The following is a 57,671-nucleotide window of genomic DNA, read 5'->3' as shown; positions in this document are numbered from 1 at the left end:
ACTCTTTATGTGATATTTGCAATGATGTGAGGCAGATCATTGAAAAATCTATCTCTGACAGATGTGTTGTTATTATCAATGTGTATTGTGTGTATAACAATGATGCTAAGTTTGAAAACTGTCGCAATAATCTAGCTAAAAAACGCTTATACATAATATTGTACTTTATGGGGACACACTATAGAGCGTATAAAATGTAGTTACCGGAGCAGATATAGCCGATGAAAGATGTGTGGTGTTGTCTATTTGTCTTTGTAAGGGACTAAATCGTTATCTATCTAGGTCAATATGCCTTCGTTTTCTTTTTGTTTTTCAGTTCCAAATATTTTACGAATATTCTCTTGTTATGTTCACTGTAATTCTTAAAGTTTAGCTCGTCCTCTAACTTCACTTTCAGCTCTCCGTTTTTCAGCTTCAGCTTCCCATTTTCATATTCGGCTTTTCGTTTAGCTTCCTCTTCAGCTTTTTCTGACGTTCTATGGCAAGTTCATGATCAGCTACTCGTACGTTTTCACAATTTTTTTTAGTTTAATGACTATAGAGTGGTTGGGTATAATCTTTGTGTCGTTTTCTAAATTCTTTCGCTTCACATTCTTCTTTTCCTTGTTGGGTTATTGCCGAGGCTTTCATTTGTAGAACTCGTATTCGTGAATCTGTAGGGCTGCGTAGAGTGTTTGAATGGGCTGAATTTGATCAGTATCTTTAGGACTTTTAAGTTGATCAATAAGCTGTTTTATGGTTTTTTTGTTTTTCACGCGCTTTTTCGTAAATAGCTTGTTCTATGTTGTGTTTTGGCTTTTTGTTCATCAAAAATATCAACTGCGGCTTTTGATTTTGCGTTTTTTAATGGCTCTTTAGTATAAGAATTTTTCTTTCCTCTTTTCAGTATTTTTGCTGCTGCTGATACCTGTCAATTTTTGAAAGTGACTAAAATTAGAGCGATGGAGGCCATGACTCTTTTGCTTTTTGAATGTTCTTTGAAGAGCTGCGGATGTTTTATTTAAGAAACCATGTCGTTTTTTTATTTCATCAAGTGGATTTTTAAAATGTGCAAGCTGTTGTTTTTCTTGTTTAATCTGTTCTATATTTTGGCAAAATGAGTTGGAAAAAAATAGAAGAATTATTGCAAATACGCTCGTGTGAAATTCAAAGGAAAATGCAATGATTGTTGTTGAGAAACATTTCTTTTGTCTAAAGGTATTTTTTATAAAAAATACCTGGTAGTGAGAGGAGTGTGGGTTTTCAATATCAAAATATCCTCCCCTTTCCCCAATTAAAATGACAATCGGGGGCGTATAGAGTAAAAGTGTAAGCTTTTCCAGTATTAATTCTTTATTTTTAGTCTATATACACAATGAAGTTTTGGGAAGGCTGGGAAATTGGGGGAAGTTTTGGATTGAATATTTGAGTTGTTATCTTATTGTCCCGTGAATATCCTCATTTTAGGTGTGGTATCAGGCATCTTTTTGATGCGTTAAGTGTTTGTGTGGGGAGCACATTCGTTGTAGGGCTTGTTTGTTGCCTTTAGAAATGTTTTCCTTTGAGGGGTGGTGATGTGAATCGCATGCGTTGATAGGTTTCCGATAGACAAAAGCTGGATTATAGACTGGCTGGATGGCTGGAAAACTTATCCTTTTGGGAGAGGGCGTAAAGTTAGGAGAAAGACGTAAAGTTTATATTTTGTAAACCATAAAAATGCCCGCTTTGAATCGGGCATTAAAAGGGAAGGTTATTGATTGCGTTATTAATGTTTACGGATTAGCAAGAAGCTTACTAAAACAATTCCTGCTGCTAATGCGAGGGTTTTTTTAGGATTTTCTTTCGCTTTTTTCTTTAATTCTGTAGCATGTTCGTTGAGGTGATAAAGTGCGTGACGGCCTTTTTGTTTCCATGTGTTAAACAGCTCAGAAATGTTTTCAAAGCTATCATTTTGAAAACTCCAATGATTTACGGGGACCAGCTCTCTTTTTAATTGTGCTATACGTTTTTTAATTTTAGCATTTTTTCTATGGGGTGAAAATAGACACATTTATTGACTCCTTCATGTGTTAAATTGTTGCGTGACAGTTGGAATTGTGTTTGGGGTTTTGCTATAACGGCTTGAAAATTGAAAAGTTGCATTGATAATGCCGCGCGTGGGTGAGATGAAAATTAAGAGTTTGAGTTTAATGAGGCATTTTTTAATGTGTCCGAGTTCTTTTCATGATGGTTTTTGTTAAGGATGTAAGGTAAAAATTTTTACAAGATGGTGTAAGATTCATCATAAAGATGGTGGGCGATGTCTTCATTTTTTTGTTTGTTTAAAGTGTTGGGATATCTTTTGGCACTTGAAATAGTTTATAAGGAGTTTTTATCTACATATTCTCTTGTGGCTGTAGGGAGTGGTATTGATTGATTCAATTAAGAAGATTTAAAATGAGGAAATCTTACGATATTTGGGTTTAGCATTCAAATTTGTAAAAAATAGATTATTATAAATCAATATGTTGGATTAATTTGGCGATGTCTTTCATGCATTTTAAAAATGGCGCTTTGATGGGTGTTATCTGTTGTGTTGTAAAACACTGTTTTGTGATGACGTTGATGTAAGGTATCGGCATGCAACTTAAAAATACAGTATTGTCTCTGTTTGGTTTCAGTTTCTTTTTGAATCAACCAAGTGTAGAAGTATAAACTTGAACAGAAGTAGTAGAACTTATCCGGTGCGTCTATAGAATGAATCCACCTATGAGTTGAATTGCATCAGTGTTAGTAGGTAGAACCTTTTGAGAGCAATCTGTTAAGATTGGTGGGCGGTGTAATTTTCGTCCTTTGAAGCGCGGAGGAAGTCAATGTAAGTAATGATTGATAGCGCAGGTTTTAAAAATTTGAGGACTTGATGAATACGACCTATTTTTTATCTAAACCACTTGAGCGTCGTCGATCTGTTGGTGTTGCTGTTGGTGATGTGATCATTGGGGGGCAGAGCCCGATAGTTGTACAGTCAATGACCAATACAGATACCGCTGATGTTGATGCAACTGTTGCTCAAGTGGCTGCTCTTTGGCAAGCTGGTTCACAATTGGTTCGAATTACTGTTGATCGCGATGAAGCGGCGGCTGCTGTACCAAAAATACGGGAGCGATTGGAGAGGTTAGGATTTTTTGTACCATTGGTTGGGGATTTTCATTATATTGGTCATAAGCTTTTATCTGAGCATCCTGCGTGTGCTGAGGCGCTTGCAAAATATCGCATCAATCCTGGAAATGTTGGTTTTGGCGCAAAAAAAGATCGTCAATTTGCAGAAATTATTGAGATTGCTTGTCGGTATCATAAACCTATTCGCATTGGCGTGAATTGGGGCTCTCTTGATAATGCATTGTTAACACGGCTTATGGATGAAAATGCACAGCAAGAAAATCCTTTATCGGTTGCTGAAGTGATGCGGGAAACTGTTGTGCAGTCGGCTTTGCAATCGGCTCTTTGCGCTGAAGAGATGGGGTTGGGACGTGATAAAATTATTCTTTCTGCTAAAGTGAGTGACGTCCAAGATCTTATTGCTGTTTATACCACCTTAGCGGCGCGTTGTGATTATGCTCTTCATTTGGGATTAACGGAAGCTGGGATGGGAACAAAGGGCGTTGTTGCTTCTTCGGTGGCTTTGGGCATTTTATTACAGCAAGGGATTGGCGATACGATACGAATTTCCTTAACGCCAAAACCTGGTGGTGATCGGACACGAGAAGTAAAGGTGGGGCAAGAACTTTTGCAAGTGATGGGGTTTCGGCAATTTTTGCCTGTTGTTGCGGCTTGTCCTGGTTGTGGGCGCACAACCTCAACGGTCTTTCAACAATTGGCGCAAAAAATTGAAGCAGATTTATACAAAAATATGCCTATTTGGCGTGAAAAATACCCTGGCGTTGAAAGCTTGAAGGTTGCTGTGATGGGATGTATCGTCAATGGACCGGGGGAGTCAAAGCATGCGGATATTGGAATCTCTTTGCCTGGAGTGGGGGAAAGTCCTGCGGCACCTGTTTTCATTGAGGGACAAAAGGTAAAAACTTTGCGGGGTGATCACATTGCTGAAGAATTTGAAGCACTTTTGAGTGATTATATTCATACACGCTTTGGGCAAGGTTGAGGTAAAAATCGCATAAGGCTGAAGTAAAAATGGTGTGTCGTTTTTTAAAACAAGCTGTCTTCAATGTGAAGAGGGTGCTGTTGTATGCTGCTTTAGCTATGGTCAATACTGTTGTTGGTTGCTTATTATTTTAGGTAAAACCAGATGATATACCTGTTTTAGAATCAGAAGCTTATGAAGGATATTAATGAGTTTAAGTGTGTTAAGACTATTAAACAAAACGATATGAATACTTTAATAGATCCGTAAATGTTGTTGCTGGTTTTTTGGCTGCTCTTGAGACAGTAAAATATTTAACGGATTCTTCAAATATCAAATTATAGAAAGAACATTGTTTATTGATTTTTCAGGCATTTTCCCAGCATTTTTTGGGGTATCAAATTGATAGGATTGGAAATCCTTATAGCGATTATAGTCCTATTTGTCGTAAAATGTAAGCTTTTATATTGATATAAAATGATGTATACGGGTGCCTTTTTGGGCGTTATTGGGGGAATGCATGACAAGTATATTAGCGTTTGGCTTTTTATTTAATGGTATAAGGATTTTAACTGGCGCCTTTATTGTCTTTTATATGCTTGAAAAAGGCTTAACGCTTATTGATATAGGTGTCATTAAGTCGTTTCAGGCTTTTATTATGATGGTTACCGATATTCCTCTGGGATATTTTGCTGATCGAAAAAGTTATAAAATATCGATCGTTTTGGCAGCTGCTTTTGCTGCTACATGGCTCTTTCTCATGGGATTTTCTACAAGCTTTTATGGTTTTCTTTTGGCAGAAACTTTTAATGCCTTATCGCTAACATTAATTGCTGGGGCTTATAATGCTTTACTTGTTCAATATGCAAAAGCAAAAGTGACATCCACTAAAAAAGTGCTTGGTTCCAGCTCTCAATATAATTACATCGGCATGTTTATATTCAGTTTAATCGGGGCATATTTTGCTGATTATTCTAGCCAATATATATGGTATATCGCGGCGTTTTTAATGTTGATGACAACACTATTTGGTTTGTTTTTTCTTGATGACTTGAAGGGGGAGAAAAAACCAAATAAAGCGAATTCTCTCATTTGTGAAGCTAAGGAGATGTTATCTATTTTTATTAAAGTTCCTTATATCTCTTTATGCTTTTATTTTTCATTGATTTTTTTCAATATATTCTCGCAATATTGGCAGTGGATATTTAAAGATCATAATATTAATGTCACTTATTTTGATCTTGGTGTGACATTTTCATTGATATTGTTTTCTCAGCTCTTGGCTAGTTTTCTCTTTACAAAACTAAGTGAAAGAATGAACTTTATTTTACTGTTGTTTCTTTCGGCTTCACTGATTTTTACCATTGCTTTCTTTGAACCAAGAAAAGAAATTGCTGTCATTTTAGTCTGTATGATTTTTTATCTCATTAAGTATACATATCTTTGTGTAGAAGTTGTTTTGCATGATAGTATTAGTGATCATTTCAGGGCTACATATGAATCTTTCTTGTCAACCGTTGGGAGATTTAGCTTATTGGTATTTTTTTACATGAGTGCGTATATGGTCAATATATTTGGCTTTTTCTCACTCGTTTATATTTTTGCTATTTATTTATTGATTTACTTGTTGGCGGTATTTTTTTTAGAAGGAACTCTCAAAAAAGTTCAGTGAAAATATTAACTTATTACGATACGTGTTTTATAGGGTTTCATAGTGGGGCAAGGCTTTTATTTATTAAGGCACATCGTTGTTTTTGCATGTTGAATGAGAAAGCTGAATAGTGTCAGTTACTCTTATTTAAAATCTATGTATGTTGAAGCAATCAAAGTCATCCGCTTGTCCTTATAAGTAGGCGTGGCATAATAATCGTTAAAAAGGAAATAAAAATGCTGCTCATGAATATTGCGCCAAGAGTTGCTGATAAGATTGGACGCTGATAAAGAAAATGATTGTGCTGAATTATATGCTTATTAAGGAATGGTGATGGAGCAGTTTTCCCCATTTTCATTGGTTCCTTGCTGGTAACACTTTATCTCATTAGAGCTAATTTAAACAGTTGGACAATTTATAGCCTGTCCTCATAAGAATTCCCTTATGATCGATTTTGATATTTTGATGATCTATTTTATTGTTAGTATATTTAGCGGATTTTACCATTGCCTCCTTTAAAATATCAATCATCTTGTTGAGATATTTTCTTACATCTTTCATTCTCATTATAGCTCATTTTTTAGTATTTTCTCTTTGATTGTGGCGTTAGCTCTGTATTTTCTGATGTTAGAAAATACTCTTAATCTAGATAGTAAACTTATCTATGGAAACTTTGAATGACAGCCCCCTCTTTGAGAGGGAATAAAATCAAGTACAGAAATATTGTTGAGTACAATTTGCTATAAATAAGCCACAAGAAACCAGCACATATTGATATATTTGATAGGAATCTGTTAGGCTGTACAAATTGTAGTTATTAAAAGATAAAGCGGTGAAATCGTTATCCATAACGCATATTGTAACATTTATAACTCTTTTTTTTTGTATCCGTGTTGTTGGGATGTACGCGCGTAGATAGTCTAGAGCAGTACAATAACCTTTACGAAGAATATATAAGTGAAAAATACGAGGTTTTTGAACATTTTCAAAAGCAGGAACAAGCAAGAAATTTCGTCTATAGCCGTGGCTATCAGAATATAGCGCCCAAATTTGATATTATATGGCATCGTCACATACTGATTGTTTTATGTGGACGTTTTGTTAATTTATTGCGCGGTGATTATAATGAGGAGATGTCATGGGCAATGCTACCCAATGTCATAAGCAGTTTGCGTAATGACTATAATTGGAGAGAAAGCGATTTTATCTGGGCTTATAATATGTCTATGAATTCTACCGACCCCATGATTGATTATGCGAAAAAATTTCTTAATTCTTCAAGTGGAAATGGTATTAGCCCAACAATACAAATTATTGACCTTGTGTCTAGTATGAGAGCTGGTCATGATGACAATACTAAACAAATAGCGCGTTTTTGCATAGAGCTAAACACGATATATGACATGATGAAACCAAGAAGAATTTACAAATGACATTTAATGGGTAATGGGTAAAATTCTCTCGAAGGATATTAAATGGCTATAATACTCTTGATAATCGCGGCATTTTCTTGGCCATGTTGCATGTTTTTTTATTATGGCTTCAAAAGGTGGACATATTTTCCAGCTTTTACAACAGGTATAGGCTCACTTACAATGATGCTCTTCATTTTAATAAGAAAATTTCACTTGAAGGAGGAAATTTGCACTTGGATTGAAAAAACTACTTATCACAAATTAGATTGCGCTATTATATATAATAATAAGGATTTTCTTTATCTTTCTGTTGCAATGATCATTCTCTGTTTAATCTTATCAATTCTCTTTTTATGCGATGAATTGAATAAACGAGATAAAGAGTGTGACGAATTAAAGTTGTACAGTGATCATGATTATTATTCAATTGAAGTTATTACACACTTTTGTAAATAAAAATGTTTCTGCTTTTGAAGGAGCATGCCGACACAATCATCACTTTGCTAGCTCCCAATGTTGCGACAGCCCTTGGTTTTTAAGACGGTTCATAAGAGGCATTTTTTAGTCTTTTCTTTGATGTTTTGCCCCACACGGCTTTTCCCGCTTGTGACGTGCAAGCAAGTGATTTTGATTGATTTAACATACACAGATTTGAAATGAGAGAATCTTATGATATTCAGGGTTCTTATTCAAGTTGAACAACCACGAATTATCATTATAAATCAATGTGTTATATCTTTCTTGCTAAGAAAAGAGAGATCGGTAATAATACTGCTTTGGTTTTTCGTTCTATTGAAATTAGTGGTTTTATTTATCCTGTTATGCCGTAACATACTGTCATTTGAGGGGTTGTGAAGGTATCCTGTTTGATACATTAAGTATTTTAAGAAGTGCATGGTGAATATTCTTAAGTCTTGTTTATTGCGTCTTTAGTTTAAGTGAATCGCATGCGTAGAAAGCGAGAGAAACCTACTCGGTAGGAAACTAGACTGTTTACAGAGCAGATTAGGTTAAAAGACTTTGTTCTTTGAGGGTGGCATAAAAATCAAAATAGCCATTATGTTCATTTTTTTCTGATATTTTAAATACGAGCTTCAAAAAAATGATGCTTAAACTAAACAACGAGCACTTTTGTAAAAGTGTTTTTAGAGAGCAAGCAATACACGAGTGAATTTACAGAATATAACCATATTTGATCTTCTACAACAAGATAGCGTGGAAAGGCATAAAAATTACGATTCTCTACTGAGGGCATTTACTTAGAGCATTGTACTTCTTTTATTGTTTTTTACGGGTTTATAAAATGCCTTGTTTTATACTTATTCTGTTTATTTTTTGCCTTATCGTTAGAAGATTAAAGACATAAAGGAGAAAACGAGTTTTCCTCTTTCGGTCGTTTTTTATTTGGCTTTAAAGCATCTACGGTAATATCTTTTAAAGCATAGTGATTGCGCATTGTTTCACATTTTCTTTCATTCTTTAATGGAAGGCATTTTTCATGCAAAATAGGATACCCAGAATGCATTTGTGTTATAAATTCACGCGGCTTGTTTTAATGAAATTCTTCTTAAGATTTGTCGCACCCATTTCATGATAAGGACTATAATGGAGATTAATGGTAACGTTTCTTTGAAAAGTCTATTATGCATTCAATAAATATGATGGTGTACACTATGTACAATATGGCGGATGAAGTTTAATTTTGGCGTATTGCACTAAAGTGTGCTGCTTGTTGGAGGGGGAGTGCTTTAGCGCCAAAAGGATGTAAGAATGCTTCTGCTTTACTGATGAGTGTATCTCGCTTTTTTTGGGTTTCTTTAATGCCGTAAAGATGAACAAAAGTGGCTTTTTGTGCCGTTTCATCTTTCCCAGCCGTTTTTCCTAGGGTTTGCGTGTTGGCGGTGACATCAAGAAGGTCATCGGTTAATTGAAAGGCTAAACCAAGATAGGTACCAAAATCAGTAAGCTTTTCAGTTAATTCTTTAGATGCATTGCCAATGATGGCACCTGCTTGGCAAGCAAAGCTTATCAGGGCTGCTGTTTTCATGTGTTGTAGAGTGATAATGTCAGTACTTTCTTGCGGTCTTTTTTCAGCTTCAAGGTCCAGCATTTGTCCACCTAACATACCGCCAAGCCCTGCCGATTGTGCAAGAGACGTGATCAGCTTGATTCTAATATCTGTAGATAAAATACTAGCTTTATGAGCAATAATTTCAAAGGCAAATGTTAAGAGGGCATTGCCTGCTAGAATTGCTGTTGCTTCATCAAATGCTACATGGACAGTGGGTTTTCCACGCCGGAGTATATCGTTATCCATAGCGGGAAGATCATCATGAATGAGCGAATAACAATGGATACATTCTAAGGCACATGCAACATCAAGAGAATGTTCTACAGGGACATCAAAAAGTGCAGCACTTTGAATTACAAGAAAAGGACGCAAGCGTTTTCCACCGTTCAGCACACCATAACGCATGGCTTTGATTAAGTTTTTAGGGCGTGAAATTTCACCATTTTGGATTTGATCACTTAACAGGGTATCAAGCCGCTTTTCAACGGTGTCTCTATGTTTTGCAAGAAGGGTGGTAAATTCGTGCATTCTTGCTTCCTTTGTTTTTACAAAAATGAAATTATGAAGTTTAAAGAGAAAGGTTGTCGCTTTTTCTTGTTTTCATAAATTGGCGTCGTTTTTTATTAAAAATCAACTTCTCTTTTTATCCGTATCTCTACTGTATGCGCAAATCCCTTTTTAAACCAAATAAAAATTGAATGAAGGTCTTATAAAAAAGCTTTCATTGGTGTATAAAATTCTCAAATTTTGCAGTGTTTTTGATATTCCTTTGATTATTGTGACACCATTTTTGATAACAAGAAGGTCATTTTTAGTAAGAGGAGGATCATTTTGACATTGCCTCTTCTTTTTTATCAGTGTATAATATCTTAAAATTTTATGGTGTTTTTAAATGAAGCATTGTCATTTTTGACATTGCTTTTTCTGTTTTAATGGATTTGGAGTGTCTTTTTATGGCTGTACCTAAACGAAAAACCTCTCCAGCGAAGAGGGGCATGCGCCGTTCGGCTGATGCTCTGAAGGCGCCGACTTATATCGAAGATAAAAATTCTGGTGAATTACGTCGTCCTCATCACATTGATTTGAAAACGGGAATGTATCGTGGGCGTTCCGTTTTAGTGGTTAAAGACTGAGCGTTTTCTTTCTTTTCCAGTGGTGAACTTCTTTTATTTCATCGATCAATGCACGCTTGGGGCGTGCATTTTCGCTTTAAGATGAATGTTGAGGTTCCCTTGTATCGTCTTCTATCGATGTGGAACAGGGGATGTATCGTGGACGTTCTGTTTTAGTGGTTAAAACTTTAGCGTTTTCTTTCTTTTCCAGTGGTGAACTTCTTTTATTTCATCGATCAATGCACGCTTGGGGCGTGCATTTTCGCTTTAAGATGAATGTTGAGGTTCTCTTGCATCGTCTGCTATCGATGTGGAACAGGGAATGTATCGTGGACGTTCTGTTTTAGAGGTTAAAACTTTAGCGTTTTCTTTCTTTTCCAGTGGTAAGTTTCTCTTGATTCATTAGTGAATGCATTGGGTAAGATGCGTTTTTCGCTTTTTCTTGGGAACATATGTGGGATAAAGTTTTGCCGTAGAGAAATGATTCTATTGTGGGAGATGATTTTCTTGTTTTCTTGAGAGGCTATAAAGGGCTACTTGTATCAGTGTCTTTTATGATGACTTCGTTAAGAGCTTGGGTATTGATATAAGTTAGCTCAGTAATAGAATCATTTTGTATCGCACTTAATCTTTATTGATTATAGAGAGAATCCTATTAGACCGTAAAATATCATCGTTTAAGGCAGTTGATCTATGTAAGGCTTTAAGCATATCGGTGTTTTTTATGAGAATATTTAAGGCAATGGTTGTCTATAGGCTTATATTGTGACATGTGATTCTCCTTAAAAAATAGAGATCGACATCACATTGATTTATAAAGATCATTTGTTGTTTTGCGCCTTGAATGGAAGGTCTATCGTAGGATTTTCTCATTTCAAATTTCTCTCATGTTGAATCAATGACAATCACTTGCTTTTCGGTCACAAGTGGGGATGGTATGTGAGTAAAAACTCTATAAAAAAGGAAAAAATGTCTATAATGAATACTTTCAAATGTAAGAATTGTTGTAACATTGGGATTAAGTGTATGCTGATGCCAGCGTGCTTTCTTATGAGCAGAAAAGAGACAACCGTTACAAGACAGAAGGTGTACACATTCAATGATCTTTAGTGCTTTTGATTGATAAAGGTACATGAGACTTTTCTATGAATATCACGCTGTCTTTTCATATTTTTGAACTAAGAATTGTCCATATATTTTTCTTATTTTTGTGAATATAAGGGATTTGTTGCGAACAGCTTGTAAAAATAAGTAAACTTAAAACCAAATGTGTTGTGTATGGGGATGAGCAAAGTATTTTATCAAAGCCGGTACGACTCTCCAGTTCATAGCTGGTTTATGAGTGATTTTATGGTGGTGCTTACCTAAGTTTATGATTTTTTTTGTTATCTGTTCATTACTAGACAACACATTGATTTATATATATAATTCACTGTTTTCATATTGAATTAGAACCCCGAATAACGTAAGATTCACTCATTTCAAATCTCTCTATCTAGAATCAATCAAAACCACTCGTTTGCACGTCACAAGCGGGATGAGTGTGTGGATAAAATTTGTATAAGAAAGGACTCTTATGAATTGTCTTAAGAGCCAAGGGCTGTAGCACAACACCCACGAGCTGACAAATATAACGATGGTGCCGGCTTGCTTCTTCACAAACGTAAGAGATGGGGGTGGTCAATGGATTTACCGTTATACCTTTCCGGGGGCTGCGAAATGGGCTTGGGTGCCTTGAGAGATGTTTCTTTAAAACAAGCCCGTAATTGGCAACTGGGTGGCGGGCTGTTTTACGTGAGGGGCGTGATCCCATTAAAGAACGTGAGAAACAAAAGCGTGAGGCAATGCGCAATCTCCATTATTTAAAAAATATTGCTTTAGATGCTTTTGAAAGCCGTAAAGCTGAATTAAAAAATGATGGTGAGGCGTGTGATTGGTTTTTACACTTACGCCTCCATATTCTCCCTAAATTAGGCTGTCTGCCCGTTTCAGAGATTACGCAAACTGAGATACGCAATACGCTTTCTCCCATTTGGCATGCAAAAGCTGGAACAGCTCAGACAGCACTGAAGCGTCTTAATCTTTGTCTTAAACATACGGTTGCCTTGGGTTTTGATGTTGATTTACAAGCAACGATAAAAGCATGCGCGCTCTTAAGGAAGCAACGTCATAAAACGTAAAATAGACCAGCTATGGATTGGAGAGATGTGCCGGTTTTTTATCAGTTACTCTGTAAAACACAAAACATAACACAACTGGCTTTGCGTTTGCTTATCCTGACAGGCGTTCATACTAATCCTTTGCGTCATATTCGTGAAGATCAGATTGAAGATGATATCTGGACAATTCCTGCTGAGAATATCCAATCTTTAGCGGTTTGTTTGAAACAGAGATTGAGACTTTTAAGAGTTCTATGAATCATTCTAGATTTTATGTGTCCGATTGGAGTAAGAATATTGCGTATATCTCGTAATCTCTGAAATGAGAATATAACCTCATTTGGGAAAAATATAAAATTGAAAGGGCAATGCTAACGTTCATTTTTATTGTTATTTTTTAAGTGAGCTTTACTGCTTTCAAAAGTATTTGGAATGCTTTTTACAGAATGGAGATGATGGTTTTAGTTCATGTTTTTTTTATCGCGTTCTTTAATGGGGGAATGCTTCTCATGCAAAATAGAGCGCCCACGACAAAATATGCTTATGTTGTACCGTCACGCGTTTTTTAAAAGGAATATTTTTCAATATTTGTGGCATCCATTTTATGACGGCGTTTTTGAATGTTATAATGGTTTTGTAGAAGGGTAAATGGTAAAGTCTCGGTGTAGTGTATAAACGGCACTATGATCTTTACGCTTCATGAAAAAGCAAGCCTGCTGCCTTACACATTTTGCCAGATTCCAATGTTGGTATATCCTTTGGTGCTTGAGACAGTGTCTTGCTCTTTTTGTACAGTTTTTACCCACAGATCAGCCTCGCTTATGATTGACAAGCAAGTGATTTGATTAATTCAACATGAGAGCAATTTGAAATGAGTAATCTTACCATATTCAAGATTCTAATTTAATATGAATAATGCTAGATTATGATGATTAATCAGTTTGTTATCTATGAAGAAAGAAAATAAGGAGGAATTTGTCGAAAAGTTAGATTGTTTATAGATTGGCGCTGGTTAAGAAACTTTGTCCTTAAGGGCAGAGAGGATGTTAAAAAATAAAACCAGCTTTTCGCTGGTTTTATCGAAATATCATCATTATGATGAGAGAGTGTATTATGCAGCGTAGACAGCTTTACTGTTTTCATCTGTTTCTTCTCTCTCAGTTTTAAACTCGCGTTCCGGCTTGTTGGAGAGATGCATCTCTATGAGATTGATAGCTTCTGTTTCAGAAAGACTATTAATAACCGCAATTTCGCGGGCCATTCTTTCAAGAGCAGCTGTATAAAGTTGGCGCTCAGAGTAAGATTGTTCAGGTTGTAGATTAGAGCGGAAAAGATCACGGACCACTTCGGCGATACAAATAAGATCTCCTGAGTTGATTTTGGCATCATATTCTTGTGCACGACGTGACCACATGGTCCGTTTAACGCGTGCTTTTCCACGTAAAACTTTTAAGGCACGTTCGACAGAGTCACTAGCAGATAATTTACGCATTCCAACGGAAAGGGCTTTTGCAATGGGGACTTTGACATCCATCTTATCTTTCGCGAAATGAATGACAAAAAGTTTCAATTTATGTCCTGCAACTTCTTGATCTTCAATCGCTATAATTTGTCCTACTCCATGTGTAGGGTAGACGATATATTCAGAGGTTGCAAATTCTTTGGTCTTGGAAGACGTTCCATGTTGGGATGCCATATTTTAGTTTACTCCCTTATGATCAACAAATGTATCGGAAAACAGGTTATAAACCTGAGGGTTGAGTTTTCTTTAACCAAGTATATTGTACCAATTAAGTGAGCATAAAAGCCGAGTACTTTTAAATCCAAAAAAAATACATTGCTTTACTGTAAAAAGCAAAGAAAAATACTTAGAAAGATGATCATGTTAAAATAACACTAACATCAAACTTTAAAAGAATCAATCATTTCGCTTAAGGATTTTTTTATTTTTACAAGAGAAGTCTTTCAGTCGTTGAAGGAGGAGGGTGTACACTGTATCATTACTCTTCGCCACTTCCTGGATTTTCTGAAAAATACTTTTCTAATTTATTTGGAACGCCATCCATTTCTTTTGCTTGAGAAAGGGGATCTTTTCGGGTGGTTAGATTAGGCCATTTGTTTGCATAATGAAGATTAAGTTCTAACCACTTTTCTAATCCTGGTTCTGTATCAGGTAAAATCGCTTCTGCTGGGCATTCTGGCACACAAACACCACAATCGATGCATTCATCGGGGTGAATAACAAGCATATTTTCCCCTTCATAAAAACAATCAACAGGGCAGACTTCAACGCAATCCGTATATTTGCAGTGAATGCAGTTGTCGGTTACTACGTGGGTCAAGATCAAACTCCATTTGTTACTTTAATTCTCTTTAGAGGAAAGTGGGTGCGTGTTTTTATGATTGGTGAGTTGATCGCGTAGTACAGCTAGTTTCGCAAAAGGTGAATCAGGATTAAGGCGCTTTTCTTTGTGAAAAGGCTTATGATTTGCATGTTTTCCTTGGGATTTGTGGAACTTATGAGAGCGTTTTGCTTGTGATAGTGCTTCTTGAGGGGAATTTTCATTTGTGTGTTCCGCTTTTTTTACAGCGTTCTTCGATTTATTTTGCCACTTATTTCCTAATTTATCATGTTTTTTTTGTGCGTGGTGGTGAAATTGATGCTTATAATGCCATAATAAAATAACTTTACCTTCTTCTGTAGAGCGAGGGGATTTGGCAAAATTCCCAACAGGTTCAGCTGCTGGTAAGCGATTGGTTTTATGGAGATGTTTTTCAATACCAGAGGATAAAGTGTTTGGGTATGAGGTATTTTTTTCTTCTCGTGTTGTTTTTAAATCGCTTATTGTTTGCCATTGACTTCCAACGCATTCTGCTGCAGGAACATCTTGTATTGTCCTATTGACAGGGGAAGAGGCTTGGTGTGCAAAGAGATTTTGTTCAAAAACAGTATTGCTTATGCTGTACGATTGATAACCAAGTCCTTTGAGGATTTCTTCCATATCATTTCCATTGGCCCCAAGAATGGACATCATGGCTGGTGTAACAAAAAAACTTTTGCCATCATAGGCTCCATCGGGTCTGGGATCACTTCCTTGTTTCCAATGAAGTGCGGGGCGGATGAGATTGGCAAGACGTTCTAAAATATCAATCCGTACAGCACGTTGTCCTAAGATTCGGTAGCCGGCTAATTGATAAAATTGGCGGTTATAGGTAGGGTCAACAATCAAAGAGGTTCGACCAGCAGATAATGCTGAAAAAATTTCACCCAAACCAGTTTGATCTTGTCCCGCATTTTGAAGATTCCACAGGAGAGTAATGGCTTGAACCGGAGCAGGTTTAAGCATTCCGGCAACATAGATGTGAAAAGCGCCAAAACGCACGCCTAGACGCCGAAGCACGGCACGTGATTCTTGCGCAAGTTTTTTGACAATGTCTAAAACTTCGCGGCGTGGTAAAATCCCTAAAGAGTTAAAAAGTTGTAAAGCAAGACTGTTTGTTGAATCCGTTAAATTATCAGCATTGCGCAAATCAAACAGGGGTTTTAAAGTCGTTTCAAAATGAAAGGTGACAAAGCGTTCTAATCGCTTCACAACGTTATTGCGGGATTCTCCCGTGAGTTGTTCATCTGCTAAAACAATCAGTTTTGGTTTGAAAAAATCTTCTGTTGCTACAAGTTGTCCTACGGGTTGACCAATCCAGCGCACAATTCCATCAGAACTGAGGGTAAAATCTCCATTTGCACAAGCACAAAAACGTGTCGCGCGTTTGGAAAAAGCAAGAATCAAATTCTCATTCTCTGTTGAAATTTGCTTATCAGCTATTTGATCGGTACTGTTTTTGTTGGCATAAAAACGAAAACCTTCAAATTTACCCCTTCCGTGTTTTTCAATGAGAATATCATCTTGAAGAATCTCATTCTGTTGAACAATCTTGCTATCCATGATCATTTTCTTTCTCAGTGTGACACTGGTCAAAAGCTTTTTGCGACAATTTCATAATGGTGCTCTTTCTTTAACACGTTTGTTGCGTTTGCTTCAATCACTCTTGTCATTTTTTGCTGTTTCTTTGCGCCTTTAAAACTTGAATGATTCTTTTTTTATTCAGTTTTCATTCAGTTTAGATGCTTTATATTTGCAAATTACACTTATTAGTTGTATTGTAAAGCTGAAAGCATGAATAAATTCTTCAATTTAAAAGGAAACGGAATTGGTTATCAAAAAACAGCATTTGTTTTGCGTGATCACTTTATTTTTTTTGCTGTTTTGTCATGAAAAGTGGAGAGAAAGTTTTTTCAAATATTTCATAGGCTAAAAGGCATGTTGTAAAGGCATTTTGCAGGTGAAATTGTGTCTTATGACAAGAAGTTTTACCATGACAGTAAAAAAAACAATTGCGATTATAAAATTACACGTTAAAGTAGTAGGTACAGAAGTTAACAACTTTTGCGTTCTTTTTAAGCAAAGAACAATGATGTCGTTGCCAAATCAATTTTGATAATTTTAATCGCAAGGGGTTATTATGGGTAATCTTTCAAATGCTGTTTATAAAAGCAGCAAAAATTATAGCGATGCAGACAAAAGCTTAGGACGTAATATGATGCGTTCTGCTATGCAAGCACCTTATCTTGAACGACAAAAAGAGCATGATTTGGCTCTGCGGTGGAAAGACAAACGTGATGATGATGCCATGCATCAAATTGCAGCGGCTCATATGCGTTTAGTGATTGCTATTGCTAATCGCTTTAAACGTTTCAAAATGCCATTGGGAGATTTGGTCCAAGAAGGGTATGTGGGACTATTGGAAGCAGCTGCACGTTTTGAACCTGATCGGGAAGTGCGTTTTTCAACGTATGCAACGTGGTGGATACGCGCTTCTATTCAAGATTATATTTTGCGAAATTGGTCAATCGTTCGAGGGGGAACGAGTTCTTCGCAAAAAGCACTTTTCTTTAATCTTCGGCGTTTGCGTGCAAAACTGATACAAGATGATAGTGCTTTGTCAAAACAGGATATTTTTCGCACAATCGCTGAAAAGCTTGGCGTTTCCGTGCGCGATGTTGAAACGATGGATTTTCGTTTTTCCAGTTCTGATAATTCCTTGAGTGTTTCTGTTTCTGAGAATAGTGATAATCCCATTGCTAAGATGGATGTTTTGGTGGATGATAGTCCTCTTCCTGATGCTTTAATTGAGCAAGTCATTGATGGTCAACGGCGTACACAGTGGCTTTACGATGCGTTGCAAATTCTCAACGAACGGGAGTTGGAAATTATTCGCTTTCGTCGCTTAAATGAAGAGGGGGCGACTCTCGAAGTTTTGGGTGAAAAGTTAGGAATCTCGAAAGAGCGCGTGCGTCAAATTGAAGCTAGGGCTTTGCAAAAATTGCGTTCTGCTCTCCTTACGGTTCATTCAGAAGACGCTTACGATATATAAGCAGTGAAATGCTTTGGGGGGGAGGAGGAAAGAGAATATATTAAGTGGGGGCATATGAGAATATGATGAAGTCAGTTTTAGGGGGTGTTCATATTTGTTTAGGAATATGCCTCCTTGGGGGCGCTACTGATAAACAGAGGAAGACAGGGGGCAGAGTTAGTTGGAGAAAATATGTATCACACGGAGGCCTATAGAGGCATGATGAAATTGGATTTTAAAGTGTTCCTCCTTATTTTCGAATATGCTTTAAGGGGGAGGGCGTGATACAGATAGAAAAGAATTAAAACTGTAGCAGATGAGAAAAAGGGCTTATTCTGTAATAATTTTCACTTTGGTACCTGCGGGTAAAGTTTGCGTTGGTGAGAGGGCGTTGAGGATGCGAAAGAGTTTTTCTTTATATGGTGTGTATTGCATTTTATCTGCAAGATTTGCAACGGTTTCTCCTTGTTTAACACAAACAACACGGATTTTTAAGGGCTGCAATTTTTTTAACTGTGAAGATGAAAGAGAATGAAAGCTTTGTAGCGTTTTTTTGGCAACCTCTGCAAAATTTCGAGAATTATGTGGAGCGGCCGTCAAAAAACGAAAGATGTGGTTGTTGAATGGAATGGCAACCACATCAAATTGCCATTGATCATTGGTAGCATAGGCTTGTGCTCCAAGTAAACTTTGGCTTTGGAATCCTTGACGCGTAAATTCTTGATTGGGGAGCCCTTGAATTGTGATGGGGCGGATAGATGATTGGTCTAGCCCGAGAATCCAGCCGCTTTTCAAATAATCACTCGCAGATATTTCAGCAGGATGTGGAATAGCGTCAAAACGAATCGCAATTTTATCTGGTCCACTGGCCCAAACAGTGTGTGCTGAATGTTCTATTGTAAAATTATTTGGAACAGAAAAAGCTATGCGCAATTGTGGGTGAATAAATTGGTTGCCTCGTACAAAACCTGTATAAAAGCCTCCTCCAAAAATCATGCCATCAATGCTTTTGAGAAAAGAATCATGATCGGATATTGTACTATTCCCTTTACTGATTTTACGCGCTTTTTCTATCGCAAGCCGAATGCGTTGAGGGGTGGTTGGGTGAGAAGCTAGAAAATCTAGAGAGGCATTTTGGGTGCCGGAGATATTACGAAAAGCACTATAGGCTTCCATTGTTTGAAGAAAGCGCGGTGAAGCAAATGGATCATATCCTGATTGTTGGAGCATTTCGAGTGCAAGGGAATCAGCTTCCAGCTCTTGATTGCGGGAAAATTGCGCGAGTTGTTGCTTGTTTTGCATAGGGTTATGAAGTTTTTTGCCAATAGAAGAAAGAAGACGTGAAGACATGTGATTGGTCATCTTTAATTGGGCTTCTTTTTGCAGGCGTAAAATGCCATGATTGGCTCTGATATGTGCTATCTCATGGGCTAAAATGGCTGCAACTTCTGAAGAATCATTGGCTAATGCCAGCATACCACGAGTGATGTAGATCGAGCCATTGGGGAGCGCAAAGGCATTGACAGTTTCTGAGTTTAAAATTGTTACAGAATAGCTTTGATGAGAACTATGTGATGCAACTGCCAGTTTACGGACAATCTTTGCTAAAAGGTGTTCAAGTTTTGCATCATGATAAGCGCCACCATACATTTGCAGAATACGTGGGTGTTGCAGAGCGCTTAATGTGACATAGATATTGTGGTTGTTGGTACGTTTGATCGTTTTAGAAGAAGTGGAAGAAAGCCTATCATTTTGAGAAAGTGGTGTATGACAAGCCGAAAGGAGAAACGTTAAACTTATGAGAGTGGCTTTATACAGGCACGAGCGAAAAAGAAAATTGCGGTGAAAAATGGGGTGCGTTGGACCATGGTGCACATTATTTCTGCGGAGTAATTTGGCAAATTGCATTTGTATCTTTGTATCGTATGTTTCTTTAAGAAAGGCATTAGAGATAAGGATTCGTTTGGCTATATCATGCTTTTTGTTTATAAAAAATGACTCTCACTTATAAAAAGATGCACTGTAAAGAAAATTTTGTGAAAGGCAAAGTATGGCATGACAACATTTACGATATTATTAAATGGGGATGTTCATATCACTGATCGTTTGCTTAATCAAATTCAAAACAGTCGGGTAATTGCTGCTGATGGTGGTATGCGTCATGCGGCAGCGCTTAATGCGACGCCTGAGTTGTGGTTAGGGGATTTTGATTCATCAGATGAGAATTTAATACGTCAATATAGTCATGTTCCGCGTGAAGTTTTTCCCTCTGATAAAGATATGACAGATAGTGCTCTGGCATGTGAAAGAGCGCTGCAAAATGGCGCTAAAAAGCTTATTTTGTGCGGTGCTTTGGGAGGGGAGCGAAGTGATCACAGCCTTTCTCATATAACGCAAGCGTTGATGATGGCTGAAAGGGGTATTTCAGTGTTGTTGACAAGCGGTTTGGAAGAAGGTTGGCCGGTTTTGTCAAAACCTTGTTCGTATGATTTGCCTAAGGGATGTTTGTTTAGTATTATCGGTTTTTCTGATTTAAAAGGTTTAACTCTTAAAGGGGTAAAATGGCCAATTTGTGACAAAAATGTGTCATTTGGCTCTTCTTTAACACTTTCTAACCGTATTTGTGGAACCTTTTCTTGCCATTTAGGTTCTGGAAAAGCTATATTGTTAGTGTCTGTACCTATTCCATAAAGCTCTTCCAATATATTTTGAATAAGGCAGGGGGGGGCCTAGTGATGAAGTGCCGACATAAACGATATATGTATTGATCTTGAGAAGGAAAGGTTTTGATATGTTAAAATCAATTTTTAAAGTGGCCGTTGTTTCAGCCATTGGTTTCAGTTCAGTCGCTTGTACTACAAACGATGAACGCGTTGCACGTTACGGCGTAGGAGGAGCAGCAATCGGTGCTTTGGCTGGAACTGCTATTGCTGGAAGTACGCCTGGAGCAGCACTGACCGGTGCAGCATTTGGTGCTTTGGCTGGAACAGTAACAGGTGCAGCTGCAAATCAAAGAAAACAACAAAGACAGGTATCACAATTGTGCACGTATCGTGGTCGTAGAGGGCATGTTTACCAAGCACCTTGTGGACAGAGAGTTCCTGTACGACAATTATGTGCTTACCGTGATGCAAGAGGGGTGATGTATAAAGCACCTTGTCCGCGCCGCGTTCGTTAATGGCGGTGCCGCTTCTGCGGCTTGACCGCATTTTCTTAAATTTTGGAAAAACGCCTTTGCTCAATCAAGCTTGTTTATCGGTTGAGCAGGGGGCGCGTATTGCGCTGGTCGGCCGTAATGGTTGTGGAAAATCGACCCTATTAAAAATTGCCGCAGGAATATTAGAACCTCATGGTGGCGAAATTTTTCGCCACCCGCGAGTAACGCTCCGTTATGTCTCACAAAATCCGGATTGTTCAGGATTTGAAGATATTAATGCTTATATGGAAGCGGGGCTGGACGATACATCTGATGTCCAGTGGATCAATACGCTTCGCACAAATTTAGGGTTTTCTGGGGCGGAAAAATTGGAAACGCTTTCGGGAGGCGAAAAGCGGCGTGTTTCACTGTTACGGGCCATTGCTGCAAAACCCGATATTTTGTTCTTAGATGAACCAACCAATCATCTTGATTTACCAACCATTGAATGGCTGGAAGCTGTTTTAGCTTCTTTGCGTTCAGCGATTGTGGTGATTTCCCATGATCGGCGATTTTTAGAAAATGTTACGCGGTCAACGGTATGGCTTGATCGTGGCACAACCAAAAGACTGGAAAAGCGTTTTTCTGAGTTTGAAAATTGGCGTGATAAAGCACTGGAAGAAGAAGCCATCGAACAGCATAAATTGGGGCGCCAAATTGCTCGTGAAGAGCAATGGTTGCGTTATGGCGTGAGCGCACGGCGTAAGCGTAATGTACGGCGCTTAGGCGAATTAAAAGATTTAAGACAGCGTCATCAAACCTATAAAGGGCAGCCGGGAAATGCACTTTTGACAGCAGCAAAAAGTCATGATTCTGGGCAATTGGTGCTTGAAGCAAAGAAAATTTCAAAATCCTATGGTGATCGCATTATCGTGAAAGATTTCTCTTTGCGCATTCAGCGGGGTGATCGAATCGGGTTGGTAGGACCCAATGGAATCGGAAAGACAACGCTCCTTTCTGCATTAATTGGGCAAGAAGCCGTGGATAGTGGAACGGTGAGGCATGGCTATAACCTCTCTATGGCATTGCTTGATCAGCAACGTATTTTAAATGAAGAAGAAACTTTAGCGCATTATTTAACGGGAGGAAGAGGTGATACTCTTGTGATCAATGGGCTGGAGCGGCATGTGGTTTCTTATATGAAAGACTTTTTATTTTCACCGGAACAAGCACGCACTCCCCTTAAAGAATTTTCCGGGGGAGAAAGAGCACGCCTCATGCTTGCACGACTTCTTTCTCGTCCTGCAAATTTTTTGATTCTTGATGAACCGACCAATGATTTGGATATGGAAACTTTGGATTTGTTGCAAGAATTTATTGCTGATTTTGCGGGAACTGTATTGTTGGTCAGCCATGACAGAGACTTTTTAGATCGTACTGTAACGCATATGTTGGCACCTCAAGGTGATGGTGATTGGGTTTTGTATGCGGGCGGCTACAGTGATATGATGGCGCAAAACCAGCATGCTCTTCGTTTACAACGCAAAAAAACAGAATTATCGCAGCGTAAAGCACCTTCAAAATCTCATGCGGGAGAGCTTTCAAAGCAGGACACATCAACAGATCATGGCTTGATAGGGCGGGAGAAAAAAACACGAAGTAAATTGTCTTATAAGCAGGTTTATGCATTGGAAAAATTGCCTGAAGAAATTGCTGTTTTGCAGGACGAAATCAAAAAAATTGAGCAAGAACTCTCTGATCCAGCTCTCTATCGCAGTGATAAAGAGCGTTTTGAGCGTTTATCAACAACGTTGGAAAAAAAGAAAAATACTTGCACACAAAAAGAAGAAGAATGGTTAGAACTTGAAATTTTACGCGAAGAAATGGAAGCGTGTTCACGGTAATGTTTTAGATATTAATATCTAAGCATTTTAATTCGTATTGCATCATCGCTTTTCTTTGATTTGTTACAAGATCTTATGGCTGATTTTGCGCGAACAGTGTTGTTGACGAGTTATGGCAGAGACTTTTTAGATCGCACTGTAACATATAGCACCTCGAGGTGATGGTCATTGGGATTTGTATACGGGGGGACAGTGATATGGTAGCGCAAAACAAGCATGCTCTGAGCTTACAAGGCAAAGAAACAAAACTATCTTTGCCGTGAGTTTTTTCAAAATTTCGTATATGGAAGTATGCCAGTTCCATTGCATACTTTGCCAGTCCCCAATGTTGCTACAGCGCCCCTTGGAACTTGAGAGCATTCATAAGAAATATTCCCTTGTCTTTACCTTATGCTTTAAACATACCACCTCCGCTTATGATGGAAAAGCAAATGATCCTCATTGATTCTAACGTAAGAAGTGTTGTGATGAGGAAAGCTTACTGTATTCGACATTATGATTTGAGTTTAAAAATGATGATTTGTTAAGATAAATCAACGTGTTATTGTGACATTGTCTAGGAGGAGAAAATGATGGCAATTAAAACAAAGCGAACAATTTCTACATTGATCGGTTTAGAAGATGCAGCTGAACTGTCTTCTTATTACCTCCGTAATGCGAATCATCTGCATCCTTTTGAACCTGTTAGATCTGATGATTACCATACCCTAACAGCTTGGGAAACACGAGCCAATGCATTTGCTTGTGAAAGTGCACAGGGACAAGCATATCGATATGCTGTACGATTAAAAAATGAAAACACAGTCATCGGTGTTGTGAATTTTACAAATGTGGTTCGGGGTGTTTTTCAAGCCTGTCATCTTGGTTTTTCTCTTGATGAAAAACAACAAGGCAAAGGTCTCATGTTTGAGAGTTTATCGGCTCTAATACGCCATATCTTTCATGTTTATCATCTACATAGAGTGATGGCAAATTATAGACCTGAGAACATAAAAAGCGAACGTTTATTAAAACGCCTTCATTTTGAAAAAGAGGGCTATGCCAAAGACTATTTGATGATTTCTGGAAAATGGAGAGATCACATTCTAACCTCTCGAATCAATGATCTTTATGAGTCCGTTAATAGATTCCAATAAAGTTTTGTTAAGGGTCTTTTTATCAAATGTGTAAATATGCTGAATTTCTCCCTATCCTCAAAGATTAAGATCTTTAACCACCTCTTCTTTTATAAATAGTTTAGAATCTCGTTTAGCGGATTTCAACTGCTGACCATTTTCATATGTTTCTTTTCGTAGATAATAAATTGATTTATCATCATAATTCATTTTTTTCAATTTGAAGAGAGTCCTCAATATCGGAAGACTTTCTCACTTCAAATTTATTGATGTTTAATCATAAAAAACACCTCTCTTGCACATCACAAACTGGGTTGGCATACAAGTGAGGGTTTATGTGGATAAACAATGATTGAAGAATAAGAATAAAAATTCTCTGTATAAATCCTTTTAAATGTGAGGGCTGTTGCAATATTGTGTATTCTGTGACCGATAGTCTCGTTACAAGTTACACAAACGGCTTATTGTTGGGTGAAATTTTTATACATTCATTTATTTTTTGCCATTTGTTTTTTGTATTTTCTTTTCTTAAGAAAATTTCCAATGTTATCAATGGTTTAATTCATACCAAGCGCATTTTTATAAAGTTCAATGATTGCTTCTTCTTCCATTCTTTCATGCTCTTCTTTTTTACGCAGCCGTATAATGCTTCGAACAGCTTTACTATCAAAGCCAGAGCCTTTAAGTTCAGTGTAAACGTCTTTAATATCATCAGAAATGGTTTTTTTCTCTTCTTCTAGTCGTTCAATACGTTCGATAAAAGAGCGTAATTGGTTTACGGATATAGCGTGTGTTTGATCGGTTACTGTATCGTTCATTGTATTTTTCTCCAAGTTATATATTTTAAGTTGTTTTTCGACGACGAATTTATGTTAAAAAAGCTTGAAAATAAAAAGTAAATCAAGCTACACAGCTTTTTTACAAATTGACTTTAAATATTTTGTAAAATTTTTAAGATATATGCATTGATAAAAGGGCTATAAAAAGAAAAATATGAAAATATACGTTTTAGACTTGAAAAGCTTTAAAAAAAGAAATGTGTAATTTGTTTTGAGAATTTGACATTATAGAGGAAGTTTTGTGATTTTAAAAAAACGATATTGGGTGTTTCAGAAAGGATTAAAAGTTTTTCTCTTGAGTATTTTGCTCTTGTTTCCCCTCGTTGTTTTTGCAAAAGCTGACTTTAGAGTTTGTAATACAACCCAACAGTCTGTAGGGGTTGCTCTTGGATATCGTACATTTTCTGGGTGGGTGAGCGAAGGCTGGTGGACGGTACCAGTGACGGAATGTAAAACTTTAATTGAGGGGCCTCTTGCTTCACGGTTTTATTATTTTTATGCGGAAGGAGCACAAAAAAAAGGGAACTGGGCAGGCTCTGTGACCATGTGTGTACAAGATAGCCAATTTACCATTCAAGGGGTTCATGATTGTTTCCCTCGAGGATATCAAAAGGCTGAATTTAAAGAGATCGATACCGGAAATCAAACCAGTTGGATGGTACAGTTGACGGATGAGTCTTTGTTAAACAATTCAGTTATACCTTCTCTTTCAGGAAATTCTCCACCGTGAAACGTGCACGTAAAGTAAAAATTATTGCGACTCTTGGTCCTTCTTCTTTTTCTCGTTTGATGATTGAGAAGCTTTTTAGGGCAGGAGCAGACGTTTTTCGTCTTAATATGAGCCATACTGATCGTGATATGCTGGGTGATTTGGTCAAGTCTATACGAGAAGTTGAAAAAACAGTTCGACGCCCCATTGGTATTTTAGTGGATCTTCAGGGGCCAAAACTGCGTGTGGGGCGTTTTGCTAAGGGGCAAGAAGATTTGCGTGTTGGGCAAAGCTTTACATTAGATAATCGCGATGTTCTTGGTGATGCACAGCGTGTTTTTTTCCCTCATGAGGATGTATTTTCGGCTGTTAAACCAGGGGATCGGTTGTTGATTGATGATGGAAGGGTGGAACTGCGTGCGCAAGTTTGTGATGGTCATTCTGTACAGTGTCGCGTGGTTTCTGGAACCCGTATTTCTGATCGAAAGGGTGTCAGTTTTCCCGATACAATTTTGCCTTTTGATTCGATGACGTCAAAAGATAAGGAGGATCTTCAGGCTCTTTTACAGCAGCCTGTTGATTGGGTTGCTCTTTCTTTTATTCAACGTCCAGAAGATATTATGGCGGTGCGTCGGTTGACGAAAAGCAAGGTGTCTTTGATGGCTAAAATCGAAAAGCCTCAAGCCTTGGAGCATATAGAGAAAATTATTGAGGTATCCGATGGTATTATGATTGCACGGGGTGATCTTGGAGTGGAAATGCCCTTGGAAAAGGTCCCTGCACTTCAGATGGAGCTCATAAAAGCTTGTCGTTTAGCAGGAAAGCCTGTTGTGGTGGCAACACAAATGCTCGAATCAATGATCACATCTTCTGTTCCCACACGCGCAGAAGTGTCGGATGTTGCTACAGCAGTTTATGCAGGAACAGATGCGGTGATGTTGTCTGCTGAATCTGCTTCTGGTCGCTATCCTGAAGAAGCTGTGCTTATGATGGACCGAATCGCGCGGCAAATCGAACAGGATCACACTTATGCCGCTCAGGTTGGAGCACAACATCCAGCACCAGAATCAACAGGAACGGATGCGATTTCTCTTGCTGCACGTCAGATTGCTGAAACACTTGCTCTATCCGCTATCGTTGCCTATACGGCTTCAGGAACAACGGGGGTGCGCGCCTCTCGTGAACGCCCTAATAGACCGATTATTGCTTTATCGCCCATTGTGGAAACAGCACGGCGTTTGGCTTTAGTTTGGGGGCTTCATTGTGTGGTTACGCAAGATGCACGGAGTTTAGAGGATATGGTTGATCGTGCAGCAGCTATTGCATTTCAGGAAGGCTTTTGCAAAGGAGGAGATCGCTTCCTTGTGACAGCTGGGGTTCCCCTTGGAACGCCCGGTGCGACAAATCTCTTGCGTATTGCTTCTGTCTCTCAAGATGGAACGAAAGGGATTTGAGCCGTTTACGCATGGTGTTTTTTCATGCGCCTTTGAACAGGCTTTAAAAACAACGGGTGCGCGCCTCTTGTGAATGCCTCCATAGAACCCATTATTCTTTTATCTCTTATCGTAAGATAGAAAGGTATTGCGTTAGGTTGTCCAGTTTGGGGATGGGAGCAGATGCGGTGATGTTGTCTGTTGATTTTGTTTTAGTTCTGAGGAAGCTGCTTTTACGGTAGGGCATTTAATGGGAGCCCCCCTTTTATTTCATTAAGGCATATTGGGGATTGCTTTATTGATATTTATACGAGCCAGATGTTCATTGATAATGAGAATTTATTCTTTTTCTTTTTGAATGAGAGCCTTGAAATTGTTCTCATTTTAAACTTTTGCAGACAGAATTGAATAAAATTAAAATTATGTGCCTAAAAAATCGTGCTGGTATGTTATGAGAAAAAGTGATGGGTGAATGTGTTTTTAAAATATGCTTTGTCTGATCATTTGCAACATATTGATTTATAATGATAACTTATCTTTCTTTATCTTCTATCAAAATCCCGAATACCGCAAGATTGTCTTATTTTAAATTTGTGCATGTTTTGTCAATCATGACTATTTGTTTGTACATCACAAGCGGGTGGGTTTTATGGGAAAAAGCTGTACAAGAAAGGCGTCCCTCTTATGAACCGTTTTAAGAGCCAAGGGTGCTGTCGCAATATTGAGGGCTGGTTATAATGATGGTGCCGACTTGCTCTTTTATTAAGCTTGGAGATTTTGGGTGGTGGGGAGAGGAATATGGATTATTTGTTATAAGGATAAAAATAGCGGTAGAGGATGTTTTCAAGAGCTATTATTGTTGTTTATGATGTTTGAGGTTGTATGAGATTAACATACTCTTCGGTTTTGACTTTTTTCCTGCTCTAAAGGATGAAAATACTTAATTCACGCTGGTTTATAAATGATACGGTTCTTTTCGGTGGGTTTCATCGGATGAACATTCTAGGTGCAAAGACTCTATGGTGCTTATATTATCAAATAGCGGTGTTTTACGGTATAATAGATAAGGTTATTTTTTTAATATATTGAATCTGCTTGATATTATCTAGGGGCAAGGATTTTGGACATGCATTCATAGGGAACATGAATATAGTTCTTTTTTTCGAAGGGTGCTTTATTTGTTTGTTGCTGTTGTCATTTATATGATTTTTTTACAATGATGTTGGTTTTGTTATCTTATTGCGCTGTTAAAAGACATCTCATTTGAAATGTGGTGATATAAGGCAGCCTCCTTGATATAGGAAGCGTTTGTGCGGAGGTGAAATATTCAGGGTAGGGCTTTCTTGTTGAGGTTTAAGTTAATCCCATAAGTTGTGAGTAGCTGGAATCCTTCCTATAAGAAACCAGACTGTTTACAGACTGGTGTGGGTTTAAGAATTTTTATCCTGTGAGATGTGGCGGACAAGTCAAGTCTCTGGTTTATTATGCGCTGATGTACTTTTTAGAAATCTTCCTGTTCTTGTTCTTGAATGTTTGTGTGGTTTTGATCATCTTTGAGCAATTGGTTGGTGAGATTTTCAATGCGTTGTGTGGTGTCACGCATAATTTTCCCCATGGTGCGGTCTCTTTCGTTGTGGAGTCGTAAAAGAGCATTGTAGTCTTCTTGTAATTTTTTATTTTCTCGTTTTATTTCTTCCATTTCATCGATAATCATTATGCCAGCCATAACCGATAAACGATGGTCGCCAATTTCACCAAAATTGTTCTTTAAATGTGTGATATATTGATCTAATTGAGCAGCAAGCGCAATAAGACGACGTTCTTGTCCTTTGTCACAAGCCATGCGATAAATTTTACCATCAATGGTAACGGAAACAGTTTCCATACATTCAAACCTTTATCTATCAATGACAACACGAATTGTTTCCATTGCTTTAATAAGACGTTTGGAAACTTCTTTGTTTACGGACTCTAAGCGTTCAATTTGGGCTTCAGCTTTGTCAAGCGCTTGGGCAAGATGGCTGCGGTCAGCATTCATTCGTTGGATTTCTTCTTCCCATTCGTTATTTTTATCAATAACGGCATTACGGTTTATTATGGTGATCTCTAAAGTTCTAAGTGCCTTTTCTAGGTGCTCTAAAGCATCTTGTAGAACTGTAGTCTCTTGGTTCATTGCTTTTATCCTTTGGGTAATTGTATCCTTTATCAATGTGTTATGCAAAAACGAATCACTTTCACTCTTGTGTTGTGTGCATTTTATTTTTAAGTATGTAAGATATTTTAGCAAGCAAAGCAGGGGATAGATATAAATTAAAAGCTGGATTTTTTGCGCGTATTGGCATAAATGACATGGATATACAGGACGCGTGAGGGGAATGTTATTAATGTTATTGAAGTGGTGGCAAAAAGTCTCACGCTAATGGTTAGAAAATAGTATTTCTTGAGAATTTTAAGAGAATACGGAAAAAGCAACAGAATAACGTATTTAACGAAATGGTCGATTATTCATGACAAACACCCACCAACAGAATCAGATGGCCAATGCTATCCGTTTTCTTGCTATTGATGCGATTGAAAAAGCAAATTCTGGTCATCCAGGCTTGCCAATGGGAGCCGCCGATATTGCTACGGTTCTTTATACAAGATTCCTTGCTCATGACCCCAAAAAACCTCGCTGGCCTAACCGTGATCGTTTTGTGTTATCAGCAGGACATGGGTCTATGTTGCTTTATGCTCTCTTGTATCTTTCTGGTTATGAAGATATTGGCATTGAAGATCTCAAAAATTTTCGCCAATTAGGAGCAAAGCTTGCTGGGCATCCAGAATATGGGCATGTGGCGGGAATCGAAACAACGACTGGTCCTCTCGGACAAGGGTTGGCGAATGCCGTGGGGATGGCTCTTGGAGAGCGTTTGCAAAATGCCCGTTTTGGTGATCTTATCAACCATTACACCTATGCGTTGGTGGGCGATGGATGCCTTATGGAAGGGATATCTCAAGAAGCACTTTCCCTTGCCGGTCATTTGAAACTCAATAAGCTTATTGTGTTGTGGGACGATAATAATATTTCTATCGATGGAGAGATTTCCCTTGCTGACAGTACAGATCAGATTGCGCGTTTTAAGGCTTCTGGTTGGGAGACACATAAAGTCAATGGGCATGATCAAGCAGCAATTGCGCGGGCTATTGAGGCGGCACAAAATTCCGATAAACCAACTTTGATCGCTTGTAAAACAACAATTGGTTTTGGAGCACCAAATAAAGCGGGTACCAATAAAGTTCATGGAGCCCCTTTGGGCGCACGAGAAATCGCTGAAACCCGTATCGCTTTAGGGTGGGATGCTGAGCCTTTCGTTATTCCAGCCGATATTCTCGATAATTGGCGCTTGGCTAGTCTCAATGCTGCTAAAAAACGCCAAAAATGGGAAGAAAAATTTGCTGATCTTCCTGTCTCAGAGCGTGTGGAGTTTGAAAGATTGATGCGGGGCGATCTCGTGGGCGGATTTGATGGCGCTATTGATACTTATAAACAGAAATTGGTTGAAGAGCGCCCCGTTGTTGCTACGCGTAAAGCTTCGGAAATGGCTCTTGAAGTGATCAATGAGGTCGTTGTTGAGACTATTGGTGGTTCGGCTGATCTAACCGGATCTAATAATACAAAAAGTAGCCAGATGAAAAGTATCTCTGCTGAAGATTTTTCAGGGCGCTATCTGCATTATGGAATTCGCGAACATGCAATGGGAGCTGTGATGAATGGTCTTGCCCTTTATGGCGGCTTTATTCCTTATGGGGGAACCTTTTTATGCTTTTCTGACTATATGCGTCCCGCTATGCGGCTCTCTTCTCTCATGGGGTTGCGGGTGATTTATGTCATGACTCATGATTCTATTGGTCTTGGTGAGGATGGGCCGACCCATCAACCCGTGGAGCATTTGGCTTGCCTGCGTGCAATGCCTAATCATTTTGTGTTTCGTCCTGCCGATGCTATGGAGACAGTCGAGTGTTGGCAATTGGCTTTGAAAGCACGCGGGACGCCTTCTACCTTGGCTTTAAGTCGACAAAATCTACCGCTTTTGCGTCAAGAATATGAAGAAGAAAATCTCTGTATGCTTGGTGCTTATGAATTCCTAACAGCTAGCGATGATGCACAAGTGACGCTGTTTGCTTCTGGTTCAGAATTGCAAATTGCAGTGGAGGCACATGCGGTGTTAGAAGAAAAAGGCATCCCAACGCGTGTGGTTTCTGTGCCTTGTTTTGAACTTTTTTCTCAACAATCTCTCTCCTATCAGCGTGCTCTCATTGGAGATGCACCGATTAAAATTGCCATTGAAGCTGCTGTCGCCCAAGGATGGGACCGTTTTATTGGCTGTGATGGTGTGTTTATTGGTATGGAGGGCTTTGGGGCAAGTGGAACAATTGATGCCCTTTATGCGCATTTTGGTATTACTTGGGAAAATGTTGTTGCCACCGTTGAAAAAGAGCTGGAAAAGATCAAAGAGGAAAAGACAAAGTGACAGCTTGTGTTGTCATGAATGGGGTGATTGTAGGGCATCATATTTTGTGCAGTATTGTGGATGATCTTGTGCATTATTGTGGATAAGTGAGTGAGTGATCAAGATATTGACATTGTGGGAATTAATGATTTTGGATTGGTGAAATACCCATTTATTGTGTTTTAAATGTTGTGCTTTTAAAAATTGATGAGGAAACATGTGAAATGACAGTTCGTGTTGCAATTAATGGGTTTGGTCGTATTGGTCGCAATATTTTACGTGCACTTGTGGAAAGTGGACGACAAGATGTTGAAGTGGTTGCAATTAATGATTTGGGATCGGTGGAAACAAATGCCCATTTATTACGCTATGATTCAGTTCATGGGCGTTTTCCTGGGATCGTTAAGGTGGTAGGGGATGCTATTGATGTGGGAGGTGGTTTAATAAAGGTATGCGCAGAGCGTGATCCTGCTCAATTGCCTTGGAAAGATTTGGATATCGATATTGCTTTGGAATGTACGGGTATTTTTACTGCGCGTGATAAAGCAAGTGCTCATTTAGATGCGGGGGCAAAGCGTGTTCTTATTTCTGCGCCTTCTGAAGGAGCAGATCTTACGGTCGTCTATGGGGTTAATCATCAATCTTTAAGCAGCGAGCATCGCGTTGTTTCAAATGCTTCTTGTACAACCAATTGTTTGGCGCCTGTTGCACAAGTTTTACACAATACGGTCGGCATTGAAAAGGGCTTTATGACAACAATCCATTCTTATACGGGTGATCAACCTGTATTGGATACAATGCATCGGGACCTTTATCGTGCACGTGCGGCAGCTCTTTCTATGATTCCTACTTCAACAGGAGCGGCAAAAGCTGTGGGATTGGTCTTGCCAGAATTAAAGGGATTGCTTGATGGTGTATCGATTCGTGTTCCGACCCCTAATGTTTCTGTGGTTGATTTGACATTTATCGCTAAGCGTTCCACAACAATCGAAGAAATTAATACAGCTATTGCTACTGCTGCACAGGGTTCTTTGAAGGGCGTTTTGGACACTACAGAAGAGAAACTCGTGAGTTGTGATTTTAATCATAATCCTCATTCAGCTATTTTCCACAATGATCAAACCAAAGTGATTGATGGTAAGCTCTGTCGCGTTCTGGTTTGGTATGATAATGAATGGGGCTTTTCTAACCGTATGAGTGATACGGCAGTGGCTTTTGCTAAGACAATATAAGAGGACCTCAGGGTCCTCTTTTTATAGGGAAAAGTCTCATTTTTGTGCAATTTTGAGAAAAACAGATAGAGGCTGTTGTTCTCATGCGCTAGAGAGAAGAGGCTATTGAAAAATTGATGATGTGTTTTGTTTTAATACTGTGTCAATACGTGCTTTTAAAAGATGCATGAAAGAGTAAACTTTTAAAAAGTAAGATCTGAACGAGATACCTTTTGAGAAAACGTTAGAAAACAGGAGATGTAAACTCTTTTTCCTAGAAGTAAAAGGAAGCTTTAATGGAGATCAAGTTGAGCCAATGCATTTGTTTGCCACAATGGAATATGAAGATTAAGAGCAATGGTGGGCTTTTGTACATTTGACGATAAAAGCTTTGGATTTTTATTAAGCAAAGGGTGAGAGATAGGCTGTCGTGGATCTCTTGTAAAAGCAAAGAGGGGGATAAGTGGAAAGAAAAGTGGGCAGGGTTGTTGGATGCGTTTTTATTTGAAACAATGGAAAGTGAAGAGGAAGCAGTGATGGGGTTTCGCACACTTGATGATGTTGATGTTTTGGGCAAACGTGTTCTGGTGCGCGTAGATTTTAATGTTCCTATGGCACAGGGCAAAGTTTGTGACGAGACGCGTCTTGTACGGCATAAAGAGACACTCATTGAGCTACAAAAGTGTGGTGCTAAACTTATTCTGCTTTCTCATTGTGGTCGCCCCAAAGGAAAGGTAGAGCAAGAGTTTTCACTCCGTCCTGTTGTGCAAGTGCTGGAAAAGATCATTAATCAGCCGGTTGCTTTTGCTCCGGACTGTATCGGTTCGGCGGTGCAGGTTGCAGTTGAGTCATTACAAAATGGTGGTGTTTTACTGCTTGAAAATGTTCGTTTTTATGCTGGTGAAGAAAAGAATGATTGTTCTTTTGCAGAAGCTTTGGCTCATAATGGAGATCTCTATGTTAATGATGCTTTTTCAGTTTCTCATCGTGCCCATGCTTCGGTGGAGGGAATAACGCATTTGTTGCCTTCTTATGCAGGACGCTCTTTGCAAGGTGAGTTGCAGGCATTAGAAAAAGGACTTGGCAATCCAGCACGTCCTGTGGTTGCCCTTGTGGGAGGAGCAAAGGTTTCTAGTAAGCTTTTTGTGCTCAATCATTTGGTGGAAAAAGTTGACTCCTTAATTATTGGTGGGGGGATGGCTAACAGTTTTTTAGCTGCACAAGGTATCCATGTAGGAAAATCACTGTGTGAACATGCATTGATGGAAACGATAAAAAAAATCATTAAAAAAGCGCAAGAGTGTCACTGTACGCTTCTGCTCCCTCAGGATGCTGTCGTTGGATTTCGTTTTGAAAAAGATGCACCGCATCGTCTTTATGACATTGAAGATATTCCACAAGATGGCATGATATTGGATATTGGGACGCGCTCTATTGCGCATATCAATGCTGCGATAGATGAAGCTGCTACTCTTGTGTGGAATGGACCCCTTGGTGTTTTTGAGATGTCTCCCTTTGATAAGGGAACCATTGCCGTTGCACGCCATGCAGCAGAACGTAGTTTGACGGGAAAGTTGGTTTCAATTGCGGGAGGGGGCGATACGGTTTTTGCCCTTAATCATGCCGGTGTTGCCAATGATTTTACTTATCTCTCAACTGCTGGAGGAGCTTTTTTGGAATGGATGGAAGGAAAGACTCTTCCTGGTATTCTTGCCCTCATGCAGGCTTAAAGGGCTTCTTTGAAGGGAAGGTTAAAGAAAAACTATACAGTCGTGTAGAGTGTTTTTTGATAGTGTTGCGCATTTTTAGAAATTAAGACAAAATAAAGAGGAATTTTTTATGAATGAACGGCTTGAAGATATTGCACTTGCTTTGGTGCATGCAGGTAAAGGTATTTTGGCGGCAGATGAAAGTACGGCGACCATTGGAAAGCGTTTTGAAAGCATTGGTGTTGAATCCAATGAAGATAAGCGCCGTGCTTATCGTGAAATGCTTTTTAGTACAAAAGAAGCGATGGAAAACGCCATCTCTGGGGTTATTTTATTTGATGAAACCATTCGGCAAAAAGCATCAACTGGGAAAATGTTGACGGATCTTATTCGGGATTCAGGCGCTTTGCCAGGGATTAAAGTTGATACCGGTGCAAAACCCTTGGCTGCTTTTCCCCAAGAAACAATTACCGAAGGGTTGGATGGTCTTCGTGAGCGGCTAAAAAATTATTATGCTTTGGGAGCACGTTTTGCTAAATGGCGTGCGGTAATTGCTATTGATGAACACACTTTGCCAACAAGAGGCGCCATAAGACAAAATGCACAAGCTCTTGCACGCTATGCTGCCTTATGTCAGGAGTTCAATATTGTGCCCATTGTTGAGCCGGAAGTGTTGATGGATGGATCATCGTGTGGGCATTCAATTACACGCTGCTTTGAGGTGACACGCACTGTTTTGCAGGCTGTCTTTAAAGAATTGTTTGAAGCTCGTGTTCTTTTGGAGGGGATGATTTTAAAGCCCAATATGGTGATTGATGGAAAGGATGCTCGCAAGGCTTCTGTTGAAGAAGTTGCTGAAAAGACTGTCCAAGTGCTTAAACAGACTGTTCCTGCCGCTGTTCCCGGAATTGCTTTTCTTTCTGGAGGGCAGTCTGATCAGGAAGCAACGGCGCATTTATCTGCTATGAATTCTTTGGGCGTATTGCCTTGGAAATTGACCTTTTCCTATGGACGAGCACTGCAAGCAGCTGCTTTAAAAGCATGGGCGGGAAAAGATGAAAATATTGCTGTTGCACAGAAGGCATTTCGTCATCGGGCTCGGATGAACCATCTTGCGGCTTTGGGACAATGGACAAAAGAACAAGAAAAAGCGTGCGATTGAAGCACAAGCCCTGTTTTTAAATGCGGAGAGATTTTGCATGTTTCTGCGTGATTTTTTGTGCCCTCATCATGATAAAAATGGCGGGGGCATTTTAGACTTGAAAGCTTTCTCAGAGAGTTTTTTCCTTGGACCTTTTAAAAGTCTTTAATGGGTGCTATCGAGAGATAAGATTGCGGGAGAGGTGCAATTTCGAGAAGGGGAGATAATGCTAGGAAATTTGTGAATGCACAGCACTTTAGTATGGTGTCGTTCATGGGTGGGCACTTGCTTTTTGAGTGAAAATCATAAAGCTCATACTGTATTGAAGAGTTTGATATTGTGATATTTTTTCTTTTTCATGTTATCATTACTTGTCATCAGCAGAATTTATTTGATTGCAGTTTCAAAGGTGGATTAAGCGGGTAGATTAGAGAGTTGCGATTTCTGAGTGGATTGGAATACAGCTTATGAAGCTTTTGTGCGTCAGGATAGCTTCCTCTTCAATGGGGGTAGTTTTTCTATTGGCGAACGAATTGAATAACTCTTGCTAACAAAATAGATTTGCACCTCAATAAAACACCTATTTTTTCGTTAAAATGGATAAATTTTTCTTGTATTTTGTGATGATATAATTAAAAATAAATAACTTCATAGCATCTTGGCTTAAAACGGGGGGAGTTGTGGACGGTATCTCTTCTAAGAAGATAAGCATCAAAAGAAAAAATCGATACGCAGAACAGAGCTTTTCTGCAATTATGATGCGAAAATTGTGCAATATGGTGCGTGGGGTATTCGAAGGGATCTTTACAGTATTTACTTTCATAATTTTTATTATCTTGCTCAACATACGTGGGCCGGTTCATGCCGTACTAAGCTTCTTTGCAGGTGCGAGTGGATTAGCGTGCTTTTTGTTTTTTTTTCGGATACCTCATAGAACGCCGCGAAGCAACAGCAGATGAAGCCGGTATATCGTTCGCATTACTCATGGCAATTGCTGAAGGCGTTTCTTCTATTTGCTCCCTGTCTGCTGCGTGGGGTTACGACGCTCTCTTATTCCGTTTAGCACCTCCTGGGTATGTTCTTATTCTCCCTGAATAAATAGAGTGCACTTCGTTTGCATACAAATCAAGATGAGAGGCTGTCTGCCTCTCAAATTCTTAATAATCGCTCTCCAAAATAATGACATCAGATCCGCTTTTAATGAAGGGACTAACAAGCCTTGGGTCCTTAAGCCTCAAGGCAACCCTTTACAAGTTGCGCCTATCGGCATCCTTGACCTTAAGACACCCAAACGGCTTATGAAAAAACTCTCTTATTAAGCCACATCATCTTTTATTCTTCTCATGTGGTTCTGAAATCATGATATAAGGGGCAAGCTTCTCATCGTGCCTAAATGGTAACTTATCGTGTGTTAAATGGAAAAATGAGAAAAAGCATCTTTATGCAATATAATCCAATTATGATTTATTGATTTGAAGATAAAGGGTTTAAAGTTCTACAAGACTGATACAATAAAAGGGGGAAAATCGCCTATTCTTAGAAACTAAGTCGTATTCTCGGTGCTCTTGATATAGCTATCTCACCAAATGGTTTTGAAGACTTATCCTTTTAGCTCTATTTATTAAAAGGTCATTTTGAGGGGGCTTGGCTAATGAATGTAAAGGAAAATTAGCACGTAATATTTCGCTTTGCTGGTATAGATGCTGAATGAGTTAATTATCTAGAGGATCACTGAAGAGGGAGCGCTAAAAAATGATGAAAATCCTCCGTACTTCGGTGAATTCGTGGTTGAAGATATAATCGTAGAACTTGGCTTATCTGTTCCTGAAACAGCTGAATGGTTTGAAATGGTTAGGGTGTCAGTTCTGCATATGCTTGACTCGCTATACAAAAAAATTACGATTTCGTGCAAGCTTTAAAACATAAATACCCTAAAGATATATCCTCTTTGTACATGTTCTTATCATCGTTAAAATGCCTTCTTAAAGCACGACAGGGGATGCTATAAAATTGAGAGCTGTAAAATATATGGGGCAGGGGGTGAGAAGATGGTGTTCAATCGAAGTACTCTATCCTTATTTTTATGGGCTATGCCTGAAAGAGAGAGCTGGAGAGACGATTTGTGAGCAAAGAGAAAGTGTTTTGAGGTTGCGTGTCTGCAAGAGCAGAACAGTGGTCGTGGTGATATTTAAAAACAATAAATTTGATAAAATTTTACAATTTTGCCAAAAGCCAGTTTATTATAAAAGCTGTTGCTTATACGCGCTCATACAAAAGTTATAAGAAGCCCAAAAGTGCTAAAAAAGTCTTTGCTCTTTTTCAATAAGACGGATCTGCAAACAATATTCAAAAAGTGTTCGTGTTTTTGAAAGAGCATAAAAGGATACTCTTGCAATAGAGAGAAGCGTATTTGTGAGTTACAATTTGTCATGATTTTCGGTAAACACTATTGTTTAGAGCGGTGAGAGAGGGCATGAAAAAATTTTAATATTCAGTTTTTTAAAGAGTGTGGTCAGTCTTTAGGATAGAGCTTGTGTCCCTAGAGCCTATCAAGTGAGCCCGCATAAAGGCTTCAAGAAAGCGAGCACCTATTATACTTTTTGCCAGCATATACTCTTTTGTCAGCGCCCCAATGTTTTGACAGCCCTTAGAACGTAAAGGGGCAAGGGAGGTATTTCATTCCTTTCTTGTACCGTTTCACTCCACACACCAACTCTGCTTGTGATGAGCAAGCCAAGAGATTTTGTTTGACTCACTATGAGGGTTTGACATGAGAAAATCCTATGGTATTCATGATCTTTCATGAAAAACAATGAATTATCCTTATAAATCAACGTGACAGTGCTGTTATGAAGAGAACTCCTTGCACATCTTAATAGCCCATAGAGATTAACTTGGTATCATTTTACATTCTGTACACAGAAGTGTCTTTATAAAATGCTCCATCTTGCGCAGAAAAAAGAACAGCCCGTTAAAAAAGAAAAACATCTCAATGCTTGCTTTTCTTTTTTCCATGAGAGATTTAAATTGATAAGCCTGTCTGAAAAGAGTGCTGTTTATGCCCTTAAAGATACTGCTCTTGTATCAAGATCACTTACTCAGGCGAAAATTGGAGTTTTGCGAGGTAAGCATAAACACCATTTTTTGCCACAAGTTCGGCATGGGTTCCTTCTTCCACAAGGGCGCCTTTATCCATCACAAGAATACGATCTGCTTTTAAAATTGTTGCTAAACGATGCGCAATGACCAATGTTGTTCGATTTTGCATCAATCCTTCTAAAGCGTCTTGCACCAACTTTTCACTGTTTGCATCTAAAGCAGATGTTGCTTCATCAAGCAGCAACAGGGGTGCATTTCTTAAAATTGCCCGTGCAATACCAATGCGTTGTTTTTGCCCCCCAGAAAGCATGGTACCACGTTCTCCTACTTGCGTATCCAAGCCATCTGGTAAAGCTTGAATAAATTCAAGTGCATTAGCCGCTTTAGCGGCAGCAAGGATTTCCTCTTCATGGGTAGTTTCAGTTCCAAAAATAATATTATCACGCAATGTTCCATCAAAAATGGCGACATCTTGTGGAACATAGGAAATTGCACTGCGTAAATCTTGTAAAGAAAGGCGATTAATTTCCATGCCATCCAACCGAATTGTTCCATTTGTCGGATCATAAAAACGAAGGATCAAAGAAAAAATGCTGCTTTTTCCTGCTCCAGAAGCCCCAACAAAAGCAACCGTTTCGCCTGCTTTTACAGAAAATGAAAGCGAGCGTAAAACCTTCTCTTGTGGTCTAGAAGGATAAGTAAAATCAACCTGATCAAAAACAAGTTCACCTCGAACAGGTTGCTCTAATGATAAAGGATTTTTAGGTGCTACAATAGTAGGTTGTTCTTGTAACAATTCGGCAAGCCGTTCAGCAGCGCCTGCTGCTTGGATTAATTCTGCTCCCAGTTCCGATAATTGCGCAAAAGTAGAAGCTCCAAAAACCGCATAAAGGACAAATTGCCCTAATGTTCCTCCTGTCATCGTTCCATTCAAAACATCGCGCGATCCAATCCATAAAACAGCAACCACACTGCTAAAAACCAAAAAAATTGCAAACCCCGTAAAAAAGGAGCGCAAGATTACAGAAGCACGTGCTGTTTGAAAAGCACGTTCTATCAATTGTGAAAAACGTATTGTAACGAGTTTTTCAGCGGTAAAAGCTTGCACAGTGCGAATAGCGCTTACCTGCTCTGTAGCAACAGCATTGGCATCTGCGAGACGATCTTGCGCCGCGCGGGTACGAGAGCGAACTTTACGTCCAAAGACTACCAAGGGAATGGCCACAACAGGAATAGCCGCTAAAACCAACAAAGACAATTTAGCATTGGTGATCACCATCATCACGACGGCTCCGATCACGATAATCAGCTGACGCAAAGCGGTAGAGGCGGTAGAGCCCACAGCTAATTTTATTTGTGTGGTATCTGTTAGAAGCCTTGAAACAATCTCTCCTGAATGTGACCGATCAAAAAAAGCAGGAGAAAGTTTCATAATATGGACAAACACATCACGCCGTAAATCGGCAACAATCCGTTCTCCCAAGGTGATAACACAGTAATAACGGGCTGCTGAAGCAAATGCGAGAAACAAGGCTAAGATAAACAAAATTCCAAAGTAAAAATTGATATGTCCATGGCTTGAAGTAGAAAACCCATGATCAAACATTTGGCGGATAGCCACAGGCAAAGCTAATGTGACAAGAGCAGCAACAGATAACGCTAGAAAAGCAAAGATAAACAACCAACGATAGCGCAAAAGATAAGGAACAAAAATTGCAAGCGAAGAGAATGAAGATTTCTTAGGGGAAGGCTTTGTCGATTTTTCTGAACGAGAACGTAATGTCATAAAATTTTGCTCACTGTATTGGATTTGTAACACTTGATACAATGATGTATCTTGAACACTTGTTTTTTGATGCGTGCTCAGTTATAGGAATAAATACTTTAATCAATGTATCAAAAAGACAAAGGAAGTGCACTTAAAAAAACAAGCAAGTGCTATTTCATTCTATAAACGCAAAAGGTTTGACGCATGAAAGCGAATATTCACCCCAACTATCACAAAATTACCGTTGTTATGACGGATGGAACCCAATATACGACGCGCTCTACTTGGGGAAAAGAAGGCGATACTCTTAATCTAGATATTGATCCAAGAACGCATCCGGCATGGACAGGTGGCTCCCAAACGCTCGTAGATCGTGGTGGTCGTCTTTCTAAATTCAAAAATCGTTTTGGTAATATTGGCATGTAAAAGCCTCCTCTTTATGGGGTACAAGGGTTTTAAACAAAACGATTGCAAACGATGAGTTTTTGATCCTATCAAAGAGTGCACTTTAAATATTAATTCAAAAACGCATCCGACATAAACAGATGGGTCTATAAATCATTGTGGTTGCGTTTTTTAAATTCAAAAATCATTTTGAAATACACGCAAAAATCCTTTCTTCCCTAGAGTATAAAGACTTGAAATAAAATAATTGCAAACTTTTCTTCTTTTTTGGAACTGAACATACCCATGGAGAGGAAATTTTTGCCGCTTCTAAAGCTGCCAATGCACTTGAATTTATTCAAGCTTTACTAGGTGGCTTGGATACGCAAGTAGAAGAACGTGGTACTATGCTTTCTGGGGGCAAAAACAACGCATCGGTATTGCACGGGCGATTTTAAGAAATGCACCCCTCTTGTTGTAAGCCGGCACCATCATTGTATTTGCCAACTCGTGGATGTTGCTACAGCCCTTGGCACTTGAGATAATTTATTATAGGCATTTTAAGCCCTTTCTTAATAGTTTTTTTATTCACGCGGGCTCTCCCTGCTTGTAAAGTGCAAAAGACATGGTTTTTGTTGATTCAACATGGAACAGGTTTGAAATGAGAGAATCTTACGGTATTCGGAATTCTCATTCAACATACAAGACAATGAATTATTATTATAAATCAAAATTTTTCTACTTGATGAAGCAAGATTTGCTTTAGATGCAAACAGTGAAAAGTTGGTGCAAAATGCCTTAGAAGGATTGATACAAAATCGTACAACATTGGTCATTGCACATCGTTTGGCAACAATTTTAAAAGCAGATCGTATTCTCGTGATGGATAAAGGCGCTTTTGTGGAAGAAGGAACACACAACTCATTATAAAAAATAATGTTTATGCGCATTTGGCTAAACTGCAATTCTCATCTGAGTAAGTGATCTTGATACAAGAGCAGTATCTTTAAGGGCATAAACAGTACTCTTTTCAGACAGGCTTATCAATTTGAAACTCTCATGGAAAAAAGAAAGGCAAGCATTGAGATGTTTTTCTTTTTTAATAGGCTGTTCTTTTTTTTTGCCTGAGATGAAGTATTTTTATAAAGACACTTCTGTGTACAGAATATAAAACGATATCCAGTTAAATCGCTATGGACTATTAAGATGAGCGAGGAGTTCTCTTCATAACAGCACTGTCACGTTGATTTATAATGATAACTCATTGTTTTTCATGAAAGATCTTACATGGAATTTCTCGTTTCAAATTTGATTATGTTGCATTAGTCAAAACCATGTCTCTTGCATGCTGCAAGCAGAGAGAGCTCGCGTGAAGTAAAAATACTTAAAGAAAGAATAAGTCTTCTTCATGAAGCGTCTCAAGTTTTAGGGGCTGTAGTAATATTGAGGGGATTAGGAAAGTGTATGATGATGTCGCTTTACTAAAAAAGAGCCGATAAATGAGTAGAAAGACGCTTTTTATTACTTTGAAAATCAATATTTCATGGATCATGCATTTTGAGGGCTTATAAGGCTTTTCTTTAAAGTACATAAATCACTAAAACAGCATTATTAAATACAAATTGTTTTATTTCACAAACAAAAATATCTATATTTTGTGTGTTGTTTTTATTAAAATATAATATGTAGTGATTTTCAAATCATATGTACACATAATGATACAATATCGAGAAATCGATAAAAGAGCTGCGTTAAATATTGGTGGGAATAAAAGAGAGCAAGAATGGAAGAAGACATAAAATTGGCAATAGCTTTCATAATAGCTACAATTAAGGTCATTTGGAAATGGGGGAAAAAATGTGGGAGCGGAAGATTCGGCGTTATGATTTTGTGCATCATATGGATGGGGAAGTCGTGGTATTTGGGATACTCAGTGGATTTTTTGTTCGGTTTGGCAATGATAGTGTGTTGTGGGGGAAGCTTAATGCTTGCATTGGCAATTTATCAGAACAAGCATTTAACTAAACAACTTGAGCAAAAAGAGCAAGAGTGCGCTGGATATCAAGATATTATTGCACAAGGGGAACAGAAGTGTCTTCAATTGACTGACCAACTTGAGCAAAAAAAGCAAGAGTGCGCTGAACATAAAGATATTATTGCACAAGGGGAACAAAGGCTTGTTAAAAAAACTCAAAAAGTATCGCAGGAATGGTTGAAACAATGGGATGAGGGAGTAAGGCTATGGGAAAGAGACGTACTGGGGATAAAAAATCCTAGGGAAGATATGAAAGTCGGTGGAGATCGGCTTCCATTTGTAAAGGATATTTGTGTTCGAGGGGAGCACGAAGTGCGTTTATTGTACAAGCAAGCACTTGGAAAAAAACTTACTTATGAACATTACAAAAAAATATGTAGTCTCTTGGATACCTCGTATTTTAGGAAATTTTTTATAAAAGCAGTGCGATTAATGAGAAAGAATGGAATAACTCTGCAAAAGTTTGTAGATCCTCTTACGAAAAAAAAACGGAGTCAACCTACGATGTTATTACTTCATTGGTGGTTATATGTTCTTGATGATATGATTACAGCTGAATGCAAACAGCACCAAAAGGAAAACTTTACAGGGGAGGATGAAAAGAAAAAATTTACAGATACTTTGTGGGACAACATATCTATAAGTATAGAACACAAAGAGATAGAGAAAATGCTAAAGCTTTCGGAATCTTGGTCTGGTGAGTGTACTTTATTATTATATTGTAAAAAGAATGTGTTGTTGTTGTTGTGTGATATTTCCAGTGATTATAAGGAGGCAAGAGAAACGTTCATTTACTATAAGAAGCTTATTAAAACAGTGAAAAAAGGCTATGTTGCCTTTGATAATGGTTGCCATTCTGTCACAGTTAGAGATGTAATCAATACTTGTAAAGAGAATGACACAAATAGAGCAAAAGATCTTTCCATAGCTGAGGGGAATCCAACATTTGAAAAAGTTTACAAATTAGGAGCCAGAGAATGGATAAAAGCAGCAAATGAGACATGTGATAACCGATTGATCTTTTGGGAGAAGCTTGTTGAGGAAAAAAAATTAAAAGAAAAATTAAAAATTATCTTCGGTAATGAGAAGATAAAGGCGCTGAAAGAGGCTATTGAAAAAGATAAAGAGCAGCTTGCAAGTGAAATGCAGAAAGCAATTTTGGAAAACAAAGATTTTTGTTACTATAAATCTCGAGAGTATTTCATAGACTATCTGAGATAATGGTTAAATGAAGGGGGGGGGAATGGCTGTATAAATCAATGGATTTGCTAAAATTTCTGTTGTCATGTAGAGGTGAAAACTATGAGAGGCATATGTGATAGCCCTTAGCAGAGAGGGGATATTTTAAATTATAGTCAATCTTTTTTGCTGTGTAGGCGGTGATTTCTTAAGAGAAGTAGGGGAGGATGTTGGCTTCTGATGTCGTTGTTGCTTCTTGGGGCGTTTTGTTGTGATGATATTTTTTTTTGCGAAATATATCGCTGCCGCCTTCTTTATCAGTGACAAAACCACCGGTTTTGCGAAGCATCAGTATGCTGGTAGTTTTATCAAAAATGTGCAGGTTATCTCCCCAAAAACCATCGGTTTTTTCTGCGGCGACATAAGCTAAATTCGAGAGCAGCAGCACCAAAACGGCGAAGTTTGGCAACTTCCATCATTATATTGCGTAATTCAATAAGATAGGTTCCATGATTTGGACGACCAAAATGAGGCATTTCCCGTGGCAATGACACAATCTTCTAGTCTACGCCGTGCAGAAACGCGACAGCGTCGGTCATTGAAAAAAGCACCACACCCGCGTTCTGCGGTGAAGAGTTCATCATTCACGGGATTGTAAATGACACCAGCAACGATTTTTCCTTGGCTTTCTAAGGCAATGGAAACAGCAAAAAAGGGAATGCCATGGAGAAAATTTGTGGTGCCATCTCAAAGGGTCAACAATAAAACGGTGTTGTGAATCTTCGCCAATGATTTCTTCTGACTCTTCCATCAGAAAACCAAATTTGAGGCGCGCTTTGCTTAATTCATTGAAAATAATTTTTTCCGCTTTGCGATCTGCTTGGCTGACGTAATCTGCTAGATCTTTTCTGAGGTTTAAATGCCTTTTTTGAGGGTTTTTTCTAATTTTAGGCGAATGTGTTCATTGCCGGCAATGATATTTTTTTTGCGGAATATATCGCTACCGCCTTCTTTATCGGTGACAAAACCACCTGCTTCACGAACCATCAGTATTCCAGCAGCCATATCCCAAATTTGCAGGTTATCTTCCCAAAAGCCATCGGTTCTTCCAGCAGCAACATAAGCTAAATCAAGCGCAGCAGCACCAAAACGGCGAAGTCCGGCAACCTCTGCCATCACATTACGTAATTCAATAAGATAGGTTCCATGATTTGGGCGACCAAAATGAGGCATGCCTGTGGCAATGACACAATCTTCTAGTCTGCGCCGTGCAGAAACGCGACAGCGTCGGTCATTGAAAAAAGCACCACACCCGCGTTCTGCGGTGAAGAGTTCATCATTCACGGGATTGTAAATGACACCACCAACGATTTTCCCTTGGCTTTCTAAGGCAATTGAAACAGCAAAAAAAGGAATGCCATGGAGAAAATTTGTGGTGCCATCTAAAGGATCAACAATAAAACGGTGTTGTGAATCTTCGCCAATGATTTCTTCTGACTCTTCCATCAGAAAACCAAATTTGGGGCGCGCTTTGCTTAATTCATTGAAAATAATTTTTTCCGCTTTGCGATCTGCTTGGCTGACATAATCTGCTGGTCCTTTCAAAGACACTTGCAAATTTTGCACTTCACCGTAATCACGTACCAACGAGCGTCCTGCTTTCATTGCAGCTTGCACCATGACATTCATGACTGCAGAATGGGCCATTTTTTATTCCTTTATTTATCTTTTTCATTTGCACGACGCAAATAAATCAACTCATTGGTGTCTACAATGATACGTTCACCAGCATTCATAAAGGGGGGAACAAGAATACGAATCCCGTTTTCAAGAATGGCGGGTTTATAAGAGGAGGTAACCGTTTGTCCTTTGATGGCAGGATCGGCTTCCGCAATCGTGACAGCAACTTGATCAGGAAGTGAGATGCCAATAGGCTTTTCTTGATAAAGTTCAACTGTGACAGTCATCCCATCTTGGAGAAACGCAGCACGTTCACCAACAAAATCCTTTTGGAGTTCAAGTTGTTCATAAGATTCTGAATCCATAAAGACCAAAGCATCCCCTTGTTGATAAAGAAATGTGAAATCCTTTTGTTCAAGGCGCACGCGTTCAACGGTCTCAGCAGCGCGAAATCGTTCATTAAGTTTTGTACCATCAATCAAATTTTTCATTTCAACTTGGTTAAATGCACCACCTTTTCCTGGTTTTACAGCGTTGCATTTAACTGCAACCCATAAACTTCCTTGATGTTCGATCACATTACCAGGGCGAATTTCATTGCCATTAATTTTCATCGTTTCTATCCAATTCTATTCTTGCAAAAAGAACTCTCTTGTTGTCTTTATGGCGCTTTTCTTTGCTGCCTTTAACAGTCAAGCTCTTTTGTTATTTTCGGGCTAAAATCCCTTTGATTAACCTTGCGGCTCTCTCATGGTCCTGTGTGCTCTTTATGGGCTTTCTCCTGCTTTTTGCAAAGAGAAAAGCTTAAGTAAAAAAGGACCTTTATGTATTTTTGCTTTTCAGTTCTTTGCAAGACCATAAAAAGCGCTCAGACGCAAGCTTTTTAAAAATTTGCACAAAAATTTTTTAGAATTTTTGGGGAAATTTATCCCGTTGTGTCGTAAAATATCATCATTGATGGCAATGATATAATTGATGGTAATGATATAAGTTCCCTAAAACCATGAGGTGTTTTTAATTAAGAATATGTGAATACGGAGTTTATTATGAGTGTCTCATGGGATAGAGCGTGGTGTGTGTTATCGTATGATGTTAGCTTTCATTTTGATCAGAGAGTAATTGTAAAATGGCTCTTTGTTTTATCGAGATTAGGACTCTAAATTTTTTTAAAAGCAGGTATTTTTCTGTACTTGATGCGATTTCATCATGAGAGTACGGGGGCTGTTGTTTTGTTAAGATATCAGCATAGAAAAAGGAAAGTAGAACATTTAAGATATCGGCCATTTCTTTTAAACGCCCTGCGCTGACACGATTTAATCCGTTTTCATATTTCTGGATTTGTTGGAAAGTGGCACCTAAATGTTAACCTAATGTTTTTTGAGACATTTTTAGCATTTTTCGTCTCAAACGAATTTTTTGCCAATGAATTTGCCACTGAAAATGTCGTTATAAGGATTTTACCAAGACCCTAGAAAATGCTACACGGGATATAGAAAACTCTTCAGCTGCTTCAATCACAGATAAGCCAAGTTTTGCATTTACATCTTCGCGTAACAATTCACTAGGGTGTGGGGCATTTTCATTATTTTTAGTATTCTTCTTTTCTTAAATCTTAAAGCTATAATTTACACTATTTTGTATTGTCACAATCTATAATAAAATTTATCCACTCTGGCTAAAAATGAGGTTTTTTATTGAGGTGCAAATCTCTTTGCCTTTCGCAAGAGCTTTTAAGTCTTTACGTGTAAAATATAGAGAATGTTTACATTAAATAGCGGGTTCATTTGGGCTGAGTACTTATATGAGCACGTGGTTCTCCGTTCACATTATACTGAAGAAGAGACACTATAGTGCTACTATTTAATTGTATTCTATAACTCAAATTCACACCCATGTTTTGCTGCTTTTGAGGTTGATCTGTATAGATCACATTATATCCATTCCGTCGCAACAGATTGATAAATAAAGGAGTAAAGCTGTCTGCTGTATTATTTTTCTTTATAAGAAGTGTGGTTGTAGCTGGTGGTAGAGATCTCTTGATATCGCTAATAAATTTGTTAGCGACTAATTGTGCCTGACGCTTTGTAAGACTTTGATCAACATAATTTGATGAATAATTGCCTACAGATGCGCAACCAGCCACCAACACAACCGGTGACAGCAATAAATATTTTAACATCTTTAATTCCCCTTACTTATTGTTGCTCTTTATTTGCGAAGCTCCTCTTCCAGAAATAAGAGCAACTTTACGCATAGCACATTAACAACATATCGGTATCTAATCAATCAGTTAATTAATCAATGAATAATGGTTTCAGCTGTAAAGGTTGCTTGAAGTGCTTCTGGTGGCGTATATTTTAATAAACTGCTGCTTTTAGTGATTATGATAAAAAAGCAATTTTTTGCGTTTGCATGTTAAGATCATGTCCTCCATCTCTATTATAAAATGATGTGTTAAGTGTTATTCCAGATTGATCAAAAAAATTTTCAAGCATTGCTTTTTGAGGGCTATCTTTTTTTAAATACGTATGAATGCTTATTCTGTTTGCTGTAAAATACTGTCGTTTGAGGTGTGGTGCTATAAGACATAAAACTTTGCACATGTGATGTTTTTATGAGAGTGTGTGGTGAATATTTGAGGGGGAGCTTGTCCGGATAATTTTGTGAAATGAACCACATAAAATGGGAAGCTAAAAGAGTTCTGTTCTGAGAAGACGGATTGTTTCCCAACCGGATAGGGAAGGGGCTTCTGTCCTTTGAGGGGTGGGAGGCAAGTTAAGAACAGAGAGTGTAGTGCTCTATGTCATGATGTTAAAAGCTTTCATTTTGATCAGAGAGTAATTGTAAAATGGCTCTTTGTTTTATCGAGGTTAGAACTCTAAATCTTTTGAGCAGCAGGTATTCTTCTGTACTTGATGCGATTTCATCATGAGGGTATGGGGGCTGTTGTTTTGCTGAGGTGTCCGCATAGAAAAAGACAAGTGGAACATTTAAGATATCGGCAATTTCTTTTAAACGCCCTGCGCTGACACGATTTAAGCCGTTTTCATATTTCTGGATTTGTTGGAAAGTAACACCTAAATGTTGACCTAATGTTTTTTGAGACATTTTTAGCATTTTTCGTCTCAAACGAATTTTTTTGCCAATGAAAATGTCATTATCAAGATTTTTGGCTCGCATTTTAAAGCCCCCTCCGAGTGCGAGCGCCCTCGCGTTGGTATTCCGGGAGCTTGAAAATACTGAATCCGAATCAGCCTTTTTGCTTTTAGTGCTTAAAGCACCTGGACATAGCAAAAACTCCCGGAATCCCGGGATACCCAAAAAGCGGGTTTATTTTCGCGTTCGGATTATAGGGTTTTCAAGGCCCTATTGGTCGTTGCGTATGCGACCAAAACACTTTTCAATTCATAAAGTAATTTCAGTAAATTTACAATAAAAAATAGTTTTTTACTGAGAGTCGGCATGTTTTTCGTCCAAGAAAAAAGAATGAAAAAATAGAGCTTTCGGAATTTTCGGGATAGCCTAGCTCTTTTGCTTATTGGATATTGTTTGCTTAAGCAAATGATACCAGTGCGTTTTCTTTACCAATGAAAATGTCGTTATCAAGATTTTTGGCTCGCATTTTAAAGCCCCCGCCGGTTGCGAGCGCCCTCGCGTTGGTATTCCGGGAGTCTAAAAACACTGACCTCAAATCAGCATTTTGCTTTTAGTGCTTAAAGCACCTGGACAGAGCAAAATCTCCCGGAATTTCTATAAATTTTATCTTTTTGATGCAGAGAGGAGTATTTTAAAAAACAGGAAGGAGCTTTATTGCTTCTTTGTGCGCTTTTTCTAGTTGTGCCTTATCCATGCCTTGGAGCATTATTTCAAGATCAGGAGCTTGCATTTTTGCCTCCTTTGCGAGCATATACCATGCCGCTGCCATTATTATATCGCCTTTTGTTCCTGTGCCATCTCGATAAAGCCTTGCAAGGGAAATCTGTGCTGGTGCTACCATGTTGATCGCATTTCTTTGAAGTAAATGAAAAGCACGCTGAAAATCTGTTTCTCCTCCACGCCCCTGTACAAGCCATTGTGCTAAATGAAGTTGAGCTTTTAAGTGATTGTTTTGAGCCGCTACCTCCATGAGCTTGCGGGCATTGCGATCATCTTTTGGTCGCTTTAACGTGCCTAAGGAAAGAATTTTTGCAGCAGAAAAAGCAGCATCAGCATCGCCAAGAGCAGCACCTTTTAAGTACCATTTTAAGGCTTGCTCTATTGCTTCATTTTCACGACTTTGGGAAGAAACACCAGGGAGAGCTTGTTTTTCCTGTGAGGCTTTATAAAGAAGCAGTTGTCCATAATAAAAATAGGCTTCCTTGACGCCTGCTTTGACAGCTTTTTGAATGAATTGCGCACCAAGTCTTTGATTTTGTTTTATAAAGTTACCATCAAACAACATAAGTCCATAGCGTAGTTGTGCTTGGGGTTCCCCCTGTTTTGCAGCGCGTTCAAACCATAAAGCAGCACGCGCACCGTCAATAGGAACAGCACATCCTTCCATATAAATTCGGGCAAGAAGAGTTTGTGCAAAAGGATCATTTTTTTCAGCACGTCGGAGTGCTTCACGAAAAGCTTTTAAATAATAACCTTGGATGTAATAGTCATAGGCTTGGTCATAGTCTCCAGCTTTTAAGGGCTGAAAGGGTTCTTGAGTGTTTGAAGCTTCTTGAATCGTATTGAAAGAGCTTTCAGAATTTGAGATTTCTTCAGTGTTTCCCGCTGAAATTACAGCAGAACTTGCAAGCCCAATCACGCCTAAGATAAGCAGCTTCACGCTTCTCTTGATCATGGTGTTTTCTCCTCATTACCGATCAGAATTTTCACATTTTTTTTTTATCATTACAAGCCGTATAAGAATCTCATTTCTATATTACTTTTTATCTCTCAGTTTTTCGTCTTGGTTCAAGGTAGGGTTGGGTAAGTTAAAAAAGTAGCATAAATGTCGACGAGAGACAGACTGTTTAAAACAGTTCTGTTAAAAATAAAACAGTCCTGTTAAAAATAATAATGATGAGGGGTTATCGTATGTAAAGATGCTTATCTTCTATTATATCAATGGCTTCTCCCCCTAAAATGAAAAAATGCTTACAATGGAGGTTGTTTTTAAAAATACGTATGAATGCTTATGAATAGCGCACGCTATTCATGTGATGTTAGCTTGCATTCTCATCAGAGATCAGCTGTAAAAAGGCTTTCTTTTTTACCGTTGTTAGAACTCTAAATCTTTTGAGCAGCAGGTATTCCTCTGTGTTTGATGCGATTTCATCATGGTGGTATGGGGGCTGTTGTTTTGTTAAGATATCGGCGTAAAAAAAGGCAATGGGAACATTCAAAATATCAGAAATTTCCATTAAACGCCCTGCGCTGATACGATTTAAGCCTTTTTCATATTTTTGAATTTGTTGGAAAGTGACACCTAAAGCGTGTCCTAAAGTTGTTTGAGACATTTTTAGCATTTTTCGTCTCAAACGAATTTTTTTGCCAATAAAAAGATCAATATTAAGATTTTGAGATTGCATTTTTCCCCGCCGGTTGCGAGCGCCCTCGCATGAGTATTCCGGGAGCTTGAAAGTACTGAAATCTAATCAGCTTTTTTTGCTTTTAGTGCTTAAAGCACCTGGACATAGCAAAAACTCCCGGAATTCCGGGATACCCACAAAGTGGGGTAAATTCATGTTTAGATTTTCGGGCTTTCAAGACCCTCTTGGTCGTTGCGTATGCGACCAAAACATCTTTTAATTCATAAAGTAATTTTAGGAAATTTACAATAAAAATTAAAATAGTGTCTCTTAACGTGTCGTTTCTTAAAACAGGGAGTTGGCATGTTTTGCATTCAAGCAATAAAGTGTTCACAAAGGGGACTTTGAATAGCACACACTATCGCGTTATGTTAGCTTGCATTCTCATCAGAGATCAGCTGTAAAAAGGCTTTCTTTTTACTGTTGTTAGAATTCTAAATCTTTTGAGCAGCAGGTATTCCTCTGTGCTTGATGCGATTTCATCATGGTGGTATGGGGACTGCTGTTTTGTTAAGATATCGGCATAAAAAAAGGAAAGTGGAACATTCAAGATATCGGAAATTTTCTTTAATCGCCCTGCGCTGACACGATTTAAGCCTTTTTCATATTTTTGAATTTGTTGGAAGCTTACGCCTAAAGCGTGCCCTAAAGTTGTTTGAGACATTTTTAGCATTTTTCGTCTCAAACGAATTTTTTTGCCAATGAAAATATCATTATCAAGATCTTTGGTTCGCATTTTAAAGCCCCCGCCGGTCGCGAGCGCCCTCGCATGAGTATTCCGGGAGCTTGAAAATACTGAGTTCTAGTCAGCCTTTTTGCTTTTAGTGCTTAAAGCACCTGGACATAGCAAAAACTCCCGGAATTCCGGGATACCCACAAAGTGGGCTCATCTTTACGCTAGAACTTAGGGTTTTCAAGGCCCCTTTTGGTCGTTGCGTATGCGACCAAAACATCTTTTAATTCATAAAGTAATTTCAGGAAATTTACAATAAAAATAGTTTTTTACTTACAAAATTTGTTTTTTATGAGAGGCTATCCGCTTCTTAAATCTCTCTGGAATGATTGTCAAAATCATGACATCAGCCCCCGTGTTTTTTGAGAGGGTTAAAAAGCCTTAAGTTTTAAGATCAAAAGAACTTTGGACGCTTAAAAGTTAAACATTTTCAATTCGCTAGTATTGACAACATAGCCAAGAGTAATTATCTTCAATATTCAGGAATAGAAAGGACATATATTATGAAGACCACCCTTTCTCCGCTAATTTCAGAGTTCGAAACCGTTGAACAGGAAAGCAGCTACACTGCATGGCTGCGCGATAAGGTAGCGAGAAGTCTTGCAAATCCATATCCTCCTATTCCGCATGATGAGGTTATGGCTGAAATGGAAGTTATAATCAGTCAGCTTGAAGCTGAACAGAAAAAGTGATGCTTCCGGTTGTTTGGTTGTCTTCGGCGCGCGACGATTTGCGTCAGATGTTACCTATATTGCTCGCGAGAATCCATCTGCTGCGCGCCGAATGAAAAGGTTTTTGGAAGCATCCGTACTGCCATTGGCTGAACATCCATATTTATACAGACAGAGTGAGAAGGTATTAGGATTACGAGAAATTGTAGCGCATCCAAATTACCTTATATTGTATCGAGTAGCTGCACATCAAATCGAAATTGTAGCTGTAGTACATGCCCGACGTGAATTTCCTATTTTTCTTTAATCTAATCAGAGGCTATTTGCCTCTTAAACCTTTCTGGAACAATTACCAAAATTATGACATCAGCCCCGCGTTTATCAAAGAGACTAAAATGATTTCTTCTACGGTAGTGAATTCACGCGCGGTCTCTTCATTAAAATTTGCACAATCGCTTGCTGTTTGAAGAAGGGGGGGTGATCGTTTCTCTGTGCTATAGGATGTGTGTCTGTGGAATGTGGTGAGGTGCCTTGTGATTTTGGGTGTGCGCTTTAAAAAATAAACATAAGCATTATTCAAATTTAATTTAATGCATGAGTAACTTTCTTTTCATCTAATTTCTTTGCATCTAAATTGAAGCCGGCTTCACATAGTCGATGAGAAAGATCTTTAAGTGTTTCTTTTACGTGTTCTTTAAAAGGAAGGTATATAATTCCATTAATATCTGAAGGGAGTTCAAGGTCTTGTTTTTTTAGAATAGCGACATTTTTGCGAGAAAGCGCAGACATTAACATGCCCATTTCGAAAATAACGTTTTGTCGCGCACGGGGTTGTGCTGCTTTTTTTCCGGCAGATTTGGCATAGCCTATATCATCGGGAGTAAGCAGCACAATACCAAATTTTATGAAATCGCTACAGATTCCTTTTTCTAAAGCTTCAATGATGGTTAAGCCATTCCCGCCAGTATTTTGTAAAATGTATGGTTCAAGATTAAAATCATTAAGAATAGATGTAAGTTGCTTTAGGGCAGTACGGTCATGACCATGAACGATAAAAATTTTTTTAGGAGAAGATTCTAAGGTATTGGAAGCAGTCTTTGGAGAAGGATTCGTTGATGTTTCTTGTATGTGTTTAACCAAAGCTTTTTCTAGATTTGTCACAGCGGATTCTTTGCCTTGAACGTTGATTGTTCCTGTACTTTCATACCAATTAATAACGCCTCCTTCGGAGGTTTTGATCTGATATCCTCTAGAAGAATTAAGTGATAGAAACTTAACTTCTATGATTTTATATCCAGCTGTTTTAACTATATCTTTAAGGTCTTCGACGGTTCCGCTATATTTCACTGTTTATATTCTTTCAATATCGCTGGTTATTAATATAAAATGTTGATTTATTTTTATAACTATTTGAATTTAAATAGCTTTATGATTTCATTTTCTTATACAATGCACAAAAAGAGACGGTCACCTTCTATTCAATTGATTGAAACGTGGGAAAACTTGACTAAATGATGGGAAATTTTACTGCGTGATAAAGCGATCTGATTGAATTGTGAATGAACGAAACGAATTTTTCTCCTATTTGTATATGCCGTTATGTGCTCTATATAAGAAACACGAAAGTTAACGCTTTATTTATAAATTCTCCTCCTATATTACAAGGGGGTGTTTTCACATTTTTCTTGCATTGTTTTAAGCAGTATTAAGGGGTTGTCGTTCCCCAAAATCACTTCTTCTACAGCAATGAATTCACATCCAGTCTTTAAGACTTCATCAAAGGTTGAAAAATCGCTTCCTGCTTGGATAATGGCGGGGGTTTGCATAATTTCTGCCCACCATGTTGCTAACTGGAGATTGCGGGGGTGCGCTTGGGGTTTTTTATCAGCACCGAGTTTTCCAAAGAACAGGTAATCAACACCTGTTTCCGCTGCAAGCATAGCACTATGGCGATTGCGTAAATTGCCAAAGCCTATGATTTTTTGTTCCTTTTGCTGATTTTTGAAGCTTTCAAGAGCGTTAAGATCATCTTCTATGTGCAATCCATCAGCCTTTATGCGTCCAGCAATGCGGCTGTCATCAGCGATGAGAAGGGCTGCGTCATGATGTTGAATATCTTCTGCGTAAGTTTGCGCTTGTTGTTGTAAAAAAGAGCCATCATCTTTCAACTTTTCAGAATCATAGAGGATGACGCATGCAAAAGACTTTGTTTGCAAAATTTGCTGCAAAAATGTGTGTGGGGTGTTGCGCCGAACATCAAGTGTTAAAATCAACTGAGGGAAAAGAGGTGGATCAATTGGTTTATTTTTTTGTTGTGTCATGTCAAATCCCTGTTTCTTAGAAAAAATAACGCTTAAAAATTAAAGTTTCATTCTATTATGCTTATTTGTGATAAAAGTGACCACCATTTTCACGTAGTTTAAAGGATTTGTGGGTGTGTGGGAGCCTGCTTATGAGAAATGAAAGTGTTTTTAAGCATAATATGTTGCCTTTTTACTGTGATACACGTATGGACGCTTTTCGTTCTTTTGCCTTTAAAAAACTTTTGCCTTTTAAAAAATAAACGCTTAAAATGAAACTTGACACTTAGAAATTAAAATTTCATCCTGTTCATGCTTGTTGGCAATAAGGGTAAGCACCATTTTTATGGGACTTCAAGGGGGGTGTGACGTGTGGGAGTCCACTGATGAAATACCAAGGTATTCTTGAGCATAATACTCAACCTTTTCGCCGTGATACACGTATTGATGTTTTTCGTTCTTTAGCCTTATTGACGATTTTCATCAACCATATTCCCAGAACGATCTATGAGTCTTTTACTCATAGAAATTTCGGTTTTTCTGATTGTGCAGAAGTGTTTGTTTTGCTTTCAGGGATTGCTCTTGGGTTAAGCTTTCATGGACGGTTACAGCAAAAATCCTTTGCTTTTATTATCCGAAAACTTTGGTACAGAGCTCTGCAGCTCTATGGTGCATATCTTTTTACTACTTTTGTCACGTTAAGTCTTTTTTTTGCTGCCTTTTTATTATGGAAAACAGAAAAACTTTTATCGATGAACAATGTGGGACTCTTTTTTAAAGAGCCTGGTATCGCATTTTTGAGTACCTTAAGCTTTGGGCATCAATTGGGATATAATAATATTCTTCCTCTTTATATCGTTTTGATGTTTTTTGCGCCTTTTATCCTTTATTTGAGTTGTAAGCAGACAAAATGGCTGCTTTTGGGCTCCTTTACACTGTATCTTATCTGCGGATTTTATAAAATTGCTCCTCCTTCTTATCCTTTAAAGGGAAAGTGGTTTTTAAATCCTTTGTCTTGGCAATTCTTATTTGTCATAGGATTGACCAGTACTTTAGCGCTTAAACAAGGAAAAAAAATCGCTTTTCAGTTTTTTTGGATTGTTTGTGCGGCAGCGTATCTCTTGTTGGCGCTGTTATGGGTTCGCTTAAACTGGTGGGGCATTTTGGGGTGGCTTGGCTGGTCTTCCCCATTGTTGAACTTTAATAAAACCTTTTTAAGCTTGCCACGTTTACTCCATGTTCTTGCATTAGCCTTTCTCATTCTTTCTTTGCCGTGCATCAATAAATGGTTTTATGTCTCTCAGAAACATCCTTTAGCAATTTTAGGAAAACATAGTTTACCGGTCTTTGTAACGGGAACCATTTTTGCGATGTTTGGACAAATTATAAAAACAGTGATGACAGAAACGTTTTTTTCCGATACCCTCTTAATAATAACGGGTATTGCTTTGCAATTTGGAGTCGCTTATTATTGTGAAAAACGGCAATCTTGGCAGTGGTCATTTTCAAGGAAAATGATCCGTTTATAAAAAACATTCCTATAGTGTTTGTTGGGCACGTTAACCTTAGTATAAAAAGTGCGTTGCGCAAAAAAATTAAAAGAGGTAGCAGTTTTAAAAAAAGCGTTCTATACAGCAACAAAAGAAACTTTTTAATACTCTGTTCGTTGAGTGGTATAATTTTGTGCTGATACTTGGAGTATAAAAGCGTGAGTGTACATAAACGTCCATATGATGAACCTATTATCATGATTGAGCATAATGCTTTTGAAAATGCTTTTAATCGTCTCTATGAAGAAACAATGGCGCTGATTGAAAAAACCGCAGCGTATATTGACTCAGAAGGGAAATTAGTAGCACGCTCTCTTTCGGCAGAGGTTTCTGCAATCTATGCAAAAGAGGCTATGTATTTAAGTACACGACTTATGCAAATTGCTTCTCAACTCCTTCTTCTTCGCGCAGAGCGTGAAGGGGAAATGTCATCAGAACAAATAAAAAAAGAAATTGTAAAAGTGTCACTTCATACACCGACATTGGAACTTGAAACCCCTCATTGGCATGAATTGCCAGAAGTTTTTCGCCAATTTGTTTCTCATTCATTGCGTTTAGAAGCGCGGATAACCTATATGCGTGCTGGGTGGGAAACTGCGGCCTCCTGTGCTCTAGAAGATGATAATCCAGTGGGAAAACAAATCGAATTGCTCAAAACAGCCTTTGGGCGTTCTTAGAGGTACTCCCTTGCTTTGTGCGAAGGGGAAATGTCATCAGAACAAATAAAAAGAAATTGTAAAAGTGTCACTTCATACACTGAGCATTGGAAAATTTCCCTTTTATTGGCATGAATTGCCAGAAGTTTTTCGCCAATTTGTTTCTCATTCATTGCGTTTAGAAGCGTGCATTTTTTTCATTTAGAGATGCTGCTGTAGTTTAAGCACTTTGGTCAATAGGCGGCGGCTTTATCTTGAACGATGATAATCTAGTGGGAAAACAAATCGAATTGCTCAAAACAGCCTTTGGGCGTTCTTAGTGGTATTTTCTTGCTTTGTGCGAAGGGGAAATGTCATCAGAACAAATAAAAAAAGAAATTGTAAAAGTGTCACTTCATACACTGAGCATTGGAAAATTTCCCTTTTATTGGCATGAATTGCCAGAA

Annotated in this window: 40 protein-coding genes and 6 pseudogenes; 25 read left to right on the top strand and 21 right to left on the bottom strand. The window is 38.4% G+C overall.

All coding sequences use genetic code 11. The annotated features are described in order from the left end of the window. Window positions 1–1,744 precede the first annotated feature (1,744 nt). Entirely contained in the window at window positions 1,745–2,029 is a 285-nt protein-coding gene (locus ACFILA_RS03535; protein ID WP_273790507.1) for a hypothetical protein, read from the bottom strand. A gap of 849 nt (window positions 2,030–2,878) precedes the next feature. Between ACFILA_RS03535 and ispG the strand changes: the two genes are divergently transcribed. The 3 genes from ispG (at window position 2,879) to ACFILA_RS03520 (ending at window position 7,183) form a co-directional block, all read left to right on the top strand. Continuing rightward, on the top strand, window positions 2,879–4,120 hold the full coding sequence (gene ispG / locus ACFILA_RS03530) for a flavodoxin-dependent (E)-4-hydroxy-3-methylbut-2-enyl-diphosphate synthase (protein WP_273790506.1): 1,242 nt from the start codon (window positions 2,879–2,881) through the stop codon (window positions 4,118–4,120). Window positions 4,121–4,619: 499 nt separating this feature from the next. Then, window positions 4,620–5,771, top strand: coding sequence for an MFS transporter (locus tag ACFILA_RS03525; protein ID WP_375660670.1), 1,152 nt, complete (start codon window positions 4,620–4,622; stop codon window positions 5,769–5,771). Window positions 5,772–6,640: 869 nt separating this feature from the next. After that, on the top strand, window positions 6,641–7,183 hold the full coding sequence (locus tag ACFILA_RS03520) for a hypothetical protein (protein WP_375660669.1): 543 nt from the start codon (window positions 6,641–6,643) through the stop codon (window positions 7,181–7,183). A 1,678-nt stretch (window positions 7,184–8,861) separates the two neighbouring features. Here ACFILA_RS03520 and ACFILA_RS03515 read toward each other — a convergent pair. Further along, window positions 8,862–9,764: a polyprenyl synthetase family protein gene (locus ACFILA_RS03515; RefSeq protein WP_273790503.1), complete on the bottom strand. Its 903-nt coding sequence runs from the start codon at window positions 9,762–9,764 to the stop codon at window positions 8,862–8,864. Between the two features lie 425 nt (window positions 9,765–10,189). Between ACFILA_RS03515 and rpmF the strand changes: the two genes are divergently transcribed. Both rpmF and ACFILA_RS03505 read left to right on the top strand, forming a co-directional pair. Further along, a complete protein-coding gene (rpmF, locus tag ACFILA_RS03510; RefSeq protein WP_005774555.1) occupies window positions 10,190–10,369 on the top strand; it encodes a 50S ribosomal protein L32 in 180 nt (59 codons plus the stop codon). Between the two features lie 1,626 nt (window positions 10,370–11,995). Further along, window positions 11,996–12,714, top strand: a pseudogene (locus tag ACFILA_RS03505) (tyrosine-type recombinase/integrase); the annotation flags it as partial. 904 nt (window positions 12,715–13,618) lie between these two features. Here the strand turns inward: ACFILA_RS03505 and ACFILA_RS03500 are convergent. The 3 genes from ACFILA_RS03500 to ACFILA_RS03490 form a co-directional block, all read right to left on the bottom strand. Further along, window positions 13,619–14,203, bottom strand: coding sequence for a CarD family transcriptional regulator (locus ACFILA_RS03500; RefSeq protein ID WP_273790499.1), 585 nt, complete (start codon window positions 14,201–14,203; stop codon window positions 13,619–13,621). A gap of 304 nt (window positions 14,204–14,507) precedes the next feature. After that, window positions 14,508–14,849, bottom strand: a complete 342-nt coding sequence (fdxA, locus tag ACFILA_RS03495; RefSeq protein WP_273790498.1) for a ferredoxin FdxA — start codon at window positions 14,847–14,849, stop codon at window positions 14,508–14,510. A gap of 21 nt (window positions 14,850–14,870) precedes the next feature. After that, window positions 14,871–16,451, bottom strand: coding sequence for a hypothetical protein (locus ACFILA_RS03490; RefSeq protein ID WP_375660668.1), 1,581 nt, complete (start codon window positions 16,449–16,451; stop codon window positions 14,871–14,873). On the opposite strand from ACFILA_RS03490, the gene ACFILA_RS03485 reads away from it, so the two are divergent. Both ACFILA_RS03485 and ACFILA_RS03480 read left to right on the top strand, forming a co-directional pair. Then, entirely contained in the window at window positions 16,450–16,587 is a 138-nt protein-coding gene (locus ACFILA_RS03485) for a hypothetical protein (RefSeq protein WP_375637565.1), read from the top strand. The genes ACFILA_RS03490 and ACFILA_RS03485 overlap by 2 nt on opposite strands. A gap of 441 nt (window positions 16,588–17,028) precedes the next feature. Next, entirely contained in the window at window positions 17,029–17,940 is a 912-nt protein-coding gene (locus ACFILA_RS03480; protein ID WP_015856975.1) for an RNA polymerase factor sigma-32, read from the top strand. A 309-nt stretch (window positions 17,941–18,249) separates the two neighbouring features. Here the strand turns inward: ACFILA_RS03480 and ACFILA_RS03475 are convergent, their stop codons facing one another. Beyond that, entirely contained in the window at window positions 18,250–19,827 is a 1,578-nt protein-coding gene (locus ACFILA_RS03475) for a M48 family metalloprotease (protein ID WP_375660667.1), read from the bottom strand. A gap of 147 nt (window positions 19,828–19,974) precedes the next feature. Here ACFILA_RS03475 and ACFILA_RS03470 point away from each other — a divergent pair, with 147 nt between their 5' ends. The 4 genes from ACFILA_RS03470 to rimJ all read left to right on the top strand — a co-directional run bounded on the left by ACFILA_RS03470 (window position 19,975) and on the right by rimJ (window position 24,095). After that, window positions 19,975–20,610 carry a thiamine diphosphokinase gene (locus ACFILA_RS03470; RefSeq protein ID WP_273790494.1) on the top strand — a complete coding sequence of 212 codons (636 nt, stop codon included), beginning with the start codon at window positions 19,975–19,977 and terminating at the stop codon, window positions 20,608–20,610. A gap of 100 nt (window positions 20,611–20,710) precedes the next feature. Next, window positions 20,711–21,097 carry a hypothetical protein gene (locus ACFILA_RS03465; protein WP_273790493.1) on the top strand — a complete coding sequence of 129 codons (387 nt, stop codon included), beginning with the start codon at window positions 20,711–20,713 and terminating at the stop codon, window positions 21,095–21,097. Next, window positions 21,097–22,959 (top strand): ABC-F family ATP-binding cassette domain-containing protein, encoded by a 1,863-nt coding sequence (locus ACFILA_RS03460; protein ID WP_375660666.1) that lies wholly within the window; start codon window positions 21,097–21,099, stop codon window positions 22,957–22,959. The genes ACFILA_RS03465 and ACFILA_RS03460 overlap by 1 nt, the downstream gene beginning before the upstream one ends. A gap of 572 nt (window positions 22,960–23,531) precedes the next feature. After that, window positions 23,532–24,095, top strand: a complete 564-nt coding sequence (gene rimJ, locus ACFILA_RS03455; protein ID WP_375630918.1) for a ribosomal protein S5-alanine N-acetyltransferase — start codon at window positions 23,532–23,534, stop codon at window positions 24,093–24,095. A 536-nt stretch (window positions 24,096–24,631) separates the two neighbouring features. On the opposite strand, the gene ACFILA_RS03450 is transcribed toward rimJ, so the two are convergent. Continuing rightward, window positions 24,632–24,892, bottom strand: a complete 261-nt coding sequence (locus ACFILA_RS03450) for a DUF2312 domain-containing protein (protein ID WP_005774567.1) — start codon at window positions 24,890–24,892, stop codon at window positions 24,632–24,634. A gap of 262 nt (window positions 24,893–25,154) precedes the next feature. On the opposite strand from ACFILA_RS03450, the gene ACFILA_RS03445 reads away from it, so the two are divergent. Together ACFILA_RS03445 and pyk are read left to right on the top strand one after the other, a co-directional pair. Then, window positions 25,155–25,643, top strand: a complete 489-nt coding sequence (locus ACFILA_RS03445; protein ID WP_273790491.1) for a DUF1036 domain-containing protein — start codon at window positions 25,155–25,157, stop codon at window positions 25,641–25,643. After that, window positions 25,640–27,076, top strand: a complete 1,437-nt coding sequence (gene pyk / locus ACFILA_RS03440) for a pyruvate kinase (protein WP_375660665.1) — start codon at window positions 25,640–25,642, stop codon at window positions 27,074–27,076. Before ACFILA_RS03445 ends, pyk begins: the two co-directional genes overlap by 4 nt. 1,480 nt (window positions 27,077–28,556) lie before the next feature. Here pyk and ACFILA_RS03435 read toward each other — a convergent pair. Continuing rightward, on the bottom strand, window positions 28,557–28,940 hold the full coding sequence (locus ACFILA_RS03435; protein ID WP_273790489.1) for a cell division protein ZapA: 384 nt from the start codon (window positions 28,938–28,940) through the stop codon (window positions 28,557–28,559). A 12-nt stretch (window positions 28,941–28,952) separates the two neighbouring features. Beyond that, the gene (locus ACFILA_RS03430; RefSeq protein ID WP_005774573.1) at window positions 28,953–29,228 is read right to left on the bottom strand and encodes a DUF4164 domain-containing protein; all 276 of its coding nucleotides are present in this window, start codon (window positions 29,226–29,228) and stop codon (window positions 28,953–28,955) included. 334 nt (window positions 29,229–29,562) lie between these two features. Between ACFILA_RS03430 and tkt the strand changes: the two genes are divergently transcribed. The 4 genes from tkt (at window position 29,563) to ACFILA_RS03410 (ending at window position 35,630) form a co-directional block, all read left to right on the top strand. Next, complete coding sequence (tkt, locus tag ACFILA_RS03425; protein ID WP_375660664.1) at window positions 29,563–31,569, top strand: transketolase; 2,007 nt, start codon at window positions 29,563–29,565, stop codon at window positions 31,567–31,569. Between the two features lie 203 nt (window positions 31,570–31,772). Next, on the top strand, window positions 31,773–32,780 hold the full coding sequence (gene gap / locus ACFILA_RS03420) for a type I glyceraldehyde-3-phosphate dehydrogenase (RefSeq protein ID WP_375611739.1): 1,008 nt from the start codon (window positions 31,773–31,775) through the stop codon (window positions 32,778–32,780). Between the two features lie 515 nt (window positions 32,781–33,295). Further along, entirely contained in the window at window positions 33,296–34,489 is a 1,194-nt protein-coding gene (locus tag ACFILA_RS03415; protein WP_375630978.1) for a phosphoglycerate kinase, read from the top strand. A 109-nt stretch (window positions 34,490–34,598) separates the two neighbouring features. Continuing rightward, entirely contained in the window at window positions 34,599–35,630 is a 1,032-nt protein-coding gene (locus ACFILA_RS03410) for a class I fructose-bisphosphate aldolase (RefSeq protein ID WP_273790486.1), read from the top strand. 3,073 nt (window positions 35,631–38,703) lie between these two features. Here the strand turns inward: ACFILA_RS03410 and ACFILA_RS03405 are convergent. Then, window positions 38,704–40,494: an ABC transporter transmembrane domain-containing protein gene (locus tag ACFILA_RS03405; RefSeq protein WP_375660663.1), complete on the bottom strand. Its 1,791-nt coding sequence runs from the start codon at window positions 40,492–40,494 to the stop codon at window positions 38,704–38,706. A 186-nt stretch (window positions 40,495–40,680) separates the two neighbouring features. Here ACFILA_RS03405 and rpmE point away from each other — a divergent pair, with 186 nt between their 5' ends. From rpmE to ACFILA_RS03390, 3 genes and pseudogenes are all read left to right on the top strand, one after another. Next, entirely contained in the window at window positions 40,681–40,902 is a 222-nt protein-coding gene (gene rpmE, locus ACFILA_RS03400; protein ID WP_005774581.1) for a 50S ribosomal protein L31, read from the top strand. 690 nt (window positions 40,903–41,592) lie between these two features. Further along, window positions 41,593–41,840: pseudogene (locus ACFILA_RS03395) on the top strand (ABC transporter); the annotation flags it as partial. An 803-nt stretch (window positions 41,841–42,643) separates the two neighbouring features. After that, the gene (locus ACFILA_RS03390; RefSeq protein ID WP_375660662.1) at window positions 42,644–44,116 is read left to right on the top strand and encodes a hypothetical protein; all 1,473 of its coding nucleotides are present in this window, start codon (window positions 42,644–42,646) and stop codon (window positions 44,114–44,116) included. Window positions 44,117–44,366: 250 nt separating this feature from the next. On the opposite strand, the pseudogene ACFILA_RS03385 reads toward ACFILA_RS03390, so the two are convergent. The 9 genes and pseudogenes from ACFILA_RS03385 to ACFILA_RS03345 form a co-directional block, all read right to left on the bottom strand. Continuing rightward, window positions 44,367–44,981: pseudogene (locus ACFILA_RS03385) on the bottom strand (inositol monophosphatase family protein); the annotation flags it as partial. Window positions 44,982–44,989: 8 nt separating this feature from the next. Continuing rightward, window positions 44,990–45,781, bottom strand: a complete 792-nt coding sequence (locus ACFILA_RS03380) for an inositol monophosphatase family protein (protein WP_375660661.1) — start codon at window positions 45,779–45,781, stop codon at window positions 44,990–44,992. An 11-nt stretch (window positions 45,782–45,792) separates the two neighbouring features. After that, window positions 45,793–46,368, bottom strand: a complete 576-nt coding sequence (gene efp / locus ACFILA_RS03375; RefSeq protein ID WP_015856958.1) for an elongation factor P — start codon at window positions 46,366–46,368, stop codon at window positions 45,793–45,795. A gap of 478 nt (window positions 46,369–46,846) precedes the next feature. Then, window positions 46,847–47,182, bottom strand: a pseudogene (locus ACFILA_RS03370) (helix-turn-helix domain-containing protein). Between the two features lie 352 nt (window positions 47,183–47,534). Then, on the bottom strand, window positions 47,535–47,933 hold the full coding sequence (locus tag ACFILA_RS03365; RefSeq protein ID WP_375622589.1) for a hypothetical protein: 399 nt from the start codon (window positions 47,931–47,933) through the stop codon (window positions 47,535–47,537). A gap of 632 nt (window positions 47,934–48,565) precedes the next feature. Next, window positions 48,566–48,934 (bottom strand): helix-turn-helix domain-containing protein, encoded by a 369-nt coding sequence (locus tag ACFILA_RS03360; RefSeq protein ID WP_273790479.1) that lies wholly within the window; start codon window positions 48,932–48,934, stop codon window positions 48,566–48,568. 607 nt (window positions 48,935–49,541) lie between these two features. Further along, window positions 49,542–50,585 carry a tetratricopeptide repeat protein gene (locus tag ACFILA_RS03355; protein WP_375660660.1) on the bottom strand — a complete coding sequence of 348 codons (1,044 nt, stop codon included), beginning with the start codon at window positions 50,583–50,585 and terminating at the stop codon, window positions 49,542–49,544. A 364-nt stretch (window positions 50,586–50,949) separates the two neighbouring features. Continuing rightward, window positions 50,950–51,315 carry a helix-turn-helix domain-containing protein gene (locus ACFILA_RS03350; RefSeq protein ID WP_375660659.1) on the bottom strand — a complete coding sequence of 122 codons (366 nt, stop codon included), beginning with the start codon at window positions 51,313–51,315 and terminating at the stop codon, window positions 50,950–50,952. A 371-nt stretch (window positions 51,316–51,686) separates the two neighbouring features. Further along, window positions 51,687–52,086, bottom strand: a pseudogene (locus ACFILA_RS03345) (helix-turn-helix domain-containing protein). A gap of 465 nt (window positions 52,087–52,551) precedes the next feature. On the opposite strand from ACFILA_RS03345, the gene ACFILA_RS03340 reads away from it, so the two are divergent. Both ACFILA_RS03340 and ACFILA_RS03335 read left to right on the top strand, forming a co-directional pair. Continuing rightward, on the top strand, window positions 52,552–52,740 hold the full coding sequence (locus tag ACFILA_RS03340; RefSeq protein ID WP_375609414.1) for an antitoxin: 189 nt from the start codon (window positions 52,552–52,554) through the stop codon (window positions 52,738–52,740). 13 nt (window positions 52,741–52,753) lie between these two features. Further along, on the top strand, window positions 52,754–53,026 hold the full coding sequence (locus tag ACFILA_RS03335; RefSeq protein ID WP_375660658.1) for a type II toxin-antitoxin system RelE/ParE family toxin: 273 nt from the start codon (window positions 52,754–52,756) through the stop codon (window positions 53,024–53,026). A 275-nt stretch (window positions 53,027–53,301) separates the two neighbouring features. Here the strand turns inward: ACFILA_RS03335 and ACFILA_RS03330 are convergent, their stop codons facing one another. Both ACFILA_RS03330 and ACFILA_RS03325 read right to left on the bottom strand, forming a co-directional pair. Beyond that, entirely contained in the window at window positions 53,302–54,066 is a 765-nt protein-coding gene (locus ACFILA_RS03330; protein ID WP_375660657.1) for a TIR domain-containing protein, read from the bottom strand. A 311-nt stretch (window positions 54,067–54,377) separates the two neighbouring features. Continuing rightward, complete coding sequence (locus ACFILA_RS03325) at window positions 54,378–55,040, bottom strand: thiamine phosphate synthase (RefSeq protein WP_375660656.1); 663 nt, start codon at window positions 55,038–55,040, stop codon at window positions 54,378–54,380. Between the two features lie 365 nt (window positions 55,041–55,405). Between ACFILA_RS03325 and ACFILA_RS03320 the strand changes: the two genes are divergently transcribed. From ACFILA_RS03320 to ACFILA_RS10025, 3 genes and pseudogenes are all read left to right on the top strand, one after another. After that, complete coding sequence (locus ACFILA_RS03320; protein WP_375660655.1) at window positions 55,406–56,548, top strand: OpgC family protein; 1,143 nt, start codon at window positions 55,406–55,408, stop codon at window positions 56,546–56,548. A gap of 179 nt (window positions 56,549–56,727) precedes the next feature. After that, the gene (locus ACFILA_RS03315) at window positions 56,728–57,246 is read left to right on the top strand and encodes a DUF1465 family protein (protein ID WP_375630932.1); all 519 of its coding nucleotides are present in this window, start codon (window positions 56,728–56,730) and stop codon (window positions 57,244–57,246) included. A gap of 21 nt (window positions 57,247–57,267) precedes the next feature. Continuing rightward, window positions 57,268–57,545: pseudogene (locus ACFILA_RS10025) on the top strand (DUF1465 domain-containing protein); the annotation flags it as partial. Between the last annotated feature and the right edge of the window lie 126 nt (window positions 57,546–57,671).

This window comes from Bartonella sp. CL71SXKL (assembly GCF_042194935.1).
GTDB lineage: Bacteria > Pseudomonadota > Alphaproteobacteria > Rhizobiales > Rhizobiaceae > Bartonella.
This window is presented reverse-complemented; position numbering and strand designations above follow the sequence as displayed.

What these genes read in the sequence shown, in the direction of transcription:
- gap (WP_375611739.1), top strand. Translation starts at nt 31,773, where the DNA reads ATGACAGTTCGTGTTGCAATTAATGGGTTTGGTCGTATTGGTCGCAAT.
- ACFILA_RS03500 (WP_273790499.1), bottom strand. Translation starts at nt 14,203, where the DNA reads ATGGCATCCCAACATGGAACGTCTTCCAAGACCAAAGAATTTGCAACC.
- ACFILA_RS03490 (WP_375660668.1), bottom strand. Translation starts at nt 16,451, where the DNA reads ATGGATAGCAAGATTGTTCAACAGAATGAGATTCTTCAAGATGATATT.
- tkt (WP_375660664.1), top strand. Translation starts at nt 29,563, where the DNA reads ATGACAAACACCCACCAACAGAATCAGATGGCCAATGCTATCCGTTTT.
- ispG (WP_273790506.1), top strand. Translation starts at nt 2,879, where the DNA reads ATGAATACGACCTATTTTTTATCTAAACCACTTGAGCGTCGTCGATCT.
- ACFILA_RS03320 (WP_375660655.1), top strand. Translation starts at nt 55,406, where the DNA reads ATGAAATACCAAGGTATTCTTGAGCATAATACTCAACCTTTTCGCCGT.
- ACFILA_RS03480 (WP_015856975.1), top strand. Translation starts at nt 17,029, where the DNA reads ATGGGTAATCTTTCAAATGCTGTTTATAAAAGCAGCAAAAATTATAGC.
- ACFILA_RS03415 (WP_375630978.1), top strand. Translation starts at nt 33,296, where the DNA reads ATGGGGTTTCGCACACTTGATGATGTTGATGTTTTGGGCAAACGTGTT.
- rpmF (WP_005774555.1), top strand. Translation starts at nt 10,190, where the DNA reads ATGGCTGTACCTAAACGAAAAACCTCTCCAGCGAAGAGGGGCATGCGC.
- ACFILA_RS03380 (WP_375660661.1), bottom strand. Translation starts at nt 45,781, where the DNA reads ATGGCCCATTCTGCAGTCATGAATGTCATGGTGCAAGCTGCAATGAAA.
- ACFILA_RS03515 (WP_273790503.1), bottom strand. Translation starts at nt 9,764, where the DNA reads ATGCACGAATTTACCACCCTTCTTGCAAAACATAGAGACACCGTTGAA.
- ACFILA_RS03525 (WP_375660670.1), top strand. Translation starts at nt 4,620, where the DNA reads ATGACAAGTATATTAGCGTTTGGCTTTTTATTTAATGGTATAAGGATT.
- ACFILA_RS03470 (WP_273790494.1), top strand. Translation starts at nt 19,975, where the DNA reads ATGACAACATTTACGATATTATTAAATGGGGATGTTCATATCACTGAT.
- ACFILA_RS03435 (WP_273790489.1), bottom strand. Translation starts at nt 28,940, where the DNA reads ATGGAAACTGTTTCCGTTACCATTGATGGTAAAATTTATCGCATGGCT.
- efp (WP_015856958.1), bottom strand. Translation starts at nt 46,368, where the DNA reads ATGAAAATTAATGGCAATGAAATTCGCCCTGGTAATGTGATCGAACAT.
- ACFILA_RS03475 (WP_375660667.1), bottom strand. Translation starts at nt 19,827, where the DNA reads ATGCAATTTGCCAAATTACTCCGCAGAAATAATGTGCACCATGGTCCA.
- ACFILA_RS03350 (WP_375660659.1), bottom strand. Translation starts at nt 51,315, where the DNA reads ATGCAATCTCAAAATCTTAATATTGATCTTTTTATTGGCAAAAAAATT.
- rimJ (WP_375630918.1), top strand. Translation starts at nt 23,532, where the DNA reads ATGGCAATTAAAACAAAGCGAACAATTTCTACATTGATCGGTTTAGAA.
- ACFILA_RS03430 (WP_005774573.1), bottom strand. Translation starts at nt 29,228, where the DNA reads ATGAACCAAGAGACTACAGTTCTACAAGATGCTTTAGAGCACCTAGAA.
- ACFILA_RS03405 (WP_375660663.1), bottom strand. Translation starts at nt 40,494, where the DNA reads ATGACATTACGTTCTCGTTCAGAAAAATCGACAAAGCCTTCCCCTAAG.
- ACFILA_RS03325 (WP_375660656.1), bottom strand. Translation starts at nt 55,040, where the DNA reads ATGACACAACAAAAAAATAAACCAATTGATCCACCTCTTTTCCCTCAG.
- ACFILA_RS03460 (WP_375660666.1), top strand. Translation starts at nt 21,097, where the DNA reads ATGGCGGTGCCGCTTCTGCGGCTTGACCGCATTTTCTTAAATTTTGGA.
- ACFILA_RS03450 (WP_005774567.1), bottom strand. Translation starts at nt 24,892, where the DNA reads ATGAACGATACAGTAACCGATCAAACACACGCTATATCCGTAAACCAA.
- ACFILA_RS03535 (WP_273790507.1), bottom strand. Translation starts at nt 2,029, where the DNA reads ATGTGTCTATTTTCACCCCATAGAAAAAATGCTAAAATTAAAAAACGT.
- ACFILA_RS03360 (WP_273790479.1), bottom strand. Translation starts at nt 48,934, where the DNA reads ATGCGAGCCAAAAATCTTGATAATGACATTTTCATTGGCAAAAAAATT.
- ACFILA_RS03410 (WP_273790486.1), top strand. Translation starts at nt 34,599, where the DNA reads ATGAATGAACGGCTTGAAGATATTGCACTTGCTTTGGTGCATGCAGGT.
- ACFILA_RS03355 (WP_375660660.1), bottom strand. Translation starts at nt 50,585, where the DNA reads ATGATCAAGAGAAGCGTGAAGCTGCTTATCTTAGGCGTGATTGGGCTT.
- ACFILA_RS03390 (WP_375660662.1), top strand. Translation starts at nt 42,644, where the DNA reads ATGGAAGAAGACATAAAATTGGCAATAGCTTTCATAATAGCTACAATT.
- ACFILA_RS03340 (WP_375609414.1), top strand. Translation starts at nt 52,552, where the DNA reads ATGAAGACCACCCTTTCTCCGCTAATTTCAGAGTTCGAAACCGTTGAA.
- ACFILA_RS03465 (WP_273790493.1), top strand. Translation starts at nt 20,711, where the DNA reads ATGTTAAAATCAATTTTTAAAGTGGCCGTTGTTTCAGCCATTGGTTTC.
- ACFILA_RS03365 (WP_375622589.1), bottom strand. Translation starts at nt 47,933, where the DNA reads ATGTTAAAATATTTATTGCTGTCACCGGTTGTGTTGGTGGCTGGTTGC.
- rpmE (WP_005774581.1), top strand. Translation starts at nt 40,681, where the DNA reads ATGAAAGCGAATATTCACCCCAACTATCACAAAATTACCGTTGTTATG.
- ACFILA_RS03485 (WP_375637565.1), top strand. Translation starts at nt 16,450, where the DNA reads ATGATCATTTTCTTTCTCAGTGTGACACTGGTCAAAAGCTTTTTGCGA.